Source organism: Bacteroidota bacterium (genome assembly GCA_018692315.1).
Classification (GTDB): Bacteria; Bacteroidota; Bacteroidia; order Bacteroidales; family JABHKC01; genus JABHKC01.
Genome location: JABHKC010000186.1, coordinates 1 through 42,128, shown reverse-complemented (window position 1 = coordinate 42,128; position 42,128 = coordinate 1). Strand labels below are relative to the sequence as shown.

21 protein-coding genes are annotated in these 42,128 nt (G+C 32.8%); 18 read left to right on the top strand and 3 right to left on the bottom strand.

The annotated features are described in order from the left end of the window. From HN894_13850 to HN894_13840, 3 genes are all read left to right on the top strand, one after another. The coding region (locus tag HN894_13850) for a T9SS type A sorting domain-containing protein (GenBank protein MBT7144408.1) at positions 1-358 on the top strand (358 nt) is incomplete at its 5' end. Between the two features lie 329 nt (positions 359-687). Beyond that, a complete protein-coding gene (locus tag HN894_13845) occupies positions 688-1,122 on the top strand; it encodes a hypothetical protein (protein ID MBT7144407.1) in 435 nt (144 codons plus the stop codon). Between the two features lie 121 nt (positions 1,123-1,243). Next, on the top strand, positions 1,244-4,198 hold the full coding sequence (locus HN894_13840) for a T9SS type A sorting domain-containing protein (GenBank protein MBT7144406.1): 2,955 nt from the start codon (positions 1,244-1,246) through the stop codon (positions 4,196-4,198). A 61-nt stretch (positions 4,199-4,259) separates the two neighbouring features. On the opposite strand, the gene HN894_13835 is transcribed toward HN894_13840, so the two are convergent. Next, positions 4,260-6,158, bottom strand: coding sequence for a menaquinone biosynthesis decarboxylase (locus tag HN894_13835; GenBank protein MBT7144405.1), 1,899 nt, complete (start codon positions 6,156-6,158; stop codon positions 4,260-4,262). A 232-nt stretch (positions 6,159-6,390) separates the two neighbouring features. Continuing rightward, the gene (locus HN894_13830; protein MBT7144404.1) at positions 6,391-11,835 is read right to left on the bottom strand and encodes a PKD domain-containing protein; all 5,445 of its coding nucleotides are present in this window, start codon (positions 11,833-11,835) and stop codon (positions 6,391-6,393) included. Positions 11,836-12,280: 445 nt separating this feature from the next. On the opposite strand from HN894_13830, the gene HN894_13825 reads away from it, so the two are divergent. The 11 genes from HN894_13825 (at position 12,281) to HN894_13775 (ending at position 29,551) form a co-directional block, all read left to right on the top strand. Further along, a complete protein-coding gene (locus tag HN894_13825; GenBank protein ID MBT7144403.1) occupies positions 12,281-17,122 on the top strand; it encodes a PKD domain-containing protein in 4,842 nt (1,613 codons plus the stop codon). Between the two features lie 226 nt (positions 17,123-17,348). Beyond that, on the top strand, positions 17,349-18,533 hold the full coding sequence (locus tag HN894_13820) for a citrate lyase ACP (GenBank protein ID MBT7144402.1): 1,185 nt from the start codon (positions 17,349-17,351) through the stop codon (positions 18,531-18,533). Positions 18,534-18,571: 38 nt separating this feature from the next. Further along, positions 18,572-20,125, top strand: a complete 1,554-nt coding sequence (gene citF / locus HN894_13815) for a citrate lyase subunit alpha (GenBank protein MBT7144401.1) — start codon at positions 18,572-18,574, stop codon at positions 20,123-20,125. A 148-nt stretch (positions 20,126-20,273) separates the two neighbouring features. Further along, positions 20,274-20,498, top strand: a complete 225-nt coding sequence (locus HN894_13810; protein ID MBT7144400.1) for a hypothetical protein — start codon at positions 20,274-20,276, stop codon at positions 20,496-20,498. Positions 20,499-20,532: 34 nt separating this feature from the next. Continuing rightward, a complete protein-coding gene (locus HN894_13805; protein MBT7144399.1) occupies positions 20,533-21,030 on the top strand; it encodes a hypothetical protein in 498 nt (165 codons plus the stop codon). 412 nt (positions 21,031-21,442) lie between these two features. Next, entirely contained in the window at positions 21,443-23,359 is a 1,917-nt protein-coding gene (locus HN894_13800; protein ID MBT7144398.1) for a S9 family peptidase, read from the top strand. Between the two features lie 261 nt (positions 23,360-23,620). Continuing rightward, positions 23,621-24,658: a quinone-dependent dihydroorotate dehydrogenase gene (locus HN894_13795; GenBank protein MBT7144397.1), complete on the top strand. Its 1,038-nt coding sequence runs from the start codon at positions 23,621-23,623 to the stop codon at positions 24,656-24,658. Between the two features lie 182 nt (positions 24,659-24,840). Further along, the gene (locus HN894_13790; protein MBT7144396.1) at positions 24,841-25,428 is read left to right on the top strand and encodes a hypothetical protein; all 588 of its coding nucleotides are present in this window, start codon (positions 24,841-24,843) and stop codon (positions 25,426-25,428) included. A gap of 105 nt (positions 25,429-25,533) precedes the next feature. After that, positions 25,534-27,180 carry a hypothetical protein gene (locus tag HN894_13785; protein ID MBT7144395.1) on the top strand — a complete coding sequence of 549 codons (1,647 nt, stop codon included), beginning with the start codon at positions 25,534-25,536 and terminating at the stop codon, positions 27,178-27,180. 11 nt (positions 27,181-27,191) lie between these two features. Beyond that, the gene (locus HN894_13780; protein ID MBT7144394.1) at positions 27,192-28,808 is read left to right on the top strand and encodes a YncE family protein; all 1,617 of its coding nucleotides are present in this window, start codon (positions 27,192-27,194) and stop codon (positions 28,806-28,808) included. Beyond that, positions 28,805-29,551 carry a carboxypeptidase regulatory-like domain-containing protein gene (locus tag HN894_13775; GenBank protein MBT7144393.1) on the top strand — a complete coding sequence of 249 codons (747 nt, stop codon included), beginning with the start codon at positions 28,805-28,807 and terminating at the stop codon, positions 29,549-29,551. Before HN894_13780 ends, HN894_13775 begins: the two co-directional genes overlap by 4 nt. A 76-nt stretch (positions 29,552-29,627) precedes the next feature. Here the strand turns inward: HN894_13775 and HN894_13770 are convergent, their stop codons facing one another. After that, positions 29,628-32,255 (bottom strand): T9SS type A sorting domain-containing protein, encoded by a 2,628-nt coding sequence (locus tag HN894_13770; protein ID MBT7144392.1) that lies wholly within the window; start codon positions 32,253-32,255, stop codon positions 29,628-29,630. Between the two features lie 322 nt (positions 32,256-32,577). On the opposite strand from HN894_13770, the gene HN894_13765 reads away from it, so the two are divergent. From HN894_13765 to HN894_13750, 4 genes are all read left to right on the top strand, one after another. Next, positions 32,578-38,928: a S8 family serine peptidase gene (locus tag HN894_13765; GenBank protein MBT7144391.1), complete on the top strand. Its 6,351-nt coding sequence runs from the start codon at positions 32,578-32,580 to the stop codon at positions 38,926-38,928. 344 nt (positions 38,929-39,272) lie between these two features. Continuing rightward, positions 39,273-39,440: a hypothetical protein gene (locus HN894_13760; protein MBT7144390.1), complete on the top strand. Its 168-nt coding sequence runs from the start codon at positions 39,273-39,275 to the stop codon at positions 39,438-39,440. 530 nt (positions 39,441-39,970) lie between these two features. Further along, positions 39,971-41,740: a hypothetical protein gene (locus HN894_13755; GenBank protein MBT7144389.1), complete on the top strand. Its 1,770-nt coding sequence runs from the start codon at positions 39,971-39,973 to the stop codon at positions 41,738-41,740. A 2-nt stretch (positions 41,741-41,742) separates the two neighbouring features. Next, positions 41,743-41,943, top strand: coding sequence for a hypothetical protein (locus tag HN894_13750; protein MBT7144388.1), 201 nt, complete (start codon positions 41,743-41,745; stop codon positions 41,941-41,943). The last annotated feature ends 185 nt before the right edge of the window (positions 41,944-42,128 follow it).

Below are 42,128 nucleotides of genomic sequence, written 5' to 3'. Positions count from 1 at the left end.
TGTTAACCTTGGAACTTACTGGATTTCATATTTTTATACAGACCCAAACACCGGTTGCTCAAATTCCGACTCAGTGCAAATTACAGTTTTTGATGGTACAGGAATTGAAAATCCGGCTATACCCGAAATTGAAATTTTCCCAAATCCTACTTTCGGCAAATTTACAATAGTTGGTAAAAATATGCAGTCTGCAGAAATTTGGGATATTACCGGCGAATTAGTTTATCAAAAAAGCAAACTCCTAAAAAACCCTGAGGGTTTGCATAATATAGATATCTCAAATCAAAAAAAAGGGATTTATTTTGTGAAAGTTGTTGTGAAAGGTTTTGTGGTGTTTCGGAAATTGATTTTGATTTGATGATTGAAAACCATTAAAAAATGTTAAAACAATTGCAACCTTTTTCAAAACCCACCGTATCAAGCGTTATTATTTTTTAGAAAATTAAAGAAAGCAGAAAAACGAAAATGAAGTATAAAAGCGAAATAAGATGCGGGTTAACGGATTGGTACGCAGCCTATTACGCCCCCCTCAATGTCTAAAAACACTAAAAAAGACCATTTTTGAGCTTGGCAAAAACAAATTCATTTGAATAAACCTCTCTGTTTTTGGGATTTCAGAGAGGAAAATTTCAACTAAAAAAAATCTTTAGCTCACAAATTATTATTAATTAAAATTTTTACAAAGTTATGAAAAATATAAATAAAATTTTAGGAATTGTTTTAGTATTGTTGTTATGTGCAAGTACTGGATTTGGACAGACAGAATTGATAGTTGAGGTAATTAATTCTACAACTGAAGATTATGAGTGTTCTGCACAGTTTACAGAAGCTTGCATTCCGACTAATGTACCTGTATATTTTGAAGTTCCTGCTGAAGATTGGGTAGTTATAGAATATATTTTTGATGAGGATGATGTAAGTTTGGAAAAAATGAAGTGTTATTATCCACCAAACAATTCACCTCCAGATCCTTGTTTCTATATGAGTGGTGGTTATCCTCAACAAGCAAATGTTGCACCAAATTTAGGAACTCTCGGTAATCCTATTTATAATCAGTTTAAATATGAAATTGCTCAAAATATTGGTGGATATGATTATTATAAATTTAAGATATTCCCATAAATAAATTGAAAATTTGATATTAATTTTGTATCCTGAAATCTGTTGCTCATTAAATGATTATCATTTTTATTCTACATGGCAGATTTCAGGAATTAAATTTTAACATTAATAGAAAATAGAAATGAAAAAAGTAACACTCTTGACGTTTATACTATTTGCAACAAAATTTTTGTTTTCTCAAATAGCTTTCATTCCACATAACCTTACATTTGGCACCCAACCATATGGAATATTTGCAGCAGATTTAGATGGCGATGGAGACAAGGATATTATCAATTCCTATACAAAAGATAACTTGATAGCCTGGCATAGAAATGATGGTAGTGGATATTTTGATACTATTCAAATTATTAGCGATTTAGTAATAACTCCAACGGGAATTTTTGCATCAGATTTGGATAATGATGGTGATTTTGATGTTATTACTGCATCAGAAACTGAAGATAAAATTGCTTGGTATGAGAACACCGGTGGTGGGATTTTTAATTCTCAACAAATAGTATCTACAATAGCTGATGGTGCTTCATCAGTTTTTGCAATAGATTTAGATAATGATGGAGATAATGATATTTTATCATCTTCGTGGTTCGATGATAAGATTGCGTGGTATGAAAACGATGGAAACGGAAATTTTGGTATTCAGCAAATAATATCAATTACAGCAGATGGTGCAAATTGGGTATTCTCAACTGATTTGGACGGTGATGGTGATAATGATATTCTTTCAGCTTCCTATTTTGATAATAAGATTGCATGGTATGAAAACGATGGAACAGGAAATTTTGGAACACAACAAATAGTTTCAGCTGTTCCAGATGGCGCTTGTTCGGTATATTCTATTGATCTTGATGGAGACGGAGATAAGGATGTTTTATCGGCAGATTGTTCTGGCTTGAATGATAAAATTTCGTGGTATGAAAATGATGGTAACGGAAATTTTGGAAATCAACAGGTAATTTCGAATCTTGTTTCTATTTCAAAGTCAGTATTTGCAGCCGATTTAGATGGAGATGGAGATAATGATGTAATTTCAAGCTCTTGGTATTACAATGAAATTGCATGGTATGAAAATGATGGTAGTGGAAATTTTGGAACACAACAAATTATAACTAATTTGGCTGATGGTGCAGCTTTAGTGTATGCTATAGATATGGATGGGGATAACGACATTGATATCATATCATCTTCACAAAATAGCTCCAAAATAGAATATTACGAAAACGATGGATTTGGAAATTTCACAATAGAGCAAACAATTGCTCATGCCGCAGATGTGGCTAATTCAGTTTTTGCAATTGATATTGATAACGATGGCGACAATGACGTTCTTTCGGCTTCAATAGCCGATGATAAGATTGCAAGCTATGAAAACCTTGGAAATGGAAACTTTGATTTGCAAAAGGTTATTTCAATTTCTGCCGATGGTGCGAAATATGTACTTGCCTACGACTTAGATGGAGATAATGACCATGATGTAGTTTCAGCCTCATTTTTAGACGATAAAATTGCCTGGCATAAAAACTCAGGAGGTGGAAATTTTGGCACAGAACAAATAGTCTCAAGTTTTGCTGATGGTGCCAACACAGTAATATCGACTGATATTGATGGAGATAACGATTATGATCTAATTTCAGCCACTACAAGTTATATTTTAAAGCATGAAAATCTCGGTAATGGAAATTTTGGAATTCAGCAGCTATTAGCTTCTGCAAATGGTGCCAGTACAGTGTTTGCCTGCGATTTAGACGGAGATTTGGACAATGATGTAATTTCAGCATCAAATTATTATAGCAATATTTTCTGGTGCGAAAACGATGGTTTGGGGAATTTCGGAACTTCACAGATTATTACATCAAGCAACGGAGCAAATTCAGTATGTGCTGCCGATCTTGATGGCGATGGCGATAATGATGTAATTTCGGCTTCTATGGTATCATGGGCTTATAAAATATTATGGCATGAAAACGATGGTGCTGGAAATTTTGCAAATGAGCAGTTAATATCACTTGCAGTAAATGGAGCAGAATCTGTATATGCAAAAGATATTGACCTTGATGGCGACAATGATGTATTGTCAGCCTCCTCAATCGACGACAAAATAGCATGGTACGAAAACGATGGCTTTGGTAATTTCGGAACTCAGCAAATAATAACAATAGAAGCTGATGGAGCAGTTTCGGTTTTTGCCAAAGATTTAGACAACGATGGCGACAACGATGTACTCTCAGCCTCGCAGCAAGACGATAAAATTGCCTGGTACGAAAACACCCTGCTAAATTTCTTAGATTCGTTCTCAATTTGTGGAAATGATAGTATGCAATTCCAAAACTATTGGGTAAATGCAGCAGGCTACCATTACGATAGTTCGCAAAACTACCTTGGCGGCGATAGTATAAATTTTATTTATATTGATGCTTTTCCAGTTTTCTACGACATTTTCATAGCGGAAATATGTGAAGGCGTAGGCTACGAATTTTTCGGGCAACTTTTAGATTCAACTGGTATTTATTTTGAAAACCTGCAAACCATAAATGGCTGCGATAGTATTTTTGAATTACAGCTAATTGTAAACCTACTGCCCGAAATTGCATTTGAGCCCGGCTTTCCCGATTCTATCGTATTTTATGTAGCCCCAATAAATCTACCAAACGTAACGCCTGCAGGCGGGACTTTTTCAGGGGCAGGAGTTTCAGGCAACTTTTTCGACCCGACAATTGTTAACCTTGGAACTTACTGGATTTCATATTTTTATACAGACCCAAACACCGGTTGCTCAAATTCCGACTCAGTGCAAATTACAGTTTTTGATGGTACAGGAATTGAAAATCCGGCTATGTCTGAAATTGAAATTTTCCCAAACCCAAGCACCGGAATTATTTCGGTACAATTAAGCCAAAGTTTTGAAAATGTGAAAGTTTACGATGCTTTGGGCAAGCAAATTTTACAACGAGAACTTTCACTCGCCGAAAAACAATTTCAGATAGATTTATCAGAATTTCCGCAAGGTGTATATTTTGTAGAATTTAAAAAAGATGATTTGAAAATTTCTAAGAAGATTGTTGTTTTTGAGAAATAATAATGTTTTACTGACGGTGTGTCTTGGAGACAGACCGTCAGTAAATAAACTGACTTTGAAATCACTCAAAAACAGTAGCTCCATCATTGATAACCAAATTTTTATATTTAATTGATGGTGATTTGATAAATTTGCCCAAACCGAGTTTTTCCCATTTCAAGTCAATTGTTCTAATAGTTTTTTCATCGGAAGTAACAACATTTGGCCAATCTCTTGTAAAACCATCATCAGCTTTTGTTTTTCTGGTTCCATCAATAACTATCTGATTCTCTGAAATAATGCTATCTCTTTTTGGATCAATATTATTTGTTAATATCCATATATTCATTGAAATATCGAAAATGTTGACCACTGAATCTAAAAATATTACAAACTTCACAGATTGCATTTCTGGCAAATTTTTCATCGCTTCCCACAAAGTTTTCACATGTTGATTTTTGTCTTTTTTTATCGAAACGAAAATTACTGGAATTCCATCTTCTATTAGATTAGAATTAATATTTTCAATTTCAGGAAATTGCGTTTTAATACTATTTATTACACTTTCTGAAAAGCTAACTACATTTATTTTTTCATTTTGAGAATCGTTTTTTTCTTCATCGAATTTTTTACTGCCATCAATTCCCATTTTCCCACCGAAGGAAAATTTTGAGGATGAATGGTCTAAAATATCCAATGGACCTTTGCTAAAAAATATATCACTTTCTACCTGCAAATTTTCGAAAACATAACGAGCCAAGTCTTTATAATTATGAATATTAACTTCGTTGTCGATAACAATCATAATTTTATTGAACATCATTTGCCCGGCTCCCCAAAGAGCATTCATCACTTTTTGGGCTTGTCCGGGATAGGATTTGTCAATTTTAATTAATGTAAGATTATGAGCTACTCCCTCGAAAGGCAATGCCATATCGACAATTTCAGGTAACATACTAATTCTTATCGGTGTCAGAAAAATTCTTTCTGTAGCTTTTCCAATGTAAGCATCTTCCTGTGGTGGAATTCCAACGATAGTTGCAGGATAAATTGCATCTTTCCTATGCGTGATACAAGTAACATGAAATTTGGGATAATAGTCTGCCAGCGAATAAAATCCGGTATGATCGCCAAAAGGTCCTTCAAGAATTAATTCTTCTTGTGGATCAATATATCCTTCAATAATGAAATCGGCATCGGCAGGAACCTCAATATCTTGTGTAAGGCATTTAACTAATTCAACTTTCTTTTTTCGGAGAAATCCGGCAAGGATAAACTCATCCAAATTGTCGGGCAGGGGTGCAGTAGCTGAGTAAATATACGTCAAATCGCCACCAAGAGCTACTGCAATCGGCATTTTTTTACCAAGTTTTTTATATTCAGAATAATGTCGAGCTCCTACTTTATGGCGGTGCCAGTGCATTCCTGTTAGTTGCTTGTCAAATACTTGCATCCTGTACATTCCAATATTTCTGATTCCGGTATTTGGGTCTTTTGTAATAACCATTGGCAAAGTTATAAATTTTCCACCATCGGCAGGCCAACATTTCAAAATTGGTATTTTTGATAAATCCGGAGTTTCTTGTACAACTTCCTGACATTGTCCTTTTCCTGAAATATTTTTAGGGAACCATGAAGAAAGTTGTGCTAATTTTGGTAAAAATTTGAGTTTATCAATAATACCAAGTTTTGGTTCGGAAATTTGTTTGAACAGAACTTCAATTTCTTTGCCGATATCATCAAGATTTTCTACGCCAAGTGCCAAACAAATTCTATTCATTGAACCCATTGAGTTGATAAGAACAGGAAAATCAGTCCCGGTATTTTCAAACAGAAGTGCTTTCCCACCATCGATTTGTTTCGAGATTCTATCTGTAATTTCTGTAATTTCTAATTCCGGACTAACAAATTCTTTGATGCGAATGAGTTCTCCTTTTTGCTCTGTTTTCTCTATGAAGCTGTCTATATTGTTCTTTTTCATGGCTTTTAATCAGTAAATTCAATAAATTTGTGAAAATAATATTATTATAATTTTCGGTCAAATTATTTTTATTAGCAATTACTTTTTTCTTTATGAATATTTATAGATTATTATAAAAGAAGACCTTACAGATTCGATAGCTGTCGAATCTGTAAGGTCTTAAATTCAAGGGATTAGCTTTAGCAAAGTTTTGAAGCTGATCAAAGATCATGATTAGAAAGTGAATTATTGATTATTCTATATTCATAATTTTTGTTTCAGCAAATTCATTAGATGTAAGTTTATAAAAATATACCCCAGAAGAAAGATTTTTCCTGTCGAAAATAATCGATTGATTTCCAGCAGGATAATTTTTTGCATCTACAGTTTGAATTTTCTCACCAATTAGGTTAAACAATTCAATTTCTACAAAAGCCTTTTCAGGTATATAAAAGCTAATTTTGGTAGTTTGATAAAATGGGTTTGGGGCATTTTGAAAGAGCTTAATAATTGATAATTGATAATTGACAATTGATAATTTCTCTACAATTGAAATCTTATTGGTTTTATAAAATTCATCGCCTTCAAGCCATGATTCAATTTCTACCACATCCACTGAATTTCCATTCCAAATTTTAATAGTAAAATTCTCCTTGCCTATCATGCCATCAATTTCCTGCGAATATCCATCATCGCCCCAAATTGAAATTGCGAGGTTTTTTCCAGTATAAACTGATGAACCTACAAGTTTTCCTTCCCGATAGTTTTTGGAATCGCTGAAAATGCCTATTTCTGAGCCAATCAGAGGTTCTGTTTCCCAGGCTGTTTTTGGTATGCCAAGGGTCATATTTGAGCCGGTATTTTGGATTTCTTTGAAATGTTTTGGTTGTAGAATTTGGATACTTGATTTTGAGAAATTTGCTGTATTTGCCGGATATGTCAGGCTTGTTGTTGTGTTCATTTTGATTTGGTAACCTTTTCCGGGCTCAAGATTTCCAATTACATTTATGCCATATAAAGGCCAATATACATTTCCAACATCATCTTTAACAATTTCAAATGTACCGTCTATGCTTGAAAGCATTATGACAATTGAAGCAGGAGCTTGACGCAAGTATCCCAAATATCTCCAACCTACTTGTAAATTAATAGGTGTAACTTCAGGAATGGCGGCTGTACCTGTAATTGTCAAAGTGTTAGAGTTAAGCATTTTAATAATATAGGCTTTTCCTATTGTAAGATCACCAATAACATTTATTCCATACACAGGCCAGTAAACCCCACCATTTTCGTTTTTCACAATAGTAATGTCGTTTACAATAAGTGAAAGGACATCACTAATATTTGGGTAATCGGGGTATATATATGTGGAAAACAAACTCCAACCAGTAGATAGATTTATGGTTTGTGAATATGTAGAATCGCCTATTACTTCTATAGAAATTGAATCATTAGTTACACAACTATTCAAATTTGTAACACTAACTGAATAATCGAAAATGCCAGCTCCAAGAATAGAACCATCAATAATGATTGTTTGAGTAGTAGAACCATCGCTCCATAAATATTCATCAAAATTTGCACCTGCATCAAACAACATGGTTTCTATTGTAGAAATATTCGTATCGTTCCCGATAAATATTATAGGTAGTGCAAAAACTTCTGTAGTCTGAATTTCGGAATTTTTGCAGCCGTTCAAATTTGTGTAGCTATAGCTAATATCGTGAATTCCAACACTGGCAAGACTTGGATTAAAATTGTTCCCCAAAATTCCGCTTCCGCTGAAAACTCCGCCGGCAGGATTTCCAATAAGTGTAACTGCCTGATGGTCTTCGCAATAATTTGCAGCGAGTCCGCTAAAGCTAACAGAAGGAAGTTGATTTACGTAAATTACCCTGTAATCGAAAGCTATGCAGCCATAACTATCAGTTACTTCTACCATTTTATTTGTTGAAATAAAGGGAGTTACAGAAATAGATTGAGTTGTTTCACCTGTGCTCCAAAAATATGATTCGAAACCGGAGCCTGCATCTAAAATCACAGTTTCGCCGGCACAAACAGTTGTATCAGGGCCAAGCTCCACAACAGGATTGGAAATATAAACATCTTTTACAATTTCATCTTCGCAAAGCCCATCGTTGGTAACAGTTAAACTTACCTGATGCCAGCCTTCGGTTGCAAAGAGATGTTTAATATCACCGGCATTGGTATAATGAACTATTCCGTCGTTTTCTATATCCCACTCGTAGCTAACTGTTTCGTAAGGAAATTGCCCTACAAGACTTACAATTGCAACTGCATCAATTTCGCTCCAATAAGGAGTTACAAACGGATTGGTAGCAATTCTTATTTCAGACACATCAAAAGCTGTAACAGGAAATTCTACTTCAAAAATTCTTGCTTCCTGTGCCTGCATACTTGCAGTTCCTGACCATACAATCTCCCATAATCCGGAATTTGGATTTTTCACATATACAGTATCAACAGTTCCGGGATAGAGAGTTTCATATATCCAAACTGCATTGATTGGCATTGCCTGAGCAAATCCAAGTTCAATAAATTCTCGCTGTCCGTTTGGGGTAGAATTAGTCCAGGCTTCCTCATGATCGCCATAAACCGGATATACATCAGCTTGTCCGAGAATTTGCTGAGAACCACAAATAATTGGATCCCATTCGGTGCTAAAATCTATCACAGAACTTGCATATTGAACAATATTTGAGTCGAAATGGTTTACAGAAGTTGATAAATCAGTAAATATTGTTGAGTCTTGAAAACATATATCTGAAAAGATGAAATCGACATTTGGAGTTGTACATACATATATAAATTTGTCTTTTATTTCAGTATTCTGAACATATGAATCGCTAATAGTCAAAATAACTGTGTAGTAACCTGGCGAAGTGTATATATGAGTCGGATTTTGTGATGTAGAGAAACTACCATCTCCAAATTCCCAATACCATGACGTGATTAGAAAATTTGAAATAGAATTATCGGTAAAATTCACTGTGAGAGGAGCACTGCCAGAAGCAGGATTGGCAATGAAATCTGCCTGCATAGCTTTTTGTATGGTTATGGTACGCGAAACCTCAGTAGATGTAGTGCAAAATAATGTACCGTAATTGTATGAACTTAAAGGATTAATATTTAAAGTTCCGCTGCTTGCCCCGGGAATTACGCCCCCGTTTACATACCATTGATAATTGTATCCTGCAATGTTGCTGTAAATATTTACATTCGAATTTATAGTTGCATCTTCAATCAGCCTGATATGCTGGTCATTGTACCCACTAATTCTGACTTCATGACATTCAATGGAGCCTCCGTTTATCAAATCGTCTTGAAAAAATAAGGAAAGAAAATTAACACTGTTCAAAATATTACCGTTATTGGTAAAACTTCCGTGAAAATTTACACTATGCGATGAACCAACATTTTGAATTGTACCGTTATTTACAGCATTTGTGTAAAAATCTATATTACTGTCGCCGATTTGAATAACCCCCGATATAATGATGTTGTATATATTCCAATTTGCAAGCTGGGCACCATTTGTCATATATAGTTCTGCACCGTTTGCATACAAATTACCATCTCGGAAATAAACATTTCCTTCAATGGAAATATTGGCATTTTGCGGTAAAGTAACATTGGCATAATTGAAATCGATATTTGTATTGTTAAAAGCTATATCGCTTGTTACATTAATATCGTTAGAAGAATTATTGTTAATGAAATTATTCCCTGTGAAAACAATCCCCGGTCCAAAATTTATTTCTTGCCAGTATTGGCCGGTGAGCCTGGTTTCATAATTATCCCAAAACCCATGATTCACAATATCGCCATTGAGGTGAATTGTTAGATAATTTACTGAGTTTTTGATTGTTCCATAATTTTCGAAATCACCGTTAATATACAGTGTATGAGAGCTTGAATGATTGTCGAGAGTATCTAATAAAACAGTTTTCCCGTTTAAGGAACTATTACTATCTCCTACTCTGGCCAAGCCTCGCATAACAATATTATTTATTGTCGCATTCTGAAAGTGATTTCCACGCATCAATAATTCGCTGTAATTACCTTCTATAGTTATGTCTCTCATGAACAAATTATCACCTGTTGTAGTAAATCTTGAATTTGCCGGCAGATTAAGAGTATTATAGTTGAAATCTAAATTTGTACCACTAAAATTAATGTCGCTAAGTGCATTTATGGTATGCAAATTATTTACTGAAACATTTGCGCCAGTATAAACTATACCCTGTGAAAATGTTAGATTCTGAGTTGAAGTGCCGTTCAAAACAGTAGAATGATTCGACCAGCCACCGTTATTTACAATATCGCCTGCAATGTAAATTGTAAGAAATGACACAGCATTCAAAATTGTGCCATTATTAGTAAAATCGCCATGTATTGCCAACGAATGACTACCACCAGTATTTTGGATAGTGGCATTTGAAATTGTTGTGCCATAAAAATGACTGTCGTTATCGCCAATTGATAATATACCCTGAAGAGTGATATCACTAATTTCTATATTCTGAATTTGACTACCTGAAGACATTTCCAGAACACTGTTGTTTCCAATAACGATTGCATCGCGAAAAGTAATGCCACTTCCGGTAACCGATAGTGTTGAACCTGAATTTAAAACTAATGTAGAAATATCAAGGTCTATATTTGTACCAACGAAAGTTAAATCACTAAGCCCTATAATTTGGCTTGAAATTTCATAATCTAAAAAATTCGATCCTGAGAAATAGTTAGTACCAAGACAGCTAAGTTCCTGATCACTTGTTCCGTTTAATATTGTAGAATGATTTGACCAAGTACCGTTATTCACTATATCTCCGTTAATATATAATGTCAGAAACGAAACATTATTAAGTACGATTCCATTATTTGTGAAATCGCCATTTATTGATAATGAATGACTTCCACCAATATTCTGTATTGTCCCTTGATTGATTAAATAATTATGAAAATGTGAATTATTATCATCAATCGAAATTGTACCCTGCATAATCAAATTATAGCCATTTATGAAATAGATTTTTGTGCCTGCCGACATTTCCAGAATACTATTATCGCCATAGATATTGGCATCCCGAAAGGCTACACCACTGCCCGAAACAGAAATTCTGTAACCGGCAGGAAGAATTAAATTGCTAAAATTCAGGTCAATATGAGTTCCATCGAAAACAAGATCAGTGTCAGCAATAACCTGACTCGACACCTCATTGTCGGTGAAATTTGCCCCTGTAAAAATATGTCCGCCATAGGTTCCAACAGTTTGATCAGCACTACCGGACAAGCAAGTATTATGAATTGACCAAACTCCGCTGTTTGTAATATTTCCATGAACATACATTATTAGCGAATTAACATAATTTTGAATAATACCGGAATTTGAAGCATGGCCATATACATTAATTGTATGGCTTCCGCCGGTATTTTGTAAAGTCCCATTGGGCTGAACTGTCAAATTATTGCAAAAGGCAGTATTATCGACCGACACAACGCTTGTAATTACAACACTATTTGATCCGTCCGGAATCGTGCCACCTATCCATGTTTGAGGATTGTGCCAGTTTCCTCCATTAGAAGTAGAATAAATCTGGGCAGACATTTCGTTTGCCGTAAACAGAAGAATCAAACTAAAACTTAATACTAAAAATAAACTATTCGTTTTCATAACACAAAATTTTAATTAACAAAAAAACACTGTTTAAAGATACGCTATTACAGAGTTTATGTTAATAAGTAAAAATCCCTAATTTTTAGAAAAAATATATAAGTAAAATTACCTATAATTGTTTATTTGATTATTGATAAATAGTGTTCCTGAGAAAACTCATTATTTTTGAAGTGGCTTTTATGAGAGCGGCAAGAATAAGGCTTTTGAAGTGTTTATAATCAAGAGTTTGCTTTTGTAAATAACTGATTATGCACAAGAGTAACGCAGATATGGTCGTTTTCTTATAGCCACTAAGTGTGATTTCATGCATGTCGCATATGTACCAATGCAAGCTTATTCTCATAATTCAATCAACAAAAATATAATGTAAATATTTGTTGAATAATGGTATTTTTAATTATTTTTACCACAGTATTGAATTTTTAAACTTTTAATTTTTATTATGAGAAAAATTGCCTTTGTATTAGCAATGATTACCATTTCGGTATTCACATTTGCACAAGTCCAAGAATGTTCCAATACTATTGAAACTAAAAACTTAAACAAAACGATTACAAATAATTTATTTGGAGTAAATACTGCCACTAATTCAATTTATTTTGAAAATTTTAGTGATTGTAATAAATCAAATAGTCAATATCCTGCCCAAATATTCCATTCTGATGGAGGTTATTCAGAGGAAAGAAATGTATCAGCATTATTGGATCTTGAAAATGTTAATTCTAATAACAACATTAAAAGTGGGCTTCAATTTTTCCCCAAAAAGCCACTTTATGAAGTATTTACCAGCTCATCCAATGTTTTTTGTCTGGATGCGAATAATATAGTAGATAATATTATAAGTACTTATCCAAACCAATATACTATGATTAAATATCAAATGAATTGGCCCGGATATGGAGATCCATACTATATTTTGGCTGGGGATAATAGAAGGATTTTTTATGGCGTAAACGGAATCCCTCATATGCATGCAAATGGAGACACAAGTATGCACACAGCTACTTTTACAGATTTATTATTTAATTATTTTTCCAGTCAGCTATCAGTAATGCAGATTGCATCAAATTATTCAATTTCAGGGAATCTGGTTTCAGTGGGCATTGATATAAATTCAATGGCTGATGTTATCGGAACCAGTAAACTTCATATAGCAGTAGTTGAAAACACAACAACAGGAAATGTTGGTTCAAATGGGGAAACTGAATTTTATAATGTTTGTCATGCAATGTTAAATACTGGAAATGGACTTGGTGTCAATTTATATGCTGGAGTACCTTATACCTATTCTCATGTTTTTGATATGAGCAATACCAACATCGAAGATATGACAGATTTATCAGTTATTGTTTTTGTTCAGGATATTGTTACAATGGAAGTTCTGCAATCGGAAAATTCAACTGGCCAGGCTCCAAATGTAGTTTCAGTTAGTTTTAATGTTGATATGAATAATCAGTTAGTTTTCAACCCATACTATGATACATTATACATTGCTGGTGATCTTTCTCCGATTTCAAATTGGGCAGAACCAGGCAATGATCCTTCTCTAATTTTATCGCATGTTGGAAGTGGTATTTATTCATTAACTTTAAATCTTGATTCTGCCCAGACTATTTCGTATAAATATTTTATCAACTCCGGTTGGAACAGTGGCGAATGGGCAGGCAATCCAAATAGAGAAGTATTTATCAATGGAGATACCACCTTGAACGATAACTTTGGCGTATATGACTTAATTGCTGATTTTGAAGCAAATAACACATCCGGGATTGTTCCTTTAGTTGCAAATTTTACTGATTTATCAATAGGGTCGCCGGATAGTTGGTATTGGGATTTTGGCGATGGATCCATATCAACAGACCAGAATCCATCACATATTTATATATTGAACGGAACTTATGATGTAACTTTAATTGTATCAAATCAGCTGATTTCTGATACCATAATAAAAACAAATTTTATAACAGTTTGTCCGCAAGCCTATTCTGTTCCATACTATGAAGGCTTTGAAGATGGAGGTATGATTGATGCATGTTGGTTGCAGGAAACAAATGATAATTTCGACTGGAACGCTAACAGCGGCTCAACATATTCATCTCAAACAGGCCCAACGGGAGCAATTGAAGGCTTGTATTATATTTATACCGAAAGCTCATCGCCGGTTACAAATGGAGATACAGCAATAATTTATTCTCCAAATATCAATTTGGCGGGTGCACAAAATCCTCATTTAGATTTTTGGTATCATATGTACGGTGCAGGAATAGATCCTGACGGAAGAATTATATTAGAGATTTCGACAAATGGTGGATCAACATACACTCCCCTATGGACGCAAATTGGGAATCAGGGTAACACCTGGTATAATGCAGTTATTAATCTCTCTTCATTTACAGGTATTATCAATTTCAAAATTTCAGGAATTGTTAGTTCTGCTATTGATTTTTGGCAAAATGATTTTGCAATAGATAATTTCTCGGTAATAGACCCTCTTCAGAGGGACCTCGGAGTAGCCGATATCATAAGCCCTGCCTCAATCTATGCAGATGTTTTACTTAGTGCTTCCCAAGAAGTTGAAATCACAATTAAAAATTTTGGTACTAATGCAATTCAAGAGTATGTAGATTTGAAATATCAAGTAGGTGGGGTACAAATTACAGAAAATGTGTATATTAATCTATTGCCTTTTAATACTCAAAACTTTACATTTTCTCAATTAATTGATATATCAAGTGCCAATACTTATAATCTTTCTGTTGAAATTGATTTGACTAATGATAATAGCCAGTCGAATAATGTTCTGGATAAAGTTGTTCAGGTAAATCATATAGGACGGCCTGCATTTGCACAGGTTTATAGTAATCTCAAATATTCATTATTCGACTTGGACAACCCGGAAATTGAGTACTTTTTTGGCACTTATAGTGGAAATGACTTTATTGCTTCCGGTACCTGGATAAATAACTCATGGTACGGTATAACATATAATTCTGCTGAGCTTATCAGAGTTGAACCATTCACTGAAATTGTTGATACAATTGGTTATACAGTGGCAAATATATCTGGTATTTCTTATGATTATTCTACAAATACACTTTTTGCTTTATCATTTGATGGCTTGTTATATAGCATTGATATTCAAACCGCACAATCGAGCTTTATTGGAACTGGAAATGCTGGTGGTTTTATCAACCTTGCCTGTGATTTAAACGGGGATTTATACAGTCTTGATTTAAATGATACTTTATACAACATTGATCCACAGACAGGAATTTCAACAACAATTGGACATGTTGGTTTTGATGCCAATTATGCACAGGATATGGAGTTTGACCATAATTCCGGCGAATTGTATATGGCAGCATATAACAATAGTAATTTAGGTGCACAGTTAAGATTAGTCGATAAAACGACAGGAAACACAACTTTAGTAGGCAATTTTCAAAACAGTAGTAGCCATACAGCTTTTGCAATTCCATATTCGACATCAACATTATTGTCCGATTTTGATGCAAGTATAACTTTAGGAGATGTACCATTACTTGTAAGTTTTACCGATTTGTCCACAGGCAATCCAACTAATTGGCTTTGGGATTTTGGCGATGGTAATACTTCAAGCAATCAAAATCCGGTTCATGTATATCAAACTCCTGGGATTTATGATGTTACTTTAATTGCCTCAAGCTTTTTTAACTCTGATACAATTCTGAAATCAAATTTTATTGAGGTTTTTGACACATTAGCAACTCCTGAACCTGGTTGGAATTTTATACTCACAGGCATCAACCATTCAATTTTAGTTCCGGCATCAGCTAATATTACATTAAATGGAAATCCTGTTCAAGTGGGAGATTATCTAGGAGTTTTCTACACCGATGACAATGGAGAATTGGCTTGTGGTGGTTATCAGATTTACGAAGGAATAAATAATGCTATCACAGCTTGGGGTAATGACACTCAAACAGCTATAAAAGATGGTTTTACTATTGGAGAAACCTTTAAATGGAAAGTTTGGAGTGCTACCGATAATATTGAATATCCGGCCATAGCAACTTATATGACAGGTTTTATGAATCAGGGAGAATTTGTTGCAAATGGAATTTCAGGTATAGAAAGCCTTACAGCAAGTTATAGTCAGGAAATTCCGCTTCCGATAGGATGGAATATTTTCTCAACTAATATTGTCCCATTTGAAGCAACTATGGACAGTTTATTTGCTGATATTTCTGTAAATGTTGAACTTGTAAAAAATAATATTGGTCAGATTTTCTGGCCTGCATGGAATGTCAATCAAATAGGAAGCAATATTGTGGGCCAAGGCTATCAGGTTAAAATGAACAATACAGACACTTTGGTTGTTACAGGATTAATCATTATTCCTGAGCTTACACCAATAAGTCTTGCTGCAGGCTGGAATATGATTGCCTATTTGCGACAATTGCCGGCACCTATTGAAATTATGATACAACCGATAGTTTCAGATATTGATCTGGTAAAAGATAATTTCGGACAAATTTATTGGCCTATCTGGTATGTAAATCAAATTGGCGATATGCTTCCCGGACAAGGATATCAAATGAGAATGTTTAATGCAAATATTTTGACGTATCCGGCAAATACTACAAGTTTTTCTAAATCGAATATCCAAATTCCTTTACTATACCATTTCAAAAACATACAAAACACTGGCTCAAATATGAGTTTGATGATTCCAAATCAGGTTTGGGACAAGGAGCCTGAAATAGGCTCCGAAATTGGTATTTTCAGCCAAAATGGAAAACTTGTTGGTGCAGGAGTTTACATCGGCGAAAACCTTGCAATTTCTATTTGGGGAAATGATGAACTTTCTGATGAAATTGATGGATTGATTCAAAATGAAAAATTCATCATAAGAATATGGAATAACGAATCCCAAAATTCGATGGAAGAAGATATTCTCGAAATTGAAACTTGGCTTGAAGGTGATGAATTTTATAAAACCAATAAAATTTCGATTGTGAAAAAACTTTCAACTATACAACTTCCAACCTTTGAACTATTTCAGAATACTCCTAATCCATTTTCAGAAACTACCGAAATAAGTTTTTATATTCCCGAAGAGGCTTTTATAGAAATAGAATTATTCAACCTCCTTGGTGAAAAAATTCTAACTGTAGATGCAAACAGCTATGCTGCCGGTAATCAGTCGATTGTTTTTGATAAGAAAAATTTGTCATCAGGAGTATATTTTTACAGATTAAAATCTGAGAACTTTTCTGATACTAAAATTATGATTTTAGAATAGAATCAAGTTTCAATTGTGAGATTTTGTTAATATAATAATCAATTATTTCGCACAAAATTTACCAAAGTTAAACATCTGAATATCAGACCTGACAGTTTTGGTTCAATAGTTATTGAAACTGTCAGGTTTTTTTTATTTCTGAAAGGAATACTCTTGAATATCTCAATTTAATATTTCTATATTTGCGGCTTGAAAAAATGTTAAATTATTTGAAAATATTGATATAATGAATAGAATTGCAAGTGCAGGAAACAAAGGCGAAAAGGTTCGTTCGGATTGTTTTGTTAGTCTGGAATTGAAAAATTCGGGAGGCATAAAAATCGATCTAAAAAGTAAAGTAAAGGTTCTTTTTGGAGATTCGATAATTCAATTGTGTAAAGATATTCTAAAGTACTTTGAAATAGAAAATGCTTTGCTTACTGTTGAAGATACAGGTGCCTTACCATTTGTAATTGCTGCCCGAGTAGAAGCGGCTGTAAAACAATTGATTGAAACGGAGAAAGAGTACCTTTTGGAAATGATTCCTGAGAATGAAGCAAAATCGAAAAAAGACCAATTCAGATTTTCGAGATTGTATCTGCCCGGAAATTCGCCAAGCATGATGATAAATGCCGGAATTCACAATCCAAATGGAATTATCCTTGATCTTGAAGATTCTGTTGCTCCATTGAAAAAAGCCGAAGCACGATTTTTAGTACGAAATGCTTTACGCCAAGTTAATTTCTATGGTGCCGAACGTATGGTACGCATCAATCAGGGTGAGGCCGGTTTATCAGAAATTGATACAATTGTAAAAAACAATGTAAATTGCATTCTAGTGCCAAAATGCGAAAGTGCCGACTATATGCGCAAATGCGAAGAAAAGTTGCTGAACAAAGAAGTGTATTTTATGCCAATTATTGAAAGTGCTCTCGGTGTAGAAAAAGCCTTCGAAATTGCCACTGCTTCAAAAAATATTGTAGCATTAGCCATAGGTTTAGAAGACCTGACCGCAGACCTTGGCACCAAACGCACAAAAGCAGGAGACGAATCTTTATATGCAAGAACCCGAATTGTAAATGCGAGTAAGGCTGCAGGAATTCAAGCAATTGATTCTGTTTACTCGGATGTGGGCGATATGGAAGGTCTTCGAGAAAACGTAAGAGTTTCAAAATCTTTAGGATTCGAAGGTATGGGTTGTATTCACCCTCGTCAGATTTCCATCATTCACGAAAGTTTTGCACCTGAAGCCGATGAAATTGTAAAAGCAAAAAGGATTGTTGCTGCATTTATTGATGCCGAAAAAAAAGGACTTGGTGTTGTATCGCTCGGAACAAAAATGATTGATCCACCGGTAGTTAAGAGAGCCGAAAAAACTATAAATCTTGCTATAAATCTTGGTTTAATAGCTAAAAATTGGAATCAGGAATAATTACAGTTTACAAATTACAGTTTACAAATTTAAATAAAATGAACTTAGTTAAAAATAGTGTAGGCAGATTAGTTCCTACTGAAGTTAATGGCGAAAAAGTTGTACCTTTTCAGGGAGTTGGAAAATATATTCCTGAAGCAAAAATACATGCACCAAAAATTTCGACCTGCGCCAATTTCCCAAACGATGGAAATAAACTGGTTGATACACTAAAAGAGGCTCTCATTAAATCTGGTTTGTGCGATGGAATGACAATTTCTACACATCATCATTTTAGAAATGGCGACCTTATTGCAAATCAGGTATTTGATATAGCCCACGAATTAGGTATTAAAAATTTGAGATGGTTTCCGTCTGCAAGTTTTCCTTGTCATTCGGATCTAATAAAATATCTCAAAGATGGAACAATAAACAGAATTGAAGGCAGTATGAACGGTGCTCTCGGGCGTTTTGCCTCGCAGGGAAAAATGAAAGGGACAGCAGTTTTGCGTTCGCATGGCGGAAGATATCAGGCTGTGCAGGACGGCGATGTAAAAATTGATATTGCAGTACTTGTTGCAGGTAGTGCCGATAATTTTGGTAATGCAAATGGGCTTTACGGAAAAAGTACAAGCGGACTACTTGGATTTGCTCTGGCCGATTCGCAATATGCCGACAAAGTTGTTGTGGTTACCGACAATCTTGTTGAATTTCCGTGCATTCCATGGCAAATACAGGGAAATTATGTTGACTATACTGTAAAAGTTGATAAAGTTGGAATACCGGAAAAAATAGTTTCAGGAACAACAGTTATTACAAAAAGTCCTGACAGATTGCTACTTGCCGAAATGACTGCAAAATTTTGCGACGAGCTAGGAATAATCAAAAATGGTTTCTCATTTCAGAGTGGGGCAGGAGGGACTTCTCTTGCTGTGGGTGAATATTTCCGTGAAATTATGATTGCCAAAAATATCAAAGCGCGATTTGCCAGAGGAGGTAGCAATAAATACCTTGTAAAAATGCTTGAAGAAGGACTGCTTGATTATATTTTAGATGGTCAAACATTTGATTTAGAAGGTGTTCGCTCAATGGCGGAAAACTCGAACCATGTCTGGACAAGCCCTTTTACCAGTTACAATTATCATGGAAAAGGAAACTTTGCAGGGAAAGTTGATGTTGTGGTTCTCGGTGCAACAGAAGTGGATGTAAATTTCAATGCAAATGTTGTAACTCATTCCGATGGTTATATGTTACACGGAATTGGTGGATGGCAAAATTGCCTATTCTCAAAAACAGTAATTCTGCCAATTCCTCTTTTCAGAGATAGAATTCCTGTTATTATGGACGAAGTAACTACCATATGTGGGCCAGGTGAATTAATTGATGTTATTGTAACAGAACGAGGAATTGCAATAAATCCGCTTAGAAAAGATTTGATTGAAAAATCGAAAAATTCCAATTTGCCAATAAAAACCATTCAGGAATTGAAAGAAGAAGCAGAACGAATTTGTGGAAAAGCTGCCAAACCAGTATTAAACGATAAAATTATTGCTGCAATAAAATGGGTTGATGGGACTGTAATTGATGTTGTTCATCAGGTAAATGAGGACTAATTGTTATTTCTTGTTACAAACAAATCTTTAATGGACGATAAAATTTGTTTTTTTTTAGATTTTATCTGTATATTTGGGAAGTTTTATTCCTATCCTTAATTAGGATAAAAGTTTTTAGAAAAATTAGTAATAATTAAAATTAAAAATTATGTGCGGAAAATCAGGAGAAAACAAACACAAAGATGTATCTCAACCACTTCCTAACTCAAGATCAAACCTTACAGAATGTATGGAAATAGAATGGCATACTGATTGTTGTAAGGTAGAGATATATGATGATGATACTCAGCAATGGATTGATGGATTTTTAACAAAATCAGCAGGTTCCAGTACAAGACACAAAGGTCGTGTACGCCTTAGAAGAGCTACCTAATGGTACATTGTTTTCCATATTTTGAATGCGAATTATGAAATTTATTATTGGAGCAATCAGCATTCTCGCTTTTTTTTATTTGATTTTCATTTCCATAGGATTTATTGCATCACCCAGCTATGAAGGTGAAGTGCAAAAGGAGTTCAGCATCTCTGTCGAAAGTATGTGGGATATTATCTATGATATTGATAATTCCAGCAGTTGGAGACAAGATTTAAATGGGATTGAAATACTTGAAAGTGATAGAGACAAAATCAGATTTTGGTTAGAATATACAACTGACGGTGGAGTTTATGCAAACGAAATTATCGAACTTATTCCAAAAGAGAGAATTACAATAAGAATAAAAAGCAAAATTTATGGAATTAGTGGTTATAGAACCTATATTCTCGTACCTATATATACCGGTTGCAAACTCGTAATTCAGGAACAAATTGAAATAGACGAAGTAATTTTAAGAAGTTTTTTGTTTTTTAGAGGAAGAGATTACTATATAAAGCAACAATTGGAGTGGCTTGAAGAAGCAATCTGAAATGAAAGTCAATTAGGAATTGTCATTTGAAATATGACAACTAATATGAATGATGAAACTGAACTTAATTGGTTTCCTAAAATTCTTGTTTAATCTTTGCGTTACATAATCCCTATTGAGTATTAGCTTGCCGATAGCTATTGGGTTTCATGGAGAAAGGTTATTGTTAGTTGCATGTTTTTGACACTAATTAGTTCCCAAAAATGGTATCAAATACGAAATTCTAAATAAACAAATCAAAAAATTTACAGAGATATTTACTTTTTTAATAAAACTAAAATTATCTTTCTAATATGATTAATAACTATTTTGGAATTGAAAAAAATAGACCAAAATATTTTAATAAAAATAATTTGCATACAATATGTATTTTTATATATTTTTGCATTTATTAACCATTAATTATTTAATCATGAAAATTAGAGTTTATTTATTGATGTTTAGCATTCTCGGGGCTTCCCTGATGCTGACTGGCTGCGGTGAACAGCCTAAAAAAAACAAAGAAAAAAGTATGAAGGCACAAACAATCCCTCTGAAGGATTTTTTTAAGAATCCCGACAAAACTTCTTATCAAATTTCGCCGAATGGATTATATTATTCATATATGGCTCCTTATGAGCAGCGAATGAATATTTTTATTCAGGAAATTGGAAAAGAAGAAGTAATTCAACTTACGAAAGACACAGAAAGAGATATTGCAGGATATTTCTGGGCGAACAACAACCGAATTTTGTATCTAAAAGATATAGGCGGTGATGAAAATTACAAATTACTTGGTGTGAATATTGATGGAACCAATCCAAAAGCACTTACAGATTTTGAAAAAGTAAATACACAAATAATTGACGATTTGGAAGATATTCCAAACGAAGTAATTGTAGGGCTTAACAAAAGAGACAAGCAAATATTTGACCCATATCGCTTGAATATTGAAACCGGAGAATTAACAATGTTGTACGAGAATCCGGGAAATATTACAGGATGGCAAACCGACCACGAAGGCAGATTGAGAATAGCAACTGTAACCGATGGAATACAGACAAGCCTTTTGTATAGAATAACAGAAAAAGATGAATTTAAAACTGTACTAACAACTGATTTTAAAGAGTCTGTAAGTGTAGCATTTTTTACTTTCGACAATAAAGATGTTTATGCAATTTCGAATCTTGGAAGAGATAAACTGGCTGTTGTAAAATTCGATATCGAGAATGGGAAAGAAATTGAAGTATTATACGAAAACAAAGATTTTGATGTAAGTTCGGTATATTATTCTAAGAAAAGAAAAGTTCTGACTTCAGCCTCATTCACGTCCTGGAAAAGAGAACGCCATTTTTTCGATAAGGAAACAAAAAATATTACTGATAGGTTAAATAGAGATTTGGGCGACTACGAAATCGGAATTACAGGAATAACCAAAGATGAAAATAAACTTATAGTTAGAACCTATAGCGATCGTTCTTTGGGTGCATATTATATTTATGATAAAGAGACTGATAAATTAAACAAAATTGCAGACGTGAGTCCGTGGATAGACGAAAGCGAAATGGCTACAGTCAAGCCAATTAAATATAAATCGAGAGACGGTCTTACAATTCATGGATATTTAACACTCCCAAAAGGTGTAGAACACAAAAATTTGCCGGTAGTAATTAATCCTCATGGAGGACCTTGGGCAAGAGATGGTTGGGGTTTTAATCCTGAAACTCAGTTTCTTGCAAATAGGGGATATGCAGTGTTACAGATGAACTTTAGAGGTTCAACCGGTTATGGTAAAGAATTTTGGACATGCTCATTTAAGCAGTGGGGAAAAACCATGCAAGACGATATAACTGATGGCGTTCATTGGTTAATAGAAAAAGGATATGCCGACAAAGAAAAAGTTGCAATTTACGGAGGAAGCTACGGAGGCTATGCCACACTTGCAGGTTTGGCATTCACACCTGAACTTTATGCAGCAGGAGTTGATTATGTTGGAGTTTCAAACTTATTTACCTTCATGAAAAGCATTCCGCCATATTGGAAACCGTACCTTGAAATGATGTACGAAATGGTTGGCGATCTTGAAGAAGACAGTATTGCACTTAGAGCTACATCGCCTGTTTTTCATGTCGATAAGATTGTTGCTCCTTTGTTCATTGCTCAAGGTGCAAACGATCCGCGTGTAAATATTAACGAGTCTGACCAAATTGTTGAAGCTATGCAAAAACGAGGTGTAGAAGTAGAATATTTAGTTAAAGATAACGAAGGCCATGGTTTTAGAAATGAAGAAAATAAGTTCGAATTTTACGAAGCAATGGAGAAATTTTTGGCAAAACACCTTGATAATTGATCCAGATAACTATCGGGATTAAAAATTGAGAATTGAAAAATTATTTATTATATAAAAATCCCCGGCATTGTTCGGGGATTCTTTTGTAGTTAAATTAAAATTGGAAATTAGATAAGAATAACTCTAGGGGACTTCTAAAAATAGCAAATTTCAAGGCGTAAGAAATTTTAATACCGCAGTTTACCATTGTAAATGAGGATTTTAACATTTTGAAACAACGAAGAAATTTGCATTTTTAGAAGTTCCCTCTAATAATAAAAAATGTATAAAAGTATAATCCGACCAATATTGTTTCTTTTTCAGCCCGAAACAATACATCATTTCGTTTTCCTTATTTTGAAAATTGGAGCTAAGATTCCTTGCCTTCCTTTTCTTACAAAATCAATTTTTGTAGAGAAAAATTCAAAACTACAGAGAAATATTTTCGGGATAGATTTTCCAAATCCCGTTGGATTGGCAGCAGGACTTGATAAGGAAGCAGAAGCTTTCGAAATGTTTGCTAAGCTTGGTTTTGGTTTTGTAGAAATTGGGACACTAACGCCAAAAGCTCAACCGGGAAATCCAAAACCCCGACTATTCAGACTAAAAACCGATAATGCCTTGCTAAACAGGATGGGTTTTAATAATAAAGGTGTAGAAAATGCAATAAAAAATCTAAAAAAAACCAAAGGGAAAATCATTATCGGAGGAAACATTGGGAAAAATAAAATAACACCCAACGAAAAAGCAATACATGATTATGAAATATGTTTCAGTGAATTGTTTCCATACGTCGATTATTTTGTAATAAATGTTAGTTCTCCAAACACGCCGGGTTTGCGCGAACTTCAGGAAAAGGAACCTCTAAAAAAGATTCTGAACAGACTGGTAGAATTGAACAATGAGCATAAAAAGCCAAAACCAGTTTTGCTAAAAATTGCTCCGGATTTATCAAATTCTCAGCTCGATGATATTATTGAAATAGTTGCAGAAACCAAAATTCATGGGCTTGTGGCTACAAATACAACAATTTCTCGCGAAGGATTATCATACGATACAGCTTATGTAGAAAGTTTTGGAAATGGAGGAATAAGTGGTAAGGTTTTGAAAAATCGGGCAACTGAAGTGATAAAATATATTCACAAAAAATCGAATAAAACTATCCCGATTATTGGCGTCGGTGGAATTATGAGTGCAGCTGATGCAATTGAAAAGTTGCAGGCAGGAGCCTCATTAGTACAAATTTATACAGGTTTCATTTATGAAGGACCGAGGCTGATTAAAGATATTAATAAAGCGATCCTAAGGGAGAATTTGTGATTTGTCTTATTTTTCGCTTTGTACTTCATTTATTCTGTAAAGTTCTATGAGATAATTTCTATATTTGTGCCATTGATTTAAAAGGTACGGAACATGGTGAAAACTTAATGATGATAAATTTGCACAAAGAATCATTTATAGTTAATTTGCCATTTATTTATTGATATTTGAAATCTATTGACATGAAAAATGGAGGTCTATTTTTAATAATTACTATTTCTATTTTAGCATTAAAAGCTTCAGGGCAAGACTTCACAGATAAATTCATTCTTGGGACTAGCACTAATTTGTCATTTAGTTTAACAAATTCTGAATGGAGAGAATTTGTTGATGACAATATTGAGAATACGCAGTTAAATTTTACATTCGAAGGGGGTATTTTTGCCAGAAAATATATTTATGTCGGACTAAAAGCCCCATTTTCTTACTATTCCGACCGTGTTGAAAATGGAGATAAATTTAGTGAATTTGCATATAAGATTTGTCCTGTTTTTCGTTTGTATTTTACTGAAAATTATTTTCGCCCCTTTTTGAATATTTCTGTAGGTCCGGGCGGAATGATTGACAAAATTAATTCGGATGAAGAATATAAATTTACAATACTGTATTATGAAGCTGGTGGGGGATTAGCATTTATTCTTAATGAAAGATTTATTGCTGAGTATAGTATAAACTACATATTTTCTGCATATAGACCAAATTATAGCGGTGCAAATTATATTACTAAGGGAGTTGAATCTGAAATAGGTATTAAATTTATAATTTTTTAGAATCATTTAAAAATGAAAAATTGCGACTAAATGAACAGATTTATGTTTGTAAAAGAATATTTATAAAGTTAAAAGGATTGTAAAAATAAATAGGAGAACTGAAAGATGAAAAAACAAATAGTATTATTTATTCTTATTTTATTGGCATTAATTTTTTCAATAACCGTTAATGCTTTCGATAGTACTTCATTTAGAATGAAAAGTATTGGTATAGAACTAAAATGGATTGTAGATGATGAATACACAGATATTCTTCATAATCCTGCATCAATTACAACTTTAGGTTCAAATTGGTTATTAACAAATTTGAGTAATCAATCCGGAAATTCTCATCAATTTTTGAATTATGGAGAAAATTTGTATCAAAATTACAGTGGTTCATATCTTTTTGGTGGTTTTTATCAGCTTTCGAATTGGAATATTGGAATTATTGGTGATTATTGGAAAAACAAAAGCTGGTATTCCAAAGGTTATCAAATGAGTACAGATTTTTCAGATAATTATAGTTTTTCGTGGCAAAATACTGTTAACAATGACGAAGGTACATGGATAACTGATTATAACAACAATAGCGAAACATTATATGACGATTGGAGAGTATCAGAAGAAAAGCATGGAACAAATTATTTATCTGATGATTTCGGTATTGATCTATTGCTGATATTCGGAAAACAGAATTTTGGTTTTAGCTACCGTCTTGTTCGTTCTACTTCCAATAGTCCAATAGATAACCTACAGAACGCATATCATTCATATAATCTTATGGAAGTTGGTTTAAATTCGCCAATGGAGTCTGTATTTGCTACTCAACAAGAAATTTGTGAATATAATAATCAAATTACACAGCATTTTATAACATATGGAATATCGAAAAAAATAAATGAAAAGTCAAATCTTGATATTGTTGGAAGTTTATCTTTTTCAATAACTGATGATAATTCGGAATCACGAAAAGAAAAACAAATAGATTTTGATCCTGATAATGATTATCAAAGTTTTGAAACAGGCTGGAATATTGAGAACTACAATCTGTATAACTATCAAAGTTTGGAAACTTTTCTGGGAGACAATTTAGGAATGGGTTTCAGATTTGATGGAAAATATTCGAAACAAATAAATGAAAAGGTTCAGATTAAAGTTATTGGGAAACTACATTATCAGTTATTAGTAAAGGACGATTATCGAAGTCAAACAAAAACAAATGAAACTATGACTGCTTTTGTATATAGTAGTTCATTTAGTAATAGCTCAGACATAAAAATATCAGGATCACAAAAAAGAAATTCTTTTAGTAGTCTTTTAGGTATCGGAGGGGTTGTTAATCCTCAATCGAATTTATTAATAGGTTTTGGACTAAAATGGTATTATAATTTTAGTGAAACAATTTATGATTTAACAGACTATTATAGTGGAATATCTCAAAATGATGAAGATTTTGTTTATTACAACAGAATTGCTCTACCAATAGGTTTTGAATATTTATTAAAAGAAAAATATGCTTTTAGATTAGGTGTGAATACAAATTTTTCATCCATAAAAAAAACAAAATCATATTTAGGTTATGAAGAGTCTAATTCGTATTCACAGGATTCGGATGTTAGTTCAACTACTTTCGGTATTTACAATACAACACATTATTCATATGGTATTGGATACAAAATGACAGATAATATAAATATTGACATTACCGGAATTACAAATCTTACTGATATTAGCAATCTATTTCTATCTTTCATTTACACATTTAATTAGGAGGAAATCAGATGAAAACAAACAATTTTTTTTTATTTGGTTTATTTTCCATATTTATCTTAATATCAAGTTGTAGTGAAGAACCATTAAATCCAACTTCTGTTGAAGATATACAGTTTAATCCAATCATTCAAATTACATCTCCTAAAACAGGTTCTGATTTTGCATATGGAGATACGATTAAGTTTTCTGGAAAAATTTTAGATATTATTGATAGAAATGACTATTTAAATGTTCAATGGCATAGCGATAAGGATGGTGTGATAGACTCTGCTCAAGCAGCTTATTCAGGAATGCTTTCATTCGAGACCAATCAACTGTCTCAAAATGAGCATATAATATCTTTGATTATAACTAATTCAAATGGAAATATTACGAAAGACTCTATAATTATTTATTACAATAAGCCTCAGTCAATTACACTTTATGATATTGGAAGAGATTATAATTCATTTAACCTAAGTTGGTCAAAAAGTACAGCCTCAGATTTTACATCATACAAATTATATCGTTCTTTATATAGTGGTATGGGAACGGACGGAGACCTGATTGCAACAATTGAAGCGATTGACGATACAACTTATCAAGACATTGAAAATCTTTTTGGTTACACAAATTACTATCAAGTTTTCGTATTTAATAATTCCGGTCAATCAAATAGTAGTAATGAATTGGATAATGTAAGCGGATTTGTTACAAATCTTGATTTAAACATACAAATTGGAACTTTTCTTTCAGACGATAACAATAAATATCTTTTTGTATCAGACAAAGAAAATGACGAAATTGTCGTTATCAATATTGAATCTGGAATCGTTGAAAATAATATTTCAGTTGGGAACGAACCGCATGGCATAGCAATAAATAGTAATAAAAACGAATTGTATGTAGCAAACTCTTATGAGTATAATATATCAGTAATTGATATTTTAACAATGACCATGGTCAGAGAAATAAATACAACAACATATCCATATAATTTATCATACAGTAATATTACAAATAAACTCTATGCAACTACAAAAAGTAGTCATTATCCACGAATTATAGATGTGGAAAATTATGAGGAAATTGGATTAATCACAGCTGCCAGCGGCATTATGGCTTATTCTTTGTGTGAAGCATCAAAAACAGATTCTTTTCTATATATTGGAGAAGTTGGTTCAACACCTGCAAGTTTATATAAGTTTAATATTTCAACAGATTCTCCTGTACTGGCTGTTGAAAATGATTATGGCTCAATCGGTTCTTATATTTTAGATATGAAATTATCTTTTGATGCTAGTTCAATATTTATTGCTTGTGAAGATCCATATTACGTACAAGTATTAAATACCAATGATTTTAATTCAGTTGGTACGTTATATACAGCTTATCCTACGGCAATAGCAATAAGTCCGGATGGTTCAACTGCTTTTGTAGCAAATAGTTCGAAATGGGTTTATGTATTTGATATAGATACATATCAAGAGATTAGCCGTTTCTATTTCTCCAATGACATTGATATTCAGTCGATTAAATTAAGTGTAAATGGTGTATGGCTTTTTGTAATAGTTGGGGATTATGGAAACTATGGTTCTCAGCGGAGAGATCTTGTTATTCTTAAATTATTGGAGGAAAATAAATGAGAACAATTAAAGATTTTTCAGCTATTGGATTTTTAGTATTTCTAATGATAATTATTTCTTGTGAAAATGATGAAACATCTGAAATATCAGCTGCAAATATAACAGTAATAGTTAATGATATATCTTCAAATCCTGTTTCTGATGCAGAAGTAAAGGTTTTTAATGATAAGGAATATGTTAGTACAACTGATGATAGCGGAAAGTGTTCATTTTCTAATTTGGTAACAGTGAATACTATTGTCAGTGTAAAAAAAGAAAAATTTAGACCTTTATATGATTCTTTCATTCTATATGAAGGAAACAATACAAAAATATTATCTATTGAACCATTCGAACATTTTATTGAGGATTTTGAAAGTGGAGAATTTACTGATGTGTGGACATTATCCGGTAATGCAAATTGGTTCATTACAAACACTGAATCACATTCGGGATTTTATTCTGCTAAATCAGGTATAACTGGGAATAGCCAGCAATGCTCTATATCAACAACAGTAGAAGTATTTGAAAATGGTATGAATTTAAAATTTTGGTATAAGCTCAATATTCCAAACTGGGGTCAGTTTATTGAGTTTTATATTGATGATACTAAAATTTTTTCTCAATCAGATGAATACGATTGGCAGGAATTTATTATCTCATTGCCAATTGGAACACATGAACTAAAATGGACTTATAATCAATATTCTTCAGGCAATAATAGTGAAGGAATTCTTATAGATGATATAAGTATTTCTAAGTGAGCAAATAAGTTTCAATTAGACTTTTGTTGAGAAATACCTCTTCGTATAACTGCAAACAAATGTATTACTTTAATATCTATTGCAAAACCAACCGCCTAACAAAAACATTCTCTTCTGTTTTTACTGTAACAAAATATACACCTTTTAGATTTTCGCATAAATTAATACTGTTTTTATAATTATTGACTAATGAAGAAACTTGTTCAAAATAAACAATTTCGCCAAGTACATTATGAATTTTGACGTCTATGTTTGAAGAATTGGTATTTTTGATTTCAACAAAAAAATTACCATTATTTGGATTTGGATAAATTTTGAAATGTTTGGAGAAATTTTCATTTTCAATTCCAACTACTATGATTTCATATAGATTTGAAACGGATGAGCATCCATTCTCATTTATTATTTCAACAAAATATTCGCCTGAAGCAAGAGCTAAGATTTTATGTCCGATCTCAGGCAATAAGTTTCCATTTAAATACCAATTGCAGATATATCCTTCCAAAGTTATCAAGGAATCTCCACTATGAGTTATTGTAGGAATTGGTGGATTTTGAAGGAATTCAATAGTTACATAATCCTGATCGAAACATTCTTCATTGTTCTCTCTCCAAATAAAAGTATATTGACCATAATTATAAACAGTTAATGAAGCATTAGGATCATTATTAGAACTTCCTCCAAAATATCCTAAACTCGTCCAATTTCCATAGCTTGCTGGGGGACCTCCAAGACTATAAATAGCATTTAAATCGACTGTTAAACCACAAACTGAAGTATCATTTCCGGCGAAAGCTGTCGGAATTGGTTTGAAAGTAACACTTACATCATCGGAATGGCTACAAGGTCCATTTGTTATTGTCCAAGTGAAAACAACATAAGTATTTATTGGATTATTATTTGCATTTGTTAAGAAATCAGAAATGCTTACAGTTGGGTTCGGAATATTATTGCTTGCTGCCCAATTTACTGCAACAGATGCATTCCATGCACCTACTCCAAAATAATTTTGCATTGTGTCTGCCATTAGTTGAACAGTTTCGCCACATATTTGTTGGTCGAGTCCTGCATTTGCTGTTGGAGTATCTAATACATCTATTATTATGCATGATTCGCTTGGACAAATGCCTCCGAACGAATAGCAAATTTCGTTAGTTCCTATATTGGCTTGCGAAGGAAAAAAATATCCGCCACCAGCAAGACAAGAATTGCAGGCATTTGAACCAATTACCTCCCATACTCCACCATAATATGCAGGAATTAACAGAACAGGAGGATCAGTTTTGCAAACTTCAGATGGGAATGATAAGATGCTTGCATCTGTAGGCAGTGTAATGTATGTGTTTGTTACTGAAGGATTACAAGGAGTGTAAGCTGTAATTTCATTCCCAAGAGTATCGTAAAGATGATCTGCAATTGTCAAACTAAAAGTTGTTGATACTGATGGTTCTGGATTTATGTGTGGCGATGGATTTGTATTAAAATCCTGACTTCCCCATGCAGGGTCCCAATTGACCGGCGAACACGACCATGTTGCAGTAACAGAATCGTGAAGTGCGTAACTACTTGTTGATTTTAAGGGAACAACATAAATCGAAGCTGTTGCCGGATCGCAAGAATTATCGTTAATCGTAGAATTTATTGGCCCTGAATCGTAGTCGATTGTTGTTAGTCCACAATCCGATTGACCTTTGAAAGTAATTGAAACTTCGCTAAAAAATCCAACATCAGCACCAATACAGTCATAAATTTGTACTGCCCAACTATCGTCAGCTGCATTGAACGAACCATCTAACCAAAGTGGCGACCATGGTCCGGCAGATGCAAATGTTCCGCTAAGTGGTGTTGACATATTACAAATGCAGGCTGTTTGATTGGGATTGCCAGCAATTAATGTTGGTAAACCATTATTGATTGGTCCTGTAGAAAAACAAAATTCGTCAACATTGTTTCCACTATTGCAGTTAGTATTTACTTCGTTTGAGTTGCACAAAAGAACTTGTGAAGCATCAAGAGTTGTACTGTTGTTCCACGCTGCAATAGAAGGAAGAAGTTCAACGGTAGTTACTCCATCGGGCGCTACGAGATAAAATCCCAAATCGGAAACATAAGTATGGTTTGCAGAGAAACAAACTTTTATTTCTGTAAGAGAATCCACAATAAAAGGATTCGGAGGTGGTTCATAAATTGTAAAATCATCAACTGCATCTATATGAGCTCCATTAATAGAAAATGTGTCGCAACCCGCTGCAATTGCATCAAATTCGACTATAGATTCATTTACAAAAACATGTGCTCTTGCGCAGGTTGTATTTCCTCCACAATTCACAATAACCTGATATAGACCACTGGGCAAATTGCTTATATTGTCAGTAAATCCACTCGCCCAATCCTGAATTGTAACAAATTGGTTATAAGTTGGTGATGTTGGGTCTATATCATAACATCCCCATGTGTAAGTACAATTATAATAACCACCTGTAACATAAAGTTCGCCAATTGAGTCTTCACTGGCTTCTGCACAAAAAATGAATATTGGATCAGGATCAATATTTTGATTACTATATGTTGTAGCAATTTGTTCGGTGCCAGAAGGTGCCCAAATCACAGGATTTTGCGAAAAGCCCTGAATATTTATTAAAATCAATACAATAATTAGGCATATTGCTATTTTGACTGTTTTTTTATAAGATTTCTTTTCCATAATTTGATAATTTAGTTCATATTTATTCAAAACATTAAACTTTAAGTTTATTTTCTTTCAAAAAGTACTTTAAACATCTGACAAATGCTATGATGATTTCGTTGTCTTAAGCCTTGAGATAATTATTTCATAAATATTTTGAATTTGATTAGACTAATCGCAATATTATTTTGTCATATGTCAAGAAATGTTTATATTTGATTTTTTTGTTTCAGAAAATGAGAATGAATTACAAAGTTTGGGTTTATATAAATTTGAACTAAATTTTTCAAATTCTGAACTAAACTTATTCAATATTATTAATTGTAAAATATATGATAATATGAGAAATAGACTATCCAAAATTGTAATAGGTTCGATTATCTTAACTGTTTTTCATTTCTCAAACTATGTTTTTGGGACATCTTTTCATGAAAAAACTGCTAAATTTGAACAGGAAACTTTTTTAAGCCAAAAAGATACTTCGGCAAAAGTGAAAATTCGGGAAGCTTATGAATCTAATTTTCAAGGTTTTGAAAACTATCTAAATATCAATGAAGAAGATTATATTAAAGGGAAATTCTATGTAAAGTTCAAGCAAATCTCGCTTTTTAACTTTGTAGAAAACTCAGATTTGTTTTCAGTCAACCCTGAGCTTAGAACATTTGCGGATAGACATAAAGTTAATAATGCAAATGTAAAAAGAATGTTTAAAGCATTAACAGAATTGAATAATCCAAAAATAAATGGGCATTCTAATAAGTTGAAAAATATATTTACCATTCAGTGTAATAGCAATAGTAGCCCGGAAGAAATAATAAAAGACTTGAGTGCTTTGCCTTATGTAGTTTATGCAGAAAGAGTTCCAGAAGTCGAGTCTTTTTATACTCCAAATGATCCTCAGTATATTCAACAATGGCATTTAAATCAAGTCAACTCATCCTTTGCATGGAACATTTACAATGCAAATTCTAACAATGCTGAAGTCGTAATTGCAATTGTAGATGATGCTGTAAAAATTGACCATCAGGACCTGACAGAGAATATCTGGACAAACCCGGGCGAAATTCCAAACAATAATATAGATGACGATTCTAATGGATTTATAGACGATATTAATGGTTATGACCTTGCCAATTTCGATAACAATCCAAATCCTCCAATAAATGCTACAAATAGCTTTTTCATGCACGGAACACATGTAGCCGGAATTGCCGGTGCTACATCAAACAATAATACAGGAATAGCCTCCATTGCAGGAGCTGGGCAAAATAATGTGAAGATTATGGCTGTTAAAACTAAAACTGACCAAAGCACAGGTTCAAGCCTACAGGCAGCTTATGAAGGTGTTGCTTATGCAATTGCTGCTGGTGCAGATGTCATAAATATGTCATGGGGTGGATATGGTTATTCGCAAACTAATCAAAGTCTAATGACTGTAGCGCATTATTTAGGAATAAAACTTATAGCAGCAGCCGGAAATGATGGACTAACAACTCCTGCGTATCCTGCAAGTTATAATTATGTTATAAGTGTTGGAGCAACTAATTCTTCCGATATTAAAGCAACTTTTTCGAATTATGGACCTACTATAGATATCATGGCTCCTGGTGTTTTAATTTTAAGTACTGTACCTGTCAACAATAATTCATATGCAATTCTAAACGGAACTTCTATGGCATCTCCTCTCGTAGCCAGTGCTGTTGCATTAATTTCTTCTTATGCACCTGAACTTCAACCTTATCAAATTGAACTACTATTAGAAAACAACAGTTTTGATATCTATCCATTAAACAGTTTGTCCTATGCTGGAAATCTGGGCAGTGGCAGAATAGATTTGTTACAGATATTTTTAATGCTGCAAAGCAATGCTATAACTTCAAATGTTGATTTTTCATCAAATTTTCAAACCATAGTTATTGGTCATCCTGCTACCTTTGCAGCCAAAGCGGAAAGCGGAACTTTATCCGATTATCAATGGAGCTTTCCGAATTCATTAAGCAGTACATCAACTTTTTCAAATCCTGCAGTAATTTACCTTCAAACAGGTTATTATGATGTTTCACTGACTGTTACAAATCAAACACAAACACAAACAAATTCAGCAACAGTTTCGAAATCTTCATATATTCATGTTATAACTGAAGCCGAATATCAAAATCTTTCCGGAAAAGAAAATAATCATTGGTATTTCAAAAAAGATGGAGTTTTATCATTTGACAATAATAGTGGAACGTTTACTACTACACAAGGTTCTGTAGATCTACACAATGGATATTATGGCGAAGGTACTTCATCAATTTCAAATTTTGATGGTAATTTACTTTTATACACTAATGGAAGTAAAGTCTGGAACCGACATCATACTATAAATCCTTCGCTCTTTTTTATGGGAGGTGAAAGTGCGGCTCAAGGAAGTCTGATGTTGCCACAACCTTCTAAATTTGTAAATGGTTATAATCAAAATCATGGAAAATATTTTGTTTTCAATGTTGATGATTGTTATGCAAACAATGGTTTGGGAACAAGTTACACTATTATTGACATGAATCTAAATGGTGGTCTGGGTGCTGTTGATCCGAATTTTGAAAATATTGAATTAAACAGTATTGCTGCAGAAAAAATGATAGCAGTATTGCATGGAAATGGTAAGGACTTTTGGATAATATCTCACTCTATGATAGGGAATACATTTTTAGTTTATTTACTTGATGAAAATGGCGTAGATACAAATTCGCAAGCAATAAACATAGGAGGATATCAGAGTAATAATTTTGGACTATTTTCATTGGGTGCTCTGGCAATTTCCCCTGATGGAAGTAAGCTGGCACAAACAGTTTATGAAGCAGGAGTTGAGTTATTTGATTTTGACGACACCAGTGGTTCAATAACAAACTATACCTTAGTTCCCAATACAATATTTGTTAAAACTAAAAGAGGCCTTGAGTTTTCTCCAAATGGGGAATTCCTATATTATTGTTACAATGGTTTTATTAAGCAAATAGACCTTATGAATTCTTTAAGTATGTCAATAGCAAATGTTTATGTTTCGACTTTTATAATGGACACTCCTTTAGAAATGGGACCAAACGAAAAAATATATACAGTTGACAAAGCTGATAATTTAATTGAAATAAGCAGTCCGAATAGTTTTGGCTCTGCATGTAATATTCAAATATATCCTTTACCATCAACTAATGTTCATAGCTTAAATAATAAAGTTCCGTATTCAAGTTTTAGAATCAGCGGATATGTTGCTAATAGCCAGGATGTTGGTGTTATCGATGTTGAAATAATGCATGATAGTCTAACTCTTGCAATGACCGATTCCTTAGGTTATTACGAATTTGATAAGATGAAAGGCTGGAGCGGAATAATTGAGCCCTTCAAACAAGACTACCTCTTTATTCCAAATCAAAGGATATACAGTAATTTAGACGAAAACAAAATAAATCAGGATTATCTGGCAATCCATACACCAAGCGCTTCATTATTTTTAATTACAGGAATTGTTACAATTGGAAGCTCTACTGGAGCTGGATTAGGAGGTGTGTCTATCACTGCAAGTGGATATAATACTGCTACAACTTATGCTGATGGAACTTATTACATAGCAATTCCGAGTGGTTGGACAGGAACATTAAGTGCCTCTTATCAAACAAGCGGGCAAAACTATACTTTTGATGGTCCTATCAGCATTACAACACCCTTGTCGGGAAACATATCTAATCAGGACTTTATTGCTTATACAGGATCTTGTAACATTACAGGAACTGTTTTAGATACGAATGGAATCCCAATAACCAACGCAACTGTTAATGGATTTTTTGTTGATAATAACGGATATTACTCAATAAGTGTCGCATGTGGCAGCAACATCAGTATTTCCCCTCAAGCTATTGGCTACACATTCTCACCTGATACTATAGCTTTCAGTCTTATTCTAAGCAATCAAACTCAGGATTTTATCGGACTACCAATGCCGGATGTAATTATTTCAGGGACTGTATTAGACAATTTTGGAAATCCCATTCCAAATGCATCATTACTTGGGCAAACTCTCGATACAAATGGGAATTACTCAATATCTTGCATTTATGGAGACAATTTGAACATAGTTCCACAAGCTGTAGGATACATTTTCAATCCCTTTGCAATGATATTAACTAATGTAACAAGTAATCAGACATATGATTTTACAGGCACAATTCAGTCTTATTCAATTTCAGGAATAGTTATGGATAATAACGGATTTCCTATACCAAATGCAATAGTCAATTATTCAGTCAATGGTATTGCATATAGTAACTCAGTATTTGCAAACGGAAATTATTTGATAACAGTTGGTTATGGCGATAATATAATTATTTTACCTCAGGCTATTGGATATGCATTTGTTCCATCTGCTGCAGTTTTTAATAATGTAACCAGCAATCAAACACAATCCTTTACAGCTCTTGCTCAATTTCCCATTTTAGTGCAAGGTACTGCAAAAGACTCTAACAATGTTCCAATTACAAATGCTGTTATTAACAATCAACCAGTAGATACTGCCGGTGGCTATTCAGAATTTGTCAATTTTGGTGATAATATTATTTTGTTACCTTACGCTCTGGGATTTAGTTTTTCTCCGCCTTTCGTTACTTTCACTAATGTTACAAGTTCAATCACACAAGACTTTACAGGAAATCCTGTACCTATAATGGACATTTCAGGTGAAGTTATTGATACAATTGGAAATCCTCTCGCCAATGCTATGGTAAGCGGAAACCCTGTGGATTCAAATGGAAATTATCTTATACAGGTAAATTATGGGAGTACTGCAACCTTTGATCCATTTATGCTTGGTTACGAGTTTACACCTTCATTTGTAACTTTAACTAATATAATAAATAACCAGATTCAAAACTTCATAGGTGCTCCAATTCCTATCATAGAAGTTTCAGGCTCTGTTACTGATATTTCAGGATTACCCTTAACAAATGTTGAGATAAATGGACAAACTGTTGATTCGAACGGAAATTATTTAATACAAGTCAATTATGGAAATAATTTAGATGTAATCCCATTTTTGTCGGGATATTATTTCACACCGGCTTCGGCTTCCTATACAAATTTAACAAGCAATCAGGTACAGGATTTTGTTGGCATTGTTCAGACTTATTTAATTACAGGAACTCTAATTGATGACTACGGAAATCTTATTACTAATGCAACTGTAAACGGACAAACAGTTACAAACACCGGTAATTTTTCAATAAGTGTTTTTGTTGGAAACAATATTACTGTAATTCCTCATTGTATTGGTTATAGTTTTTATCCTGATTCTGTAACATTTTTGAATGTAACAAGTAATCATGATCAATTTTTTGTTGGAACTCCACAACTATCAAATATAGTAACTGCCGCAGTTTTAGACACCAGTGGCAATCCTATTCCAAATTCATCGGTAAATGGTCAGTTTGTTGACATAAATGGAAATTATTCAGTTTCAGTAGAATACGGAGATAACATTACATTGACACCACTTGCAATTGGATTTTCCTTTGTGCCACCGGTAAGTTCTTTAATAAATGTTACAAGCAATCAGACAATTACATTTTTAGGTACATCGCAAGCGTCATGCGTAATATCCGGTTCAGTTTTGGATTTGGCAGGAGACCCTGTACCAAATGCATCCATTAATGGTCAGTCTGTTGATTCGAACGGATATTATACAATAAGTGTTGATTTTGCAGATACAATTACATTAATACCTCAGGCAGTAGCATATTATTTCAATCCTGAATATTCTGTTCATAATTATGTAAATAGCGATATTATACAAAATTTTGAAGGAATAGAAATGCCGGGAATTTATGTTAGTATTATGGGAGATAACAATGCTAACGGCATGATTGACACATTAGAAACTTTATTTACGGACAGCTCTTTTGCTGTAATTTCAAGTATTGGTTTTGCCCAGACCATTCATGATGGAATTTCTTTTATCGACCTTCCTTATATGCAATCCGGAGATGTTTCTATTCATTTAAATATGCCGGATAGTGTTGCTTCAATAAACTACAGTCAGGGTGAGGGGAGTTTGCTCAGTTGGCAGCAGTCATATTTATTATCAGAAGACAGTTTAGGAGAACTTATTCCTGAAACAAATCCAATAAGCTATAGCACTGGAGAAACAATTAATCTTATCTGTGGTGTGCACCTCGCGCAAGAAATTGTTTTAAAACAAGGATGGAATATCTTCTCAATAAATATTATGCCTGAAAATTCAAATATTTTAGAGCTTGTCAACGAAATACAAAACTGGGTAACAATTGTAAAAGACTCTGATGGCGAAATTTGCTGGCCTTTATATAATATTAATAACATAGGAAATGTATCCTTAGCAGAAGGTTATCAAATAAAACTTACATCTCAGAAAACATTATCGGTACAAAGCTTTCCACACCTACAAACCATTATAGATTTGGATGCAGGGTGGAGCTTTATTGGTTTTCCTGCGAAAGAAGACAAAGAAATGGAATTAATACTCAATCCTGTTGTTTCTAATATTATTCTAGTGAAAAATGAATTAGGTATGGTCTATTGGCCACAGTTTTCACTAAATTATATTGGTTTGATGAAACCCGGCGAAGGCTACCAAATTAAAATGAGCAATCAGGGTTCAATTACTGTTGATTTTGAAGAGTGATTTTTTAGAGTTTAGCATAAATCTTAGTGTAGCGGAAAGCCCAAAAAAAACGTTCTATATCCCCGTCATTTATGGCGGGGATAATTGAAAAAAGAAGAAAACAGTTATGACGGGATTTATGATTTTTCTTTCTCGTAATCTCAACTATAATCTGCAAGTGTTTTTGTTGTGAAAATTCCAAATATAGATTAAGTACCAATAACAATCGCAATGAGACCCTGCGGGTTTTCAAAACCCGCAGGGTCGGTTGATTAAATTTTTTTATTAATATTGTAGTTTGAATAGAAAAATGAAAATATTTTGGCAGAATATTAGATAGCGGAACACTGTAAACTAAAACAAATATGATAAAACCCGAACAATTGCATGAGTTAAAACAAAAATTCGGAAGCATTTTTGAAATTGACGAAAAAACCGGAAATCTTTCCTATAAAGACCCAAAAGGAAAAATCCCAGATTTTAAACTTATTTTTGTGCAAGGTGGCGATTTCGAAATGGGGGATTTAGATTAAATTCTGATGTAGCCAGTGGATTTTCAACAGATAAAAATTGTTCAAAAAAAATTGAATGCCAAAAAACTAAATGATTTTTATAAATTTGTCAAAATATAAATACGTAGTTAATAAATAAATTAGCACTAATCTATCAAACGATAATTTAATTCGACGAAACATTCACTCATGAAGCAAGTAAAAACAACAAAAAGATTATTAACTTTTTACGAATTGGAAATATAACATCAGATATATGAAATATATGAGGAATTATCTTTGTACAGCAATATTAGGTTCAATTTGAATCAAGTACAGATTAAAATAAATTGACAAATGCGATTTAAGGGTAAATGAACGAAGTAATAAAAAATATTAGTCTTATTGAATTAGCAGATATTGAAGGAACAACTGTAAGAGCTTTAAATACTTTAAAATATAATGGACTAAAAACATTGAAAAAAATTCTTCTTCATTACAAAGAAAATGGTGATTTTAAAAAACTTAGAAATTGTGGGAATAAAACAAATAATGAATTATTAGACATTTGTTTGAAATACAAAAATCACTTAATAATTGATAAACAAGAAGAAACAAAGAACGAGTTAAAAGAAATCATAGACAACTTAAATTTACGTCAAAGAACAATAATTAATTCATTTGTTAAATCATGTGTAAACAATTTATCAGTTAGCTCATACAATGTCTTGGAAAAGTTATTAAATCAAACATTTACAGTTAATAATGTATATCACTACATTATTGCGATTAAAAACTTTAAGTTTGAAAGAATACGCAACATTGGAGGAAAATCTGTCCAAGAATTAAATCAATTCAAAGCAGATATTCTTGAATATATCAATTTAGTATGCTTATTTGAAAATGAAAATGATTTACAAATAGAATATTACTATTCTCAATTGAATATATATTTTCCGAATATTGAACTTCATAAACTAAGTAATATCTTTTACAATGACAAGGAAATAAGAATATTTAGCTTAATCATACAACTATTAAATAATGAGCAAATTTTTGCAAAACGGGAGCTTATCATTTTTAAATATACTTTTAATTTTTTCATTGATTTTAAGCACAATAACTTAAGTACAATTGCATCTTTTATTGGATTAACTACAGAAAGAATAAGGCAGATTAGGAATACAATATATAGGAAATTAAATACAACTTTAAAGTTTATATTGATTTTTGAGATTGATTTTAATTCTATTTACAATATAAATACAGATACAGATTTAATTTCTGTCAAAAACGAAATTGTTGATAGTATCAATAAAAATGAAAATAATAAATTTAATAAACTATTTATAACCAAAATCATTTCAATTTTTTTCAGTCAAACACATGAAATAATTGGATATGAACAGGATTTATTATTTGGTTCTAAAAGACGGTTTGTTCATGAATGGAAAACTACGTATCTGATATCAAAAAAACTAACCTCAATTTTTGATTTTGAAAAATTCACAAATGATATTTTCAATAGACATAATGACCGTATTATTAATTCCTATTCTTTTAATTTCCAAGGCTATTTACTGAAATTTTACAAACCAAAAGATTACTCCCATCTTGAAGAAATTACAATAGTTTGTGATCAATTATTATTTGATGAATTTGAATTAATTCTTGATCTAGAAGAAAATATTATATTTCAAAAGAATATTCATAAATCAGTTCATGAATATGCATATGAAATTTTGAAAGAAATTCAAGAACCTGTATCTGTTAAAGTAATATTCCAAAAAATTGCAGAAAAATACCCTAATTATGAATGCAGTCAAGATAGCGTAAGGGCTTCAATGCAAAAGGATAAAGGGTTTATTTGCTTTGGACGTACAAGTACTTACGGTTTGAAAATCTGGGAAGAAAAATATTCAGATATTAAAGGAGGCACGATAAAAAATATGGTCATGGAATTATTACAGAATTCAACTGAACCAATTCATATTTTAGATATTGAAAAACATGTGAAAAAATATCGAGATACAGAATTTAATAGTATTTATAGAAATATTCAAATTGATAAGACAGATACTTTTCTTATTCTAAATCAGTCATATATTGGATTAATTAAAAATGCTGAAACAGTGGATTATCTGCAATTTTATAATATCCCTAAATTTTTTGGGAAAAGTTTAAAATCATTTCTCAGAAAAAACTCTGATATACCAACAAATGACATTGTAAAATATTTTTCAGAAAAGTATGAAATAGAGGAAAGAATAGTATACAAACTTATTGAATTTCAGATTGAAATGAAATATTTAAAATTAGAAAATAATTCATTAACTATATAATTATGAGCCATAATATAAAAAAAGTAAAAAAGCAGCTTGATGAAGATTTAATGCAACTTTGTTATGAAAACGAAATTGACTATAAATCTTTGGAAAAGCTAATTGATGCCGAAAAAGTAAAAAAACTTAGAAAAGGCAATCATTATATTCAACAAACAATTGATAAAGAAATTGAAAACACTGTAAAAGATGAAAATAAATAAGATTGCACTACATAATTTTAGACAGTATTACGATACAAATATTGCCTGAAGTTTCCTCAATTTTCCTCCCAAATTATAGATAGCTGGCTATCAGGGATTTTGGGTTTAGTTTTATAAATTAGCCCATATTTATTATCAAACAGATAATTAAAGATACCATCTGCCATGGCATAGCTATAGAAAGA

Coding starts and splice junctions, on each gene's coding strand:
- HN894_13845 (MBT7144407.1), top strand. CDS start 688: ATGAAAAATATAAATAAAATTTTAGGAATTGTTTTAGTATTGTTGTTA.
- HN894_13840 (MBT7144406.1), top strand. CDS start 1,244: ATGAAAAAAGTAACACTCTTGACGTTTATACTATTTGCAACAAAATTT.
- HN894_13835 (MBT7144405.1), bottom strand. CDS start 6,158: ATGAAAAAGAACAATATAGACAGCTTCATAGAGAAAACAGAGCAAAAA.
- HN894_13830 (MBT7144404.1), bottom strand. CDS start 11,835: ATGAAAACGAATAGTTTATTTTTAGTATTAAGTTTTAGTTTGATTCTT.
- HN894_13825 (MBT7144403.1), top strand. CDS start 12,281: ATGAGAAAAATTGCCTTTGTATTAGCAATGATTACCATTTCGGTATTC.
- HN894_13820 (MBT7144402.1), top strand. CDS start 17,349: ATGAATAGAATTGCAAGTGCAGGAAACAAAGGCGAAAAGGTTCGTTCG.
- citF (MBT7144401.1), top strand. CDS start 18,572: ATGAACTTAGTTAAAAATAGTGTAGGCAGATTAGTTCCTACTGAAGTT.
- HN894_13810 (MBT7144400.1), top strand. CDS start 20,274: ATGTGCGGAAAATCAGGAGAAAACAAACACAAAGATGTATCTCAACCA.
- HN894_13805 (MBT7144399.1), top strand. CDS start 20,533: ATGAAATTTATTATTGGAGCAATCAGCATTCTCGCTTTTTTTTATTTG.
- HN894_13800 (MBT7144398.1), top strand. CDS start 21,443: ATGAAAATTAGAGTTTATTTATTGATGTTTAGCATTCTCGGGGCTTCC.
- HN894_13795 (MBT7144397.1), top strand. CDS start 23,621: ATGTATAAAAGTATAATCCGACCAATATTGTTTCTTTTTCAGCCCGAA.
- HN894_13790 (MBT7144396.1), top strand. CDS start 24,841: ATGAAAAATGGAGGTCTATTTTTAATAATTACTATTTCTATTTTAGCA.
- HN894_13785 (MBT7144395.1), top strand. CDS start 25,534: ATGAAAAAACAAATAGTATTATTTATTCTTATTTTATTGGCATTAATT.
- HN894_13780 (MBT7144394.1), top strand. CDS start 27,192: ATGAAAACAAACAATTTTTTTTTATTTGGTTTATTTTCCATATTTATC.
- HN894_13775 (MBT7144393.1), top strand. CDS start 28,805: ATGAGAACAATTAAAGATTTTTCAGCTATTGGATTTTTAGTATTTCTA.
- HN894_13770 (MBT7144392.1), bottom strand. CDS start 32,255: ATGGAAAAGAAATCTTATAAAAAAACAGTCAAAATAGCAATATGCCTA.
- HN894_13765 (MBT7144391.1), top strand. CDS start 32,578: ATGAGAAATAGACTATCCAAAATTGTAATAGGTTCGATTATCTTAACT.
- HN894_13760 (MBT7144390.1), top strand. CDS start 39,273: ATGATAAAACCCGAACAATTGCATGAGTTAAAACAAAAATTCGGAAGC.
- HN894_13750 (MBT7144388.1), top strand. CDS start 41,743: ATGAGCCATAATATAAAAAAAGTAAAAAAGCAGCTTGATGAAGATTTA.